This window comes from Pseudoalteromonas sp. AWM4_233 (genome assembly GCF_056158285.1).
In genome coordinates, this window is the sequence record NZ_JBSWSZ010000001.1 from 2,074,422 (window position 1) to 2,131,564 (window position 57,143).

The window sequence follows — 57,143 nt, forward strand, 5'->3', positions numbered from 1 at the left end:
CGAGTTCCCTCTCGTAGAGACTTGGCAATCACTTCATGCTTTAAACATTCCTATTTTACTGTGCGTCACTGCAGCAGAAAAACGTGGCATTGATATAGATAACACGGGTAGCTTTAAAGTTGCAGGTCTGGCTGAGTTTTCAATGTTGGCAGCAAAAGCTGATAAATGGGTGCAATTCAAATGAAGAATATTTTAGTCATCAGCAATAAAGCCCCTTTCGATAAAATGCATATTCGCGAATCATTGGATACGTGCTTAATTTTCGCAGCCATTGAGCAAAACATCAGTTGGCTATTTAAAGATGATGCTGTTTTAGCTTTAAAAGCTGGCTATAACCTCTCAAATTCAGGTTTAAAAGATTTTTTTAAAACCCTTAAGACGCTTGAAATCTATGATGTTGAACAAGTCTATGTGTGTGCTGAAAGCCTTAAAAAGTATGCGATGACTTCCGATAATTTAAGTATCGAGGTCACCCCTCTCTCTTTAGAAAAGCAACAATCACTAATTTCTAACCAAGATCATACGGTAGTTTTATCATGAGTACTGTTCATATTTTCTCAAAGCCGTTCAGTAACTATAGCGCCACGACAATTGAGCTGATACAAAATGACGCTAACCAGCTTTTATTAACCGGTGATGCTTGCTTTGATTGGCACGCGTTTACATCACTACAAGTGAATAATATATATTTATTAAAAACATGTGTTGAGCTTCGAAATATTGAAACTTCAGACGCTGTTAACTTAGTTGACGACTCAACTTGGGTCGAGCTAATCACCACCAACAACACAGTAAATTGGTAATATGATCGAATTTAATAACACCCAAATAGAGACCGATAAGCAAGGTTACTTACTTGACCATACACAGTGGTGCGAATCATTAGCGCCAATTATTGCTGCGGAAGAAAATATCGAGCTATCAGAAGCACATTGGGAAGTTGTGCGTTTTGTCAGAGACTTTTATGAAGAGTACAACACCAGCCCTGCAATCCGTATGCTCGTGAAAGCCATGGCCAAAGCGCTTGGTGAAGATAAAGGCAATAGTATGTATTTATATAAACTATTTCCAAAAGGTCCAGCTAAACAGGCGACAAAAATAGCTGGTCTACCAAAACCTGCGCGGTGTATTTAAGCATCTAACCAAAATTTAGTTATAAAAAAAGGGCTGATTATCAGCCCTTTCTCATTTTTTAGACCTTACTTAGTATATGCTCGTGGCATATCTGAAGGCGTATTGTAACGGTCACGTAACTTGTCATGGCGTGAATCATTTGTATTCACTTTTTCACCGTTGATCCACATTGATTCAATACTTGTGCTGAATTCAAATGGATCTGCACTCCAAAGTACTAAATCAGCGCGTTGACCTTTAGCTACTTTACCTGCATTCAGACCAAACACATCTGCAATATTGCTTGTTACTGCTTTTAATGCACCGTCATGGCTCATGCCATTTGCAACAGCAATACCCGCATCAAAACGTAGCTGATAGACATTGTGGCTTGAGTCCGAACCCACTGCTAAAAGAACTTTAACACCCGCTTTTTCAAGCTCACCCGCCGTTTCAAGACTTGCGTGAAGCGAATCAAAGTCACTAGGTAAATTGCTAACAGCGCTTAAGATAACCGGCGTTTTGCTTTCAGAGATCTGAGTTTTTACCAAAGGCGCATCTTCAGCATTCCAAAGTATTAGGTTTAAGCCAAACTGCTTTTTAACCTTTAACAACTCTAAAATGTCTGATGCACGAGATACTTTAGTAATAACAGGTAGCTCGCCTTTAAGAACTTTTGTTAAAACCTGCTCTTCTTTACTAGGCTCGTCTTTCTTATCCTCTTTTTTGTCTTTCTTTGCTAATTTCTTTTGTTGACCTTCAAGTTTGTCAACTAACTGCTTTAAAGACACTGCACGAGAACCACTGCTCTTTGCACCTAAACGCACAATCAAGGCTGTCTCTGTAGCTGTAACACTTTCAAAGTCACCTGTAAGGTCTGTTACAAAGCTTAAACCTGAGAAAATGCTCTCACCACCACGTGGTACAACCACGTTTTGTGTTAGACCACCTTTACGCGCATAAGGAATTAACGAAGAGCGAGGGTTAAATGCTGTGCTTGCATCAAACATTGCACCCGCTTTTTTGTCATGACCATCGTTTGAGCGAGAAACAGCCCCCACTTCAACAAGACCCACTTGATTCATTGAACCAATGAAACCCGGCGTTAAGATTTTGTCTTGCGCATCGATAGTTACGTCTGCTGAAACTGATGATGGGTTAATGGCAATGATTTTACCGTCTTCGATTAGTACTGTGGCGTCTTTAAGTACACCTTTATCAGTCATAGTATGAACTGTGGCATTCGTAATTGCCGTAACTTGTGCAAATGCTGTAGAGCTCGCAAGTAAAGCACCCGTTACTAAAGATAAATTAAACTTTTTCATGCTTTACTCCTATCGCTGACCTAGCATAAAGTCACTGACTGCTTGATACTTTTCATCGTTACGGTCATATACTTTTGCACCATCAACGTAAACTTCTTGTGCTTTACTGTATACGCTGAACGGGTTTTTATCCCAAATTACAACATCAGCCTGTTTACCCGCTTCAAGTGAACCTGTTTTATCTGCAACACCTAGTGATTTAGCTGCATTGTAAGTGATCCACTTAATTGCATGTTCTTCAGTTAGGTTGAAACCATTTTGGTTCGCTGTGTACATGATTTTTGCAGCTTCTTGGTTTAGACGCTGAATTGTCGTGTCTGAATCTGAATGAACAACAGCACATGAGTTCTTAACTGCATCAACGATAGCCACGTTTTCTTGAACCATGTCATACGCTTCCATCTTGAAGCCCCACCAATCTGGCCAAAGCGCCGCACAGTTGCCGTTTTCGGCTAGTAAGTCAGCGACTTTATACGCTTCAATACCGTGGTGGAAAGTACCAGCGTGATAACCAAACTCTTTAGATAGGTCGATCATCATCGCCATTTCTTCTGCTTTATAACAGTGGTTATGGATCAGAATTTCACCGTCTAATACACCACGTAACGTATCGTACTTAATATCACGCTCAGGGGCTGTTGGGTTCAAACCAGCTTTATAAGCAGCTTCATATTGCTCCCAAGCCGCTTTATATTCAGTTGCTTCGATCCAAGCTTGACGGTAGCCAGCCATGTTACCCATACGCGTATATGGCGCAACGCCTTTACGGCCATAAACACGTTTCGGATTTTCACCACATGCCATTTTTAGACCGTATGGTGCATCAGGGAATTTCATTGCCTGCATGGTATGTGCTGGCACATTTTTTAGTGTTACTGCACGACCACCAAACAAGTTAGCTGAACCTGGTAAGATTTGTAGCGTAGTAATACCGCCTTCACGAGCACGGTTGAAACCAGGATCTTGTGGCCATACCGAGTGCTCAACCCATACTTCAGCAGTGTTCGGGCTGATCATTTCATTACCATCTTGGTGTGACTCAACCGATGGGCTTGGGTATGCGCCAAGATGCGAGTGAACATCTATGATACCTGGTGTTACCCATTTACCAGCTGCATTTACTGTAGTATCAGCTTGAACGGCTAAGTCTTTGCCTACTTGTTGAATCTTACCGTCAACAATATATACATCAGCACTTTCTAAACGCTCACCCGTGCCTGTCAGTACAGTGGCATCAGTAATTAACACTGATTTATTAGACACTGGCTTATAAGTACTCGGATATGGATTTTTTTCGATTGATACAAACTCTTTTTGCGGGCCTTTATCCTGACATCCAGATAAAGCTGCAGCAAGTGCAAGTACAACCGTAGACATTGCAAATTTTTGCATAAGGTTATCTCAGTTTGTTGATTTTAGTTTGTCATTAATAGGTTACGACGTGTGTAACTGTCACTGCAATGATTTACGATGAAATATTACATTTTTACGCCATATAACAAGCTTAAATATAAAAAGGTTTAAAAAGTGAGTTGTAAGAATTACCGAAAAGTATGTCGTAAATGAAACATTTTGCCATTCACCGTTGCAAATAAATACTTTCAGATAATATAAGGTACAAATTATGAAAACAGGCTGTTAATAATGAAATATCTACAATTTTTTTCAGTGTTGAATTTACATTTCAGGACTATAAAAACCAAGTAAAACAAGAGCTTAAATAGCTAGAAATATAAAACACATTTCATTACATTCTGTCGATTTTGTTTTACAGCATTCTGTTTAAGAACAGGCAATACTAAACCTGTATCTCATAAACACATGGAGCAAAATGATGAATACTTTAACTACATTAGGTGCAACTTTACTTCTAGCAACATCAACATTTGTAGCAACTAATGCAAATGCAACCGAATTTACAGCTGCTGACAACTCAATTGGCACTCAACTATGTATGGCAGTTGCGAAAGACGACAAACTAGCACTCTCGCAAAAAATGAAAGATGTGCGCATTAAAAAGCACTCACTAGTAAACAAGTTAACCTGTAATGATTTAAGCGTCGCTAAATTTGCCGCAACTTATGATTTAGAAAACAGTGCTAAATTTCTAAACCTTGATTTGAATACTGTAACCACGATTCGAGACTTAGCGGCTAAACGCGATCAGAAAGTACTGGTTGTTGCTGGTTCAAGATAACTGCGGGTATGATTTATATGTTTTACGAACAAAATGCGTCAAATTATCTTATTTGACGCATTCTATTCTCTAACCTAAAACCGCAGCGGCTAAACCGAACAAGCCGCCAAATACACCGCCCCAAACAACTAACCACCCCAAATGAGTTCTGATCATATTTTGAATAATGTCTTTCACCATCACAGGGGTTAACTCTGCAAGTCTGCCATCGACTGCTTTTTCAATGGTGGAAAATATTTTATCTGAGCCACCATGGCTAAATAGTTCGTCTTTTAATAACTGCTTAAATTTTTCTTCTTCGGTAATCTCTATTATCGCCCCTTGCATCTTCTCAGTGAATGACTCACGCATTGGCTCTAAGGCTTCTTTTCCGCCGAACATACCTAGCATCGGACCAAATTGAGACCCTTCAATCACAGTGACTAACTTATCGAAGGCTGGGCTTAAATCTACTTTCTCAATAACAGGTTTGAGATCTACGTCACCTTGACTTTCTAATACCGATTCTATTTTTTCTTTGGTAAAGAATTGCTCCAGAATGAGCGAGCGTATTGATGCTTTAAATTCTTTAAACTTTAGCGTGATAACACCGCTGCCATATAAAAAAGGGACTTTTTCAAACAACATATGGATTGCAATAAGGTTTGTCATTGCACCAGACAAAGCAAATATACCAACTGAAAATAAAATCGGTTGAGGGTAAAAATAGCCAATAAAAACCAGTAGACATGCAATTATGTTAGTAATGTAGCTCTTATTCATTTGTCCTCCCATGTTAAGGACACGGATTGTAACTATGCTTTTGCGCAAAATACAGATTCAATCACAAATATCATGGATATTTTTGTTTGCTTTTATTGAGTTATTTGAAATTTAAACCATAGTTTTAGTATTCAAATCGAAAAAGCTGAGCTGTCTTATGTGGCAATGTGTCAAACAACAAGTTTCCGCGGCCATTCATACCTCTTTTGAATTAACCCAAAAACACGCAATTACTACACACTCTGCTTTCAAGCACTATAAGATTTCTGATGATAACCACTGCTTTTTAGTCAAAGTTGCCCCAATAGAGCAAATTGAACTTTTCGAAGCCGAGAAGCACGCCAGAGATACCCTCACCAGAGATTCTGATTTCATCATTGCAGACACAATAACACTGGGCACCTCAAAAGAGTTTGCATTTATCGTATTAGAGTTTCTAGAAGATTTAACATCTCAGGATAATTGGTATCTATGCGGGCAAACCTTAGCAAAAATGCACATAAAGTGTGAGCAAGAAATGTTTGGCTCAGATGAAGATAACTACGTTATTGACCAACCTCAGCCAAATCAGTGGCATAAGAAATGGCACATATTCTTTGCTGAAGAACGGCTTGGCTGGCAACTACAACTCTTATCAGAACAGGCAATAAAACTGGTCGATATTGATGAATTTGTGCATATCATAAAGCCCCATATCCCTCATCACATTACACCGTCTTTATTACATGGCCATTTTTGGAAAGGAAATATTCGTTTCTATCATGGTAAGCCCATGTTGCTTGACCCTGCTTGTTATTACGGCGATAAACTTGTTGATATTGCAACAGCCGAACTATTCGCTACATTGCCTGATGAGTTTTATGCCGGCTATCAGTCAGTCTCAGCGATTAATTTATCGCCTATCTTAAAAGATATTTACCAACTCTACCCACTTTTAGTGTTAGCTAACCGTTTCTCTGGTGATTACATAAACCAATCGAAAGAGAAAATAAAACACATACTTGAACAGCTCTAAACTATACAAATTTTAACAACAATGTAATTCTCATGACAGCTGCTATATTTAAGTTACACTCTTTGATTTATGGAGGCTTCCATGAAGTCTTTATATCAACAACGTATTAGCTGTCCACATTGTGGCCATCATGTATTTGTCAGTTTAGATGCAAGCGAAGGCGATCAAGATATGTATGAAGATTGTGCTGCGTGTTGCAACCCCATTCACTTGAATATGCATATTGACTATGCACAAAATAAATTAGAGCTACATGTAGATAGCGATGACGAACAGATCTTTTAGATCTGTTCGCATAAACCATTATTGAATATGCTTTTGCATATAATTTTCTACTGTATTTACTATTGTGTAAGTTTGCTGGTCGACCTCAATATTAAGTTTATCACCTACTTGTGCAAGTCCCAGGTTGGTGATCGACAAGGTTTCTGGAATTAAGTGCAGCCAAAACCCGGTGTCAGTCATTTCTCCCACCGTTAAGCTTGCACCGTTAATACAGACAAAGCCCTTATACACTATGTACTTCAACCACGCTTTAGGTAAATCAAGCAGGATTTTGCAGTTATTGCCACTCACAACAATATCTTCAATTTCAGCCGTACAGTGAATATGACCTGAAACGATATGACCGCCGAGTTCAGTGCCAAATGTTACCGAGCGTTCTAAGTTTACAAACATGCCACGTTTTAACTCGCCAAGATTCGTCAGCTTCAGCGTTTCTTCAATTACATCAAAAACCACTTGCCCAACCACATCTTGTGGGTTTAATTCATAACTTACGACCGTTAAACAACATCCATTGATGGCAATACTTGCTCCTAAATCAAGGTGCTGTAAGTATTCAGAGCCAACTGACAATACCAGTCTAAGTACACCACCATTTAGGTTTGTTGAAATTACACTCGCTTTTGTTTGAATAATGCCTGTAAACATGAATACTCCTCTATCGTAATAAGGCAATCATACAGGAACGAAATAGCTGCAGTAAGCGATCATTTAAGTTATTTATCTCTTTTAATAGCTTATGGCTTATAACCAGATTAGAATTAGGGTTTTTACCGTCGTACCTTATGCAATTTAGTCTTTGGGAAGCCAAACGCCTTCTACAACTTGCCATACCTGTATTTTTTGCACAGATCATTCTTGTCTTGATGTCTGTGGTAGACACCATGATGGCAGGTCAAGTTAGTGCCAATGACCTCGCGGCTTTATCGATTGCAACTGGGGTATTAAACCCGGTTATTTTTTCTTTGCAGGGGATCTTACTGGCGTTGACCAGCGTGGTTGCCCACTGCCATGGCGCTAAAGACAAAAAAGGTATAAAACACTACTTTCAACAAAGCTTATTTTTAGTTGCCATATTAAGTGCATTGGTTTTTCTGTTCCCTCTTATTACCCCTTATATTTTTTCTAAACTTGGTGCGAAAGCTGAAATCATTAGCACCTCGCAAGCCTATATTGAATATGTAAAATGGGGCGTTTTAGGATTTTTGGTGTTTAACGTTTACCGAAACGTCTCAGAAGGCATTGGGCTGACTAAGGTGACTTTTTATATCAGCATTATCGGGCTGTTGGTAAACATAGTGGCTAACTATATTTTCATCTATGGAAAGTTAGGCATGCCGGCGATGGGGGCAGCTGGCTGTGGTGTGGCGACAAGTTTAGTGGCATGTGCGATGGCGTTGAGCCAAATTATTTATAGTTTTAATAGCAAAAAATTGAAAGGGAGATGGCTGGTAAGCCGCTTTGAAAAACCTAACTTTAAATCCATGTTTTATCTGACTAAACTTGGTTTTCCAATTTCAATGGCGACCTTTTTTGAAGTCACTTTATTTGCATGTATTCCACTGTTTATTGCTGATTTAGGTGCCATTATGGTATCTGGACATCAGATTGCTGCGAGTGTTACTGCCGTATTATTTATGATGCCTTTAAGTCTCTCTATGGCCATTGCGATCCGTATTGGTAACCTTTCAGGCCAACAAGCATACACAAAACTTAAAACGGCCATTTTTACGAGTTTTTGCTTAGCGGCAATGATCGCTTTCTTTGTCGCACTCGTTACATTTATATTTAGAGAGCCAGTTACTTACTTGTATACTCAAAACGAACAAGTTGCTCAGTTGGCAATGGGGATCATCATCTTAGCTTGTTTTTATCAGTTACCAGATGCCCTTCAAGTTGCAGCCAGCGGTGTACTCAGAGGCCTTAAACATACTCAGCCTATCATGGGTATCACTTTTGTCTCTTATTGGTTGATTGGCTTCGCGCTGGGCTATGTGCTGGCAAAAACAAATTGGCTGGTAGAACCTATGGGCGCGAAAGGGTTTTGGATTGGCATTATTCTTGGTTTATCTGTTGCCGCCTGTTTACTCTTACTTAGTGTGAGGTCTCGTCTTGCAAAAATGGTTACTAATTAGTAGTTTGCTGCTTCTCTCAGCGTGTACTGAGCAGGCTGTTGATATAAACGAAGATTATAAAGCGCGCTTAAATACCGTATTAGGTAATGCTCCTGATAAGCCGGTATTAAAAAATATCCAAGTGCCTGTTGTATCCCAGCTTGAATCGCAGTTTCAAATTTCTATACTCGAACTCGGTTCACTGGGGCACTGTAAGCTATCTAACTTAGTTGCAAAAAGAAATAATCAGCTAGGTAAAACGCAAGTTGCCAGTGAGCGGCTAAAGTATCAAATTCAGTTCATTAAACTTGCTAATGATTGCCTAAATGACCCGCTTACCAAAGATGAGTCACTAAAAGCTACACTTAAAAACGCAGCTGTAGAAAAGCAGCAAAACCTAATAAGCGAATTTAATTATATGCTTTTCAATGAAGCTGAATTAAAAGGTTTATTGCAACTTACTAGCGACTTTCTTCCTACAGACAGTAATCAATACAGCAGTGCTAGTGCTTTAGAAGCGTTAGATAACCTTCTGAATATACGCAAACAAATAGCTAGCAAAAAAACCAACTCTATCGATGCATCGTCAATCACTACATCGTTAGAAAAGTTGCACCAAAATCGATTTATTAGACAGCTTTTATCAAGTGCCCAATTGCAAATTGCCTACAACCAACAATTTACCGCTTGGATATCCGGTTTTGATTATATGAATTCTGTGTGTAGAGAAGGGAAAAGTAAGAAAGAGGCCCAAATCCTAAATACGATTTTCAATAAATTTTATTTAAATAAAATTCAGGGATATCAGGCCGACTTAACAGGACTACTCGAAAAGACCTCTCCTATGTTGTTTGAATTGTGGCAATCACATCCTGAACTGTCAGAGTTAGTCGATGTTGAAAGTAAGAACTCGTTACTTAACCAATTAAAACAAACAAGCAAAGAGCATGTTATATGGTGGCAAAATTTTTATAAAGCGTGTGACATTAGACCGTTGTGAACAAAAAAACTGCAATTAAACAAAATTTTAGCTTCAACGCTTGAACATTTTATTTCAGCGCTATATATTAGCCGCCGTTGCTTAGGAACTTCCTAGCATTGTACAACCGTAGCTCAGTTGGTTAGAGCACTACCTTGACATGGTAGGGGTCGGTGGTTCGAATCCACTCGGTTGTACCAACTATTCTTTTATACAACCGTAGCTCAGTTGGTTAGAGCACTACCTTGACATGGTAGGGGTCGGTGGTTCGAATCCACTCGGTTGTACCAACACACTAAATAACTTCTAGTAAAATTAGCATTTACACCCTCTTTGTATAAACGCCTAAATCGTTTTGTTTTGCAAAGTACATAGCTTCATCAGCAATATGAATCAACTTTTTCAGAGATAATTGCTCATACGTAGACATTTTGGCAATACCTATACTTACCCCAAAATTTAACGCTAGAATATTTTCAGAAACGCTGCCAATAATTGCGTGGTGAATTCTCTTTGCTACTGATTCTCCATCATCTTCTGATGTATTTTCCATAATGATAATAAATTCATCACCGCCAAACCTCGCCGAAATATCGCTTTTACGAGTTTGCTTTTGAATTATCTTAGCGACATGAACAAGTAATTCATCGCCAGCTTTGTGACCTAGTTCGTCGTTGACGCGTTTAAACTTGTTTAGATCCATGAATAGCACAGAGCAATTCATTTCATTTCTGGCGCAAAGTGATAAAAAGTTTTCACCAGCTTCGTTTAAGAAAGCCCGGTTATGGAGACGAGTGAGTTCATCATGTGTCGCACTAAATATTAATTGCTCTTCTAATTTCAGCTTTTCCATTGCAACTGATGTTATAAGAGCTGCTACTTGTACAATTTCAATTTCAGCTTCCGTCGGAGACTTTGCTTCATGATGATAAATCGCAAACGTCCCCATTACCTCTTTGTGAGAATCAGTGAAAGGAATAGACCAACATGCATGTAGATTAGCTTGTTGGGTAAGCGCTAAATAAGGTTGCCAATTTGCGTGCGAATTTATATTTTCAACAATAACAGGCTTGTTTAAAAATGCTGCTGCGCCACAGCTACCCACATTTTCGCCTATTTTCACGCCTTCAATAGCATCGTTATAGAAATCAGGTAGGTTATTTTCGGCACCACTGTGGAGTGTATTGTGCTCTTTATTTAAAGTTAGAATAGAAACCTTACAGCCAGGCAAAAATCGTTCTACTGTTCCGATCACTTCTTTGAGAAAAGGAGCGATATCCGAACTCAATGCTAAATCACTTAAAAGGCGATTAAATTGCCTATGAACTGTTAATAAAAATAAATTTTGGTCCAAAACTACACCATCTAACAAATTAATAACCTGCGAATAGAACCATGCCCTAACTCACGTATTTTCTACAATTAAAGTATACGCTAAACAATGAAAAATAGTGCACTTTTGCATCATTTAGCATAAACATGTTCTGTATAACACTGAATTAATTAGTTGTAGTTTACAGTCAAATTTATACTTTTTCTTTAAATTCTAATACGGTAGCGTTAATACAGTATCTGTCTTGTCCTCTTGGACCTTCGCCTTTAAAAACATGACCTAGATGAATGCCGCTTGATTTAGAACGTATTTCAATTCGTTGCATACCAAAACTATTGTCGTCATGGTAAGTGACACTGTCTTTTACAGGACGAGTAAACGACAACCAACCTGTACCTGAGTTGAACCGTTTTGATGTTTCAAACAATGGCGCACCGCTTAGTTTATCAATAAACACGCCCTCACCTGTTTTCTTGAACAGATCGTATTCTTTACAAAACGGTCTGTCAGTTCCCTTTTGAAAAGCCACTTCATAGGCTTCTGACTCACCTAATTTAAATGCACCCAGCGCTTGATAAAAGTCTTCACGGGTCATATAACCCTGAAAACCAGCCACTTCTTTACCATTTTCAAAAAATAAAATGGTAGGCGTTGCCCAAGTCGCTGAACGAACCACTAAACCGTCAAGTTGATCTGCATAGCGATAAGTTAATGGAATGGTGCCTTGATAATCGTTCAGTACGGTGGATTTGAGTTTTTCACAATATGGGCAGTAATTGCGAGAATCAATGATCACCACTTGCTTGCCCACCAGCAATGAACTGTTATCAACTTTATTTGGTTTTGTTTGCTTAAACGTCACACCAGTAGAATGATCAGGGCAGTAACCATTTGGGTTTTTAGCAATGTAGTTTTGATGATATTCTTCGGCACGATAAAACTGCTCAAGTGGTTTCACTTGGGTCTTTATTTCTCCATAGCCAGCCTTGCTTAATAAGTTCTGAAACTCTGTTTTTGCTTCATTGATCACTGAAAGCTGTTCAGGTGTGTTATACAAAATAATTGAACGGTACTGAGTACCAATGTCATTGCCTTGACGATTTTCTTGTGTTGGATCGTGCTTTTCAAAAAAATGTTCAAGCAATGCACGTGTACTGAGCATATTAGCGTTGTAAGTAACTTTCACGACTTCAGCATAATTATTGTCATCAAAACGTCGTTTACGTTTGATGATCTCTTTATAGGTTGCTTTAAAGCCTCGGCCATCTGCATAACCAGACTCAGCGTCTAAGACCCCTTCTAACTGTTCATAGCCTTTTTCAGCCCCCCAGAAACATCCCGAACCCAGCACCAATGTTTGAATATGAGAAGTTGCATTGTCTTTATCCATTGCATTTGAAAATAGAGGAAAAAATAGCAAGGCAGACAGAATCGTAATTATTACTTTCATTTAATTGACCTAAAATGTGCTTGAAACTTATTAACTATGACCTTGTGGGTGTGAATTTACTTTCATCCACCGTTTAAACTCGTAAATTGAACGACATTGAGTGTCTTTTTTTTCGAATTTAATGTAAAAAGCCAACAAATTATTTATCTAGGAATGTACTATGAAATTTGTTTCACAGATCAGTGCAATCGCGTTAGCAGTTTCTGCTTCAAGCGCATTTGCAGCAGACTTCAATTTCAACTCTAAATTAAGCAAGGGTGATGCGCTTGTTGTTTTCCAAGCAGGCGAAGCAGCAACACAATTTGATTTCTTAGATAGAGATACCAAAAAACAAATTAATCGCGCTATCAAAACAGCTGAATTCAAAGGTGCTTACGGTAAAACATTAGAAGTAATCGCACCAGTTGACAGCGATTACGGCCGCATCTTAGTGGTTGGTTTAGGTGAAGAAGACAAGCTTGACTCAGCAAAAATGGCTAAGCTTGGTGCTAACTTACACGCTAAACTTGAAGGTAAAAAAGTAAATAAAGCGACAATTGCGTTTGAAGATGTAAAAGGCGCAGTGAGCAACGCTGACCTTGCAGCACAACTTGCACACGGTGCAAACTTACGTGATTACACGTTTGAGCTATACAAAAAAGAGCCAAACAAATTTAACGTAACTTACAACATCGATGTAGCTAACAAAAAAGCAGCATCGAAAGCGTACCAGCAACTAGCAAACATCGAAAAAGGTGTATTTTTAGCACGTGATCTAACGTCTGAAGTACCAACTGAAATGACACCTGTTGATTTCGCTAAAGCAGCAAAAGAGCTTGAGCAATACGGCGTTAAAGTAACTATTTTAGAGCCTGCAAAACTTAAAGAGCTTGGTATGGGCGCACTTGAAGGTGTTGGCCGTGGCTCTAAAGACGGTTCACGTCTTGTAGTTGCACACTATGAAGGTAATAACAGCACACCAATCGCACTTGTTGGTAAAGGTATTACATTCGATTCAGGTGGTTACAGCATCAAAACTGGTTCATCTATCAACCGCATGAAATCTGACATGGCAGGTGCTGCAGCGGTACTTGGTACTGTTAAAGCAATGGCACTAAGCAAAGCAGACGTAAACGTAGTTGCGGTTATGGGTATGGCTGCAAACATGGTTTCTGAAAACTCAATCGCACCGGGTGATGTACTTCGCACAGCGGAAGGCATTAGTGTTGAAGTATTAAACACTGACGCTGAAGGTCGTTTAGTATTAAGTGACGCTATGTGGTACGCACGTGAATACTACAAGCCAGAGATCATGATTGATGTAGCAACACTAACTGGTTCTAAGATCCGTGCAGTAGGTAACCGTTACTCTGCAATCTTCTCAGATGACCAAACGCTAGTTGACCAAATCACTGTTGCTGGTAAGCAAGTAAACGAGCCAGTATGGCGTTTACCATTAGGCTACAAAGACATGCTTAAGTCACCAATTGCTGACATCGCAAACATTGGTTCAGGTGGCCCAGGTGCAACAACTGCAGCATCATTCTTACAACACTTTGCAGGTGATACACGTTGGTTACACATCGATATCGCGGGTAACGCTTTAACTAACTCTGCAAAAGATGAAATACCAGCAGGCGGCACAGGTTACGGTGTTCGTATGCTAAGTAACTGGCTTTTAACTAACAAGCAGTAATAACTGCTGCAGTTAAAACAGTTCATCTAAAAAGCCACATCTATTTATAGATGTGGCTTTTTTGTATTGGTGAATCGCTAAGGTACTCAAGACTTGCCTGTTATGACACAATAAGAAAATAAATATAATAATCGGAACAACCATGACCTGCGTGCAATGCTATCAACTCAGTGAACAAGCATTAGTTCTATCAATTGACGGATTAATTACTCAGGAAGTACGACAAAAAATCTTTGCTCTTGCACAAACCGCAAACAATACCAATGATTTTTTTGACATAGTTCCAGCCAACTCATCTATTACCTTCTACCTCAATGACTTTACTCGAGCTGATTATTGGTTAGAACAACTAATCACCCTATGGGAAAAAAGTGAACCTGAAGCATTCACACCGAAGACACATCTAATCGATACCTTCTATGGCGGTGATTACGGCCCTGACTTAAATGAGGTGTCTGAGCTTACCGGTTTAAACCAAAAACAAGTCGTCGAGTTACATGCATCGAAAGAGTATCAGGTCGGATTTTTAGGCTTTTTACCTGGGTTTGGTTATTTAGAGTCTCTCCCAGAGCAACTTAGGTTGCCTCGAAAAGCCACGCCAAGGGCGCATGTACCTTCACTCAGTGTTGCAATAGCAGAATCTCTTACTGCTATTTACCCGTCTAGCTCTCCAGGAGGTTGGCACCTTATAGGCCGGTGCGAACGACCCTTATTTGAGCCGCATGCTGATTCGCCAAGCTTGTTAGCACCCGGTGATATTGTGAGATTTATTCCTAAGGAGCACCGCTAATGCTAAAAGTGATCAAACCCGGCGTTTTCAGCAGCATTCAAGATTTAGGTCGTAAAGGTCATCGTCATTTAGGTGTCTCACAATCTGGCGTACTAGATCCAATCGCATTAAAGGCAGGCAATGCACTACTAGGAAATAAAGAAACAGCCGCCTGTATTGAAATTACTGTTGGTCTGGCTGAATTTGAATTTACTCAGCCATGTAATTTTGCCATTACTGGTGGCAACCTGAATGCAAAACTTAATTCTAAAGCCCTCTACCCTGGATGGCGCTACCATGCAAAAGCGGGCGACATCATTAAATTTGCCAGTCACCCAGAGTTTTTACGCGCCTATTTATGTGTAGAGAATGGTTTCAATGTACCGAATCTAATGAACTCTCGCAGTACCGACTGCCAATCCAAATTTGGCGGTTTCGAGGGTAACGCTTTGCAAAAAGGTGATGTCATTCCCTTCTCTGAAAGCTGTGTTCCTTGTTCAGAGCTGGCTATAAAGCCTACTGACTATACAAACGTGGTAAGAGTACTCAAAGGCCCACATTGTGATATCTTGCCAGAGAATTATTTGGCACAGCTTTTATCGAAAAATTGGACGATCAGCGATTTGAGTAATCGTATGGGTGCCCGTTTAGAGCATCCCACACTGTTACCGCACCAAAAAAGCATTGACTCGCAAGGTGTTCATCCCGGCGTTATACAATTACCGCCAACAGGCACTCCGATTGTTTTGCTCAATGACTGCCAAACAACAGGTGGCTATCCAATTATTGCCTCTGTGATCCAAGCAGACTTACGTCATTTTAGCCAATTAGCGCCAACTAAAACTTGTCGCTTTGAGCTGGTAGATTTTGATGTGGCTAAGACTGCATTGAAAAAACAAGAACAAGAAATAACGCGGTTCAAAATCGCAAAACAACAATTAGAAAATAAGAAGTAACATCATGTTTGATTTAAACTATATGCCGCTGATTGGCATTCTAGTCGTTGTGGTTGGCTTTGCCTTAAAGTTCAACCCACTACTGGTTGTGACCGCGGCAGGTCTTGCCACTGGTATAGCCGTGGATATGGACTTTATCGCCTTAATCGAAACCTTTGGCGAAAAGTTTATGAACTCCCGCCAACTCGCTAGCTTTTTACTTATCTTGCCTGTGATAGCTATTCTAGAACGCTACGGTCTGCAGCAGCGCGCAAAAACTTGGATTGCTAACATTAAAGGGGCAACGACCACCCGCATTTTAAGCATGTATTTTGTGGTACGAGAATGCTCTGCGGCTCTAGGCCTTTTAAGCCTAGCGGGCCAAGCGCAAACAGTTCGCCCATTACTTGCCCCTATGGCATTAGGTGCCGCCGCGAATACGCATGGTGATTTACCTAAACCAATTAAAGACTTAATTAGTGCCCACGCCGCGGCTTGCGACAACATTGCGGTGTTTTTTGGTGAAGATATATTTATTGCTTTTGGCGCTGTACTTTTGATGGACGCCTTCTTAAAAGAAAATGGCATTGCGGGCATTGAACCGCTACACATTGGTCTTTGGGCTATTCCAACTGCTATCGCCGCTTTAATCGTTCACCTGTTCCGTCTTGCGCGCTTTGAAGCAAAAATTAGAAACCTCATTGCAGAGCATAAATCACAGCAAACGAAAAACGCTGAGGGGGCATTATCATGAGTGCGCCAGTAAACGAGAATACAGTGAATAGCACAGCCATTATTTCAATTGAAAACATCTATCTTTTGATTGGCTTTGTTGTGATGTTTTTAGTAGTTAAAACTCTACAAGATAAACAACATCCCCAAAAATACACCACTGCCCTATTTTGGTTCTTGTTTGGTAATGTATTTTTATTTGGTGATCTCTCAATAAAATTAATTGGCGAGTCTCTCACCTATCAGTGGGTTGGTTTTAGTGTCATCGCCATTGCCTTACTTGCTGGCTTTGGCAAAGTCTCGATGGGCTATTACCATCAGCCATCAGAAGAGCAACTTGAAAGTGACGCTAAGCGAATAGGCAATAAGTTGTTTGTGCCCGCAGTTTTAATCCCAGTCGTCACTGTGGTCTGTACATTGCTTTTAAGTAATTTGAACATTGCTGAGGTGTATTTATTTGACCAAAAACATGTAACGCTTGCTTCACTCACACTGGCATGTGGTGTTGCACTGATTGTTGCTTGGCGTTTTACCTCAGGCTCGCCCTTCCAAGCACTCTCTGAATCGCGCCGGTTGGTTGATTCAATTGGCTGGGCGGCAATTTTACCGCAAATGCTCGCCATGTTAGGTGGCGTATTTATCGTAGCCAACACTGGCACTGCAATACAAGATCTTGTGAAGCTATTTATCTCGCCAGATAATCGCTTCATGTTAGTCGTGTTGTACTGTGTTGGTATGGCGCTATTTACCATGATCATGGGTAATGCGTTTGCGGCTTTCCCGGTGATGACTGCGGGTGTCGCTCTGCCATTTTTAATTGAAGGCCACGGCGCTGCCGCAGCACCGCTTGTTGCCATAGGTATGTATTCTGGTTACTGCGGTACGCTGATGACACCAATGGCTGCAAACTTTAATATTGTGCCTGCCGCACTACTTGATTTAAAAGACAAATATCAAGTTATCAAAGTGCAGATCCCAACGGCTATTGCATTACTCATTATCAATATTTTCTTAATGTACGGAGTGATCTTTAATGACTAAACAGACCAAGAGCGAATTAAAGACCGTGCTCCTGACGGGTTTTGAACCCTTTGGTGGCGAAAGTATTAACCCATCATGGCAAGCAGTAAAACAATTACACGGTCAAAGCATTAATGACCACCAGGTTGAATGTGTAGAGCTTCCTTGTGAGTTCGGGCGCTCCCTTGAACACTTATATCAAGCGATAGAAAAACATCAGCCAAGCTTAGTGTTGTGCATTGGTCAAGCAGGCGGACGCTCTCATATTTCGATAGAACGTATTGCCATTAATATCGATGATGCCCGCATTGCTGACAATGCGGGTAATCAACCAATCGATACCACCATTATTGATGATGCACCTGCGGCATATTTTGCCAAGCTGCCTATCAAAACCATGTTTAAAGGCTTGATAGAAGCAGGCATTCCAGCAGAAGTGTCAAATACGGCAGGCACTTATGTGTGCAACCATGTGATGTTTGGCTTACTGGATTATATAGCGCGCCATTTTGGTGAGAACGACGAATCAATCCGAGGTGGCTTTATCCATATTCCATTTTTGCCAGAGCAAGCTGCGCACCACAGTGGTGCACCAAGCATGAGTCAAACAACGGTTGTTGATGCACTTAAGCTATTGATAAAAAATGGACTTTCAAGCGAACCTGATCTCAAAATTGCCGCTGGCACCACACATTAATCAAAGCACTTCACCCTCTTTTTCATATTGGTGCAATAGTGCTTTGCTATTGCACCAGCTTTGACATAAAAAATTCATTTTAAGCCTAATTATCTATGTGACTTAACTAAAATTTTCTGTTAGTTATAGAGGCTGTACCTGCGCAATTTTACAATTCTTTAACTATGCCTGACAAAAAAGGCAATGCGCAGACAGCAATTAACAGGAATGAGGTAATTATGTGTTCTATTTTTGGAGTACTAGAACTTAAGACAGATCCCGCTCAGTTGCGAACACAAGCAATTGAGATGTCTAAAAAGCTGCGACATCGAGGCCCAGATTGGTCAGGTGTCTATTCATCAGATAAAGCCATTTTAGTCCATGAGCGCTTAGCAATCGTTGGCGTTTCAAGTGGTGCGCAACCACTATACAACCCTGAGAAAACCCATATTCTCGCAGTCAACGGTGAAATTTATAACCACAAAGAACTTGCTGCGAATTTAACCACTGACTTTGAATTTCAAACCGAATCAGATTGCGAAGTCATCTTGGCGCTATACAAACAAAAAGGCCCTGAGTTTTTAGACGATCTGAACGGTATTTTCGCTTTCTGCCTATACGATGAAGAAAACGATGCTTATTTAATTGGTCGTGACCACATTGGTATTATTCCACTTTATACGGGTCGTGATCAGCACGGCAACTTTTATGTTGCCAGTGAACTGAAAGCGCTAACACCGATTTGTACCAGCATTGAAGAGTTTCCTCCGGGTCATTATCTATATTCAAAAGAAGGGTCGCTACATAGCTACTATCAACGTGACTGGCAGTCATTTGATGCGGTAAAAGACAATCCAGCCAGTGCTGAAGAAGTAAAAGACGGTCTTGAAGCTGCAGTTAAACGCCAACTTATGTGTGACGTGCCTTATGGCGTATTACTGTCTGGCGGCTTAGATTCATCGGTTATTTCAGCAATAACGCAAAAGTTTGCCGCTAAACGTATTGAAGACAACGATGAGTCAGATGCATGGTGGCCTAAACTACACTCTTTTTCGATCGGTCTTGAAGGCTCACCTGATTTAGCTGCGGCGCAAAAAGTTGCAGATGAAATTGGTACTGTGCATCACCCTATTCATTTTACTGTTCAGCAAGGCTTAGATGCACTACGAGAAGTGATCTATCATCTAGAAACTTATGATGTGACTACGGTACGTGCATCGACGCCAATGTATTTAATGTCGCGTCAAATCAAAGCCATGGGCATTAAAATGGTGCTTTCAGGCGAAGGGGCTGATGAGCTATTTGGCGGTTACTTATACTTCCATAAAGCGCCAAATGCGCAAGAATTCCATGAAGAGTTAAACCGTAAAGTTTCAAAACTGCATATGTTTGACTGTTTACGTGCTAACAAATCAATGGCCGCTTGGGGTGTTGAAGCGCGCGTTCCATTCTTGGACAAAGAATTCGTTGATATTGCCATGCGCACCAACCCTGATTACAAGATGTGTAAAGATGGCCGCATTGAGAAGCATATCGTTCGTGAAGCATTCGACGGCTATTTACCTGATGAAGTGTTATGGCGCCAAAAAGAGCAGTTCTCTGATGGCGTAGGCTATTCTTGGATTGATTCTTTGAAAGAATTTGTTGAAGAGCAAGTATCTGATTCTGAACTTGAAAATGCGCAATATCGCTTCCCTATCAATACCCCTGATAGCAAAGAAGCCTATTTCTATCGCACAATCTTTGAAGAGCACTTCCCAGGTGAAGCCGCTGCGAAATGTGTACCACACGGAAAATCAGTTGCCTGTTCGACACCGCAGGCTTTAGCTTGGGATAAAGCATTCCAAGAAAATGCCGACCCATCTGGTCGCGCAGCAAAAGTGCATAACGATGCATATTAAATTTTACGTTTTACTCTAAACAAAACGCAGCCCAAGGCTGCGTTTTTATTTACTCGGGGAATAGTCCCTGACTTCTAGCTTTTCACTCTCAAATCATAAAACCCAATTCAGTATCAAAAATGACCCCATACCTATAACCACCACTGCCAAGGTATTTTTAATTTTTAAACTCGCCAACACTGTAATTAATCCAGCATACAAAAATGGACTCTGGAAAAACGCAGCGCCTTCGGTTTTATGTCCTAAAAACACAATCGGCACCCACATTGCAGTTAACACTGATGGTGCTGTGTACTGCAACAATTCTTGTATTTTCGGGCTCAAGTTAATTTGTAGTGACTTCATAAAAAATAGATATCGACATGAGAAAGTGATCACTGTCATTAATACTATCAATAGATCGTTACTCATCACTTTGTTCCTGTTTAACTGAGCATCTCGCGGTACTCTTTCTTGCAAAGTAATAACCCGCAAACATACCGATAAAAGTCGATGCAATTAACGCATACTCAAATGCTAACAACTCTAAAACCAACACTGAGACACCACTTGCCAATACCGACATCAATACGGGTTTGTCTTTTATAGCTGGCACCACCAATGCGATGAAAGTTGCCGCAATCGCAAACTCCAATCCGTAGGCTTGCAGATTCTCTATGTTATTTCCAGCCACTATGCCCACCAGCGTGGCTAGATTCCACATCACATAAAAGGCGATACCCGACGCAACCGCATACACGTAACAAAAACGTTTATGCTTTGCTATGAAGGCGTTGGTCAACGCAAACATTTCATCTGTTAAGAAGAAGGCAAAAACGATACGTTTAAACAAGGGTAAATCTTTCACGTAACTCTGAAAAACCGCTGAATACAATAAATGGCGAGAACTTATTACAAATGTTGAAGATAAAATCGGCATGGCAGGGCTACCCAAGCCGATTAATTGCATGCCCGCTAACTGCGCGGCTCCAGCAAAAACGAACAAAGACATGGCTTGTGCTTGCCAAGGCGACAACCCAACTTGAATGGCTAAAGAACCACATAAGATCCCCCACGGGATCACAGCCACACAGAGCGGGAACATATCAATGAACCCGCGCACAATAATACTCAAATTACCTTGTTGATTTTCAGCTTGCATAGGTGCTGTACTGTTTAATTCTTCTATTAGGGGTTTGGATGATGCCATATTTTAAGCTCAACGATGAATAGTACGTCGTTAAAGCATAAGCAGTGTTCAAAACAATTTATTGTACAAAGTTGCGCTCGTTAAATTGCTTTATACCCATACTCTTAAATAAGTGATCTATTTTGAAGATTTGTATTATCTAGGCTACTACTGACGTGAGTTGAAACTGCTTAGGCGTTGTGCCTAATGCTTTTTTGAAATGACGATTGAAATGACTTTGGTCGTGAAAACCACAGCCGATAGCGGTATCTAAAATAGATGCACCAGCGCGAAGCATCTTCTTTGCTTTGATAAGCCTTGCTTGAATTTGATAGGCATGGGGCGTAATACCAAATGCCTGACTGAATTGGCGCACAAAGTGAAATTTACTACAGCCAACTACATTCGCTAGCTGCTCTAACGAGACATTAACTTGAGTATATTCGTCTAAAAACTCTCTCGCGAGTTTGAGTTTTTGCACATCAACACTGGCTGCTTTTACTGCTTCGACATGACGGCCATAGCCAGACGCCAATTGTGCCAACGTGCTGTATAACAGCGTTTCAATAAGTAATTTAGATGCCCCATTTTCAATCTGTTCGAATACACATCTGAGCTGGGCCGCTATTCGAGCATCTTCAATCACAGAGTCTTTAAAATAAGGTTTGAGGCTTTGATTATTTACTAAATCTTTAGAGATTTGATTAAAGTGCTCCACAGTCGGATAAAGGGCTTTATATTTCCAGCCACCCGCCGTTGCTGTTTCGCCTGTATGCACGTCATCAGCATTAACTAGAATAATGCTATTTTCAGCCGCAACATGATTTGCCCCACTGCGATAAAAACGTTGCGCCCCCTGCTCAATCAAGCCAATGGTATAGCCTTCATGAACATGCTTTGAAAAGGTTTGTCGCTCGTATTGTGCATCGACCACTTCAAGGCCGTTTAATACATCGGCGTAGTGATATTTTGCCTGCTCTTTTGCCAACCGATTTGCCTCTAAATAATGGTATTTCTTTTATAACACTATTTGAGCAATCTGTTTTGTACAAAATTGCTGTTTCAATGCCCTATTTTATAAACCACACCTCTGTAGCACCGACTTTATCTCGGGTCAAAAGCAGCAAATCCACAAAGAAGCATCAACCCTCTTCACGAATTCTAAAACCTCAGTAGCACCGACTTTATGTTGGGTCAAAAGCTGCAAATCCACAAAGAAGCATCAAGCCTCTTCACAAATTCTAAAACCTCGGTAGCACCGACTTTATGTCGGGTTAACCCCCATAAAAAAAGCGTTGAGTTCATAACTCAACGCTTTCTCTATTTCGATAAAAGAAACCGTTAATTTAAACGCTTATTTTTCAATCCAAGGTGTGACTAATACAGGCTTTGCACTCATAGAATCACTGGTAAATCTAAAGTCATCGCCTTCCCAGCTGTCTTCCACAGTAAATTTACACACGTTATTCGCGCAGCTGACACCCGGCTGATTGAAAGCAACCTGATTATCAAACTTCACCGAGACCCCTTTCTGTGATGGTAATAAAAAGCTCATTAACTTACTTACAAAGAAGCCAGATAAGTCCGATAACAGTTCATCAAACTCATGATGAAGCTGATAAATGTCAGCTTTGGTCAAATTTTCTAACCCAAAGTGCTCAGCTTCAATCTGAAACTTTAACTGGCAATCATGCTTTGGGTTTTGTGGTTCAATGACCAATACCGCTTTATCTTTATCTAGTTTGTCGTCGTAAGGGAGTAGTAATTGCGCATCTTCAGTGTAAGTTAAAGGCGTTTCACTGTTCTCGGTCACAATTTTACCTTTGGCAATTTTGCACGGCTCAAGGGTGGCAATATCAACAATGTAAAAATTAACGCGGGCAAACTCGAATTCACCTTTTTCGATCACCTTCAAACGGTCGTGAAAGCCATCGTAAGACACCACAAAGTTATCGGCCATAGCTGGTTGGGCAAACCCAATAGCCGCTAACGCGAGCGCAAAAAATTTATTCTTCATTAAAATAAGCCTTGTTCTGACGGATCATGTCATTTAATTCTTCAATATACGCATCACCGCGCTCAGAATAAGAAAGCAGGCCTGCTGTCAACTCTGTTGCATCGATTGGCTTTTTCTCAGCACGTAATTGTGCACGCTTTGCTCTTAGCTCGGTGTACGCATTATGGGTGTTTAAATTTCTAAAATACGATTTAACACTGGCTCTCACTGACTTAAACGCTGCAACTTCATGGGCTGCTTCGTCTGCACGTCTTTTAGGAACCAAACCGCAGCCCTTCTTGTAACACCACTGTCCAAAAAAGTTAAGGCCAATTCGCGCAAACCTTGATGTACCCCAAGCTGATTCATTAGCTGCCTGCATTAACGCCAATTCTTTTGGAATAATATCAACATGTATCAATGCATTTTGTAGGCTTTCGACTGTATAGTCAGCATCGCCCAAACGGTAATAAGCAAAAATATCGTCTAGTTTTTTAACTTGTGTTGAGGTCAACTCTTCTTCAAATTGCAGCATCATTAATGCAATCTCAATCGACGCGCGTTGCTGCAAAATAGCTTGGTTTTCTTTTACTACATGCGGTTTTATGAAATCAAAGAATGCCTTTTTCTTGGCTCTCACATCTTTGATATTTGCAAAGTCTGGTAACTCTACATCATGAAGTGGTTTTTCTACTTCCACTTTTTTTACTGGTTGCTGTTCTTGAACAGTCGCTTCAACCACCTCTTCAATCACTTCTTCAGGCTGAATAAATGGATAAATCAAACCATAAATTGCAACCACAGCAATAACCAGTTTAAGTAAATTTCTTAGCATTTTTTCTCCGATAAAACAGCACATTCCCCGCTTCCATGAATGGGTTGTTACCTGCTAAACACCACACTTTATGCGTTGCGAAAAGCAATTGTAACCTGCACTATGTATACTATTAATGAACTCAAAAGCGCGTAATTATATATAAATTCGCCAAAAAACGCGAATGACCCCAAATTACGCTGAGATTATGTCATTATTTTGATACACAAGAATGAGGAATATTCGAGGATTTATGGACTTGATTTGGCAGCAAAGACGATGTGAACAACGTAAAAATAGACCTAACGATAACCGCTCAGCTTTTCAAGTTGACCGCTCTCGTATTATTCATGCAGCCGCTTTCAGGCGACTGCAAGCCAAGACGCAGATCATGTCGATTGGCGTTAACGACTTTTACCGTACCCGACTAACCCACTCGCTCGAAGTTGCACAAATTGGTACCGGCTTATTACGCCACTTACAAAATAGCCATCCCGATTTTTCGCTGTTTCCTAGCACAAGCTTAATTGAAACCTTATGTTTAGCCCACGATATCGGCCACCCACCATTTGGTCATGGCGGCGAAACTGCACTGAACTTTATGATGCGTAAACATGGGGGTTTTGAGGGCAACGCCCAAACACTGCGAATCGTTGCCAAACTTGAGCCTTACTCAAAAGGGTTCGGCATGAATCTGACGCGCCGCACCTTACTGGGCTTTATAAAATATCCGGCATTAATCAACCAGCTATGGCACTCACAAGCAGAGCACGACCCTGCTTCGCCATTTATTACAGCCCATCACTGGCTGCCAGCCAAAGGCGTGTATAACTGTGACCAAGACATTTTTGACTGGGTACTCGCACCTTTCTCAAATGCCGATAAAGATTTACTACAATCCAATAAACCTTGGGATGACTTTAGAAATAAAACCCAATTTAAGTCACTCGATTGCGCCATCATGGAAATGGCCGACGACATCGCCTATGCGGTTCACGACTTAGAAGACGCCATTGCCACAGAAACATTGTCAGCCTCAGATTGGCACAACTATGCCATGCCAAAGCTCAAAGCGCTCGATTCACCTTGGTTAAAACAAAACTTAGATGCACTTACTCAGCGCTTATTTTCAGACGATGAATCGCTCAGAAAAGACGCCATTGGCGAACTTGTAAACTTATTCATTGTAAACAGCAGCATGCAAACACAAAACGACGCATTTGAATCAGACTTACTTAAAAACACTGTGAAACTCGAACCCGAGTTTGCAGCAATTCTGCAAGTGTTAAAAATCTTCGTGTACGAACGACTCATCCGCGAGCCCAAGATGCAGCAAATAGAATTCAGCGGCCAAAACCTGTTGATGGATTTATTCAAAGCATTCGCCAGCGATCCGATGCGACTGCTGCCACACACGACTCAGGTAATCTTTGAAGAAGCACCTGATGAAAATGCCAGGATGCGTGTGCTGACCGACTACCTATCGGGCATGTCTGATGAATATGCGAGAAAGACACATGCGAGATTGTTTGCTGGAGCGGTTTAAAAGAAGAGTCATTGAGGCTCTATGATTTAATGGGCCTCCAAGAAAATAACTATTATGAATTGAAGCTTTAGAATCGAAGTTTTGGAGAAACAAAATCAATACAGTTATCACAAAAGAACTCAAACTAATGATGACACTTGGTATATCACTCATCATGGCCATGTTTGTTCTGATATGGGCAAGAAGCGAAAGCCCTGTCTATAGACCACTTATTCAAGACATGCGCTTGGTAGACTCGGTGAAGATTGCCGATGTATTAGATCAAGAACGTATTCAGTATCATGCTGATGTTAAAAACCACATGCTTTATGTTAATCAAGCACAATCTGAACTTGCACGCATCTCACTGGCTAAAATTGGGTATGTTATTGAGTATCCAGAAATCACTAAACACGCTGATTTAAATAAAGCTTATGACGAATTCATCAAACAGAAGAAGTTACAAGAAGAAAATGGAGAGATATGGCAAAGGCCTTGGTTTTTTAAAACGTTTAAGTTAGCACTCGGTGCGATTGTCTTAATCATACTAATTTTGTCTGTTGCAAGACCTGCCCTAATGGCGATAATAAATGAAGACGATGAAACTTAACTCTCACACTCTGTTTTGCCTCAATAAACAACAAGCGCTGCACAGCTTTCACTCAATATTTAAAGGCATCTTGATGTCGTTTATTCCATTCATGGTGTTGTTTTGGTCTAACGAATCAAGTTATGTATCAATTGATTTATATTACTTCTATACCTCAATTATCTTTGTTGGCCTCTTTTACTTTATTTTTTCAATTATTGGCTGGATTATTTTCGGCTTACCGACTCATTTTATTGCAATTAGGTTTTTTAATGGTAGTCATTGGTGCTATTTAGGTGGTTTTCTTTTATTCAACGGCATGTTCATATTCATTTCAGGGGGTATAGAAACACAGTGGTTTTACAGCGGTGTAGCTGGGCTGCAAATTGCGCTATTTTTATGGTGCTTTAAGAGGAGAATTTAGTAGTAAAAAAGATGAGCGATTAAAGCGTATTTTAAGATAAAAGAGAAAATGAGTTAAAAATTAAAATGTTCGAAAATATTTGAAGGGCTAAGGAAAAGCTGGTCGGCATAGCAGGATTTGAACCTGCGACCCCTGACACCCCATAATTACTAAATTGAAGAAATTCACTTGTTTATTTACCCTTTTAAAATTTTAAAAAGTGAAATTTATGATTTAATAAAATAAATAAGTTACATGTAATTTTTACACAGGATATTTTGAGGTTAAATGGTAGGTTTAGCCATTGAGCATGGATCTACCCAACGGCTTATTGTGCGTCTAAATTCTGAACCTATTTCTTTATTAAGGCCCACAAACGCTACGATATGGGGCGCAAAATGCATGGCTATAATTAGTGGGGTACGAGCGCAGCAGTGCTTTTTACATCCTTACCATTATTGGTTTGTTATATACCAATATACGCATTTAGGTTTCTAGGACAACCAAGACCACCTGCCGTGTAGATGTTCGATACTAAACCTGACATTAGACGCCACAGGTAATCCGGTGCCAAAAAATTCGTTATTCAAACCCAAAGCAACCGATTTTATTAGCTCACCGAATACTGTAATAATCTCCTCTTCTGCATCAGGAAGAAACTCTAATCTGTTACCCGTCAAATCGGTAATAATAAGATTAGAGTCTTCTTCATATGCCTTATCCAATGCTACCGACCAGTGACCTAAATTCAGTGAGTTTGGCACGATTATTTTAGTCCACTCGCCGTCAGGAATCGCATTGCTTCGACTATCAAAAACCACCGAAACCCACGATGACTCTTCAATGTCAAAGCCCAAATGAATAAGAGAAATGTCGGAACCTTTTGGACCTAGTCCAATATCCGAAAGTTCGGAGCAATCATTAAACCGTTGTCTGATGTATTTACTGATGATTTCATAATCATTTCTAAAGTCTATGCACATACTTACCTCGGCATATGACGCTTGCCTATCCTGCGCGTAATAACAGGCTAAATTAGCGACAAATGAGCGCAAGCCTGCTGTCTTGCGTCCATTGTTTAATTAGTTTGTTATAAGGGCAAAACTCTATTTATTTGAGATCGAATGCCAAGCAAAAAGAATCCAAAATAAAGCAATAAGCTTCAAAGTAATTAAAATAATAACCCCAATTTTTGAACTAGAATCAGAAAAACCGACTTTCATTTTTGAACTACTTGATTTTGGTTGCTCGGCCAGACCAATATTTAATACTTCTTTAGCAAGTAATGTATAGTCATTGCTATCAGTAATACTTATTTTTCCGTTCCGTAATTTCCACGTAAAGCTTGAAGTGACATATAAAATAAAACCAACTACCGTGACACTAGCCATGGAGAATAGAGAGAAGAGAAACTCCATATATTTTCCCTGCAATAAGCTATTACTGAAAAAGATTAAAGGGAAAAGAACTATATAGAGCCAGTAATGCCCCACTGCTAATGAAGCTATTTTCACCCAAAAAGATGGGAATAGAAGAACTTTCAATTGATTAAAACTCCGCCCCTGCTAAAGCCCTTATAACGGCTAGCATAACGGGCTAATAATGTGTTTGTTAGGTATTACTTACTCTATGAACACGTTTTACCCGTAAAAAAATCATGCATGCCATACCAAAATTTTTTGCTTAAATGTCCGATCCACGGATCAAATGAATCTAAAGGTATGTGTTTGCGGCTCCTTTGTAACAATACTGATTCAAAAATTCCAACGAGTGCAAATTCGGAAATGTGTTCAGAGCCATTCTTTGCAATTAACTCCACTTCCCAAAGGGTTGTTTTGACAAACAGAAAGTCTTTTTCAAGATATGCCTCTACAACGCATTCAGCAAGTATTTGCCCTATCTCATAAATTTCAGGCTCAAATTTTTCATTGAATATCTCAACTGCTTCTTTCTCTATAGCATTTAGCTTGTTCACCAAGCGAGGAAAAATAGCTCTAAAAGAATTGTACAGTTTAACTTCTTCTTCAGACATCCATGTATACCTAACGCCGCTGTAAGCGGCACATAATAGTTGGCTAAAATTTGTGAGGCACGAACAAAGCCAACTGTTTTTTGTCAGCACTTTTAATTTGTTTTGTTAGGCATCAAAGTGCCAATACCTTAGAAAAGCTATATAACAATTTGCCATTAAGGCACTCATGGTTACTTGATACAAATTGAGCTGTCCACCCCTTTGCACCACTTGAGCCAATTTTAGATTCAATTAGCTGGTTATATAACTGTTCTAAGTTTAATTCTTGGAACGAAGATAGTGCTTCCTCCAATTCAGCCTGACTCCCTGATGCGGGTATATTTACGTTGGCGTTGTAAACTGCATCTATACTCTTAGGTTTGTAAGCATCAAACTTTGCAACAAGCTCAGGGCTGCTTTCCATAAACGCATCCAACTCTTCTTTTTCATTTGAATCCAAATTATAAACAAATGCCGAATCACAGCTTTCTGTTGAAAAAGAGCGCTTATAAGAGTCGTTTACAAAGCGTGAAGAGAAAATGACAGTTCTAGGTTTGTTAGTTTGACTTTGAATATCAAAATCATTGAGTTCTAGAATTCGGTGTACTCTCCATATTCCTGAACCATAGCTTCTGACCCAATCTCCGATCTTAATGTTATCGTCCATACTTTCCTAGATGCCTAACGCCTCACTTAACCGGCGCAAAATAGCAGGCTAAAATTAGTGACTAAGGAGCGAAAGCCTGCTGTTTTGCGTCCTTTTGGTTTAGGAACTTGTTATACGAGCTAAGTATCGTAGTATCCACTATCCCATGGTTCAAAAAAAGCCATGTAATTACCGGGTAAAAGTTCAACAGCCCAAACATCACAGCCTTCTTCAGGCTCTCTGATGATTAGACCAATGTTTGTTCCATTGTAATCTATTGAAAATGGTTTAACTTCAATCCTTTGGTATGTTACATCTCCTAATTTTTCCAATTTTTCATAGTATTTTTTATTTGCATCATCCTCTGAGTAAGTGCCTCTCGGACCAAGCTCTTCAATTTCCGAATCAACTAAATTACCAGCAGAGTCAAATAAAAATAGAGTTATATACTCGCAACCAGCAGTATCAGGCCGTGCTGGCTCAAATGGATTAGTTAAAAAAAATTGATGGCCATTCGGTGTTAGTCCTATATGTTGCGCATGATAATCATCATGATCTATCGCAATTAACTCAGGCTTTCCGTTGGACATGAAACCTCCGTTGTAATATGACGCCCTCATTAATGGGCTAAATTTGGTTGGCTAAACTAAGCGACGAAGGAGCAAAAAGTCAACTGAATTTTGTCCCGATTTAATAGCTTGTTATGCATCGGTGCACCGAACCCGACTAACTCGCATTCCATCATCAAAAACTTGAACTAGCTCTCTTTGTTCATTCAACAGAAAGTAAGTAACTTTACTTTCCCAACTCTCGCCTTCACCACTAAAAGCGAATCGAGCTATAAGAGAGATATGCTTTGATTCAATGATTTCCAACAAGTTTCCAGAAGACTCCCAGTATTCGATTGCTGAGGAGCTGATACGGAGCCTCATATCACTATATTGTTTTTTGCACGCATCTGCACTTGCATCCCATAACCCTTGGAAGGGCTTAGGAATTTGACTATTTGCATGGCTGGGTAAGCTAAGCAGTAATGAGAACATCATGAGTATCAAATATCGCATGCAATTAACCCTTTGAGATGCATAACGCCGCGCTCAGCCACTTTTGTCAGTCGGTTGCAGCGCCTTGTTACATGCGATTTTTAAGCCCATGCTAGCCCCTTTGGTAATTGAAAGCTACTGTACTCTACATGGACAATACGACGGTGACTTGGCTCTGTACCTTTACTTGATGAATGGAGTAAATGCGGCCGCATTACCAATAAATCTCCAGATTTAGCCGAACAGATATACTCTTCCGATTCAGCGACAACTAAATTTTGTTCATTTTTACTTAGAATGCCTAAACTTTGACTCTTTGGAATTACTTTTAAGCAACCATTGCTCTCATTTGCATCATCAAGATGAATGCGGAAAGTCACCATCTCTTCCAGGACATTTAGTTTTGGTTGAACATGATGAACACCATCTTTCAAACTCCATGGTCCCCAACCATCTATCTCTTTCTTGTCACTAACTGCAATAGTCTTATCTTGGTGCCAAGTAACAAGCCAGTTTTTATCTGGTGTTTTATCAAAGACAATCACTCGAACCACCTGAGGGGTTCCAGATAGATAGCCTTTTGCTTTATCTAGAAGCAAGTCTGACTCGATGAGATCTTTAACAGAGGAAAGCTTCTTCTCGGCATTTCGGATTCCATGTTTTGGATAATCGGAATCTAAAGCTTCAATCTCAGTAATGATTTCGTTTATTGAATCATTACCTAGAAAGCCAGAATGAATCTCAAATCCATTTTCTTCGATACTCAAATTTCACTCCATTTTCAAAGCATGTAACGCCCTGTTAATAGGCAAATTTTGCTGGGTTGATTTTTGCGTGCGAAGCAGGATAGCAAAAAGCGACACAGTGAAATTTGTCCTTATTTAATAGTTTGTTAGGTGAAATCATTCTCCAAGCCTCCAAACAGGGAAAGCATAGTCCAACCCCTTTTCCTCATATAGGTCTAGTAAGTGGTCTAAGTCATCTAATTCTGTGTCAGGTGGAACATCAATAGTCATCAACGAAAACTGCTGTAACGACTCCACACTACAGCCAAATTTTATGAGCATTTTAATGAACTCTGAAGTATCTATCCCCTGATTGTTCATAACCCATATGACTGAGTGCCCTGATTCTTTAACGACCTCAAAATCAAAAACGTGTTCGTTTACTTTATCCAACTCAGCAGTGAATACATCTCCATATGCTAAGTTAGGAATAAAAAAAGGAGGGTTAACAAGCTTATAATTTCCATTAACTCGTTCACACCAAACACCTTCCGCTCCTACTGGAGGCCACTCGTCTTCGATTTCTAAGGCAAATAAAACTTTTTCAAGTGACACCTAAGTTACCTTTTCACCTAACGCCGCAAATAAACGGCAAAAATTAGTTGGCTATAATTTGTGAGGTACGAACAAAGCCAACTGATTTTTGTCCGCCCTTTTTAATTTGCTTTGTTATGTGTTGAAATTGCAGTATTCACCTTAATGTATCAGGCTTTATCGCCAAAGTAACAAATAATGTCGAGGCCAGAAAAAATATTGCGCAAGCACTGTAAATTATGTTGAAAACATCACTTTCACTTTCCATGTCCATCAAAATATAAGCACATAAATAGGTTGCACCAGAAAAAATATAAACTAAAAAATTATTCAATTTATCTGCGGACTTAATTTGGGTGCAATAAGTCAGTATCAAAGTCACGAAAGCGATACATATTATAATCAATGTCTACACCTATACACATAACGCCTCAGTTAAAAGGCAAAATTTGGTTGGCTACAATGTGAAGCGGAGCGAAACCAGCCAACTGAATTTTGTCCGCCTTTAAACTGTTTGTTATACGTATTTTACACCTATTTATCGCTGCTTAGTTGTTCAAGGTAACTTTTTAATCTTACAAAATCTTCAAGCCCACGTTTATCTGTTTGATATTCTGGCTCCCAATATGCTACGGCAGTGTATTGATACAAAGAGCTTTCTAGCATCCAAGTATCTCCATCCATTCCCCGAGTTTTATCTTTCGGAAACACCAGTGTTTTCTCTAACTTACTAACTAAATTTGAGTACTGTTCTTCTGTTAATTCAATACTTTTCTTTGATTTAATACCTTTCCAGTCATAACCCCCAGCGCCCTCATAAGTTGTAGTTATTAACTGATAGGGTTTGTGCCTAGTAACCTCATAGATAACAGGGTTTGAAAAAGTAGGTACTACTTTCATTTTTAAGACTGGTTGAAGATAAAAACCAGGGTCAGTGTATTCGATTGTATTTCGAGTAGATTTACAGCCAACAATTGAAAGTAGAATCAAAAAAATTGAAAAGTATTTCATATTACTAAACCGATCCTTCGATACGTATAACGCCTTAATAAACGGCGAAAAATAGTAGGCTAAAATAAGCGACGAAGGAGCGCAAGCCTACTGTTTTGCGTCCTCTGTTTAATTAACTTGTTAGTATTCATTTGTTCAACTGGTTCAATGATTTTGTAAAACAATGATGTAGCTGAGAGCTAATATTATTATTTTTATCTACGTAATCGCTGATCATGTCAAAGAAGTCCAATGTGTCTTCTATATCGAATGGTCTTACATAAGTTTTGGTGATAGCCCTATGCTCGATTTCATTAAGCCACTTCACACGATTAAGAATTTCACTCTGTGGCAGAGTCTTATCACAAATTATAACCCTTATAGAAACTGTCAAGGAGTGAGCCAACCAACGGTAAAAGTCACACCTTTGTTGCTCATTTAAATTTTCTATTCTGGGAATATATTGGTGAAATTTAATGTCAATCTCCATTGAATACTAACGCCCGATTAACGGGTAAAAAATTGTGGGCTAAAATTGAGCGAAGCGAAAAGCCCGCAAGTTTTTTATCCCTGTTGAATTGCTTGTTATGCGTTGACACGCTGCTTTTGAAGCGCTTGCGCCTGCACCAATAAGCAAAACTTAAAATTAAAAAAACTCACCAAACCCCAAATTGCAAAGAAGCGTTTGACTGGTGAATGATGATTCTGGTCACAACTTAAATTGAAAAACGAAAAGCCAAGATCAACTTAAAACTTAATTACGCCACTGTATCTAAAAGCTAATTTGAAGAAAAGACTTGAAGCAAAAACCGTTTTAAAGACAGCGATTTAAAGTGACGCATAACGCCTCGCTTAACCGGCGCAAAATAGCAGGCTAAAATTAGCGACGAAGGAGCGCAAGCCTGCTGTTTTGCGTCCTTTGGTTAAAGCGTTTGTTATATAACAAACTACTTACTCATAGCACTCTTAACTCTAATTAAAATAAATAAGCAACTTCCAGAAATTAAAAAGTGCGCCCAATAATCAACAATAGAGAATGAATCACTCGGTACAACAACCATGTAGAGGTCGTCCGATTTAGCTACTTCTGTTAATACTACCTCGTACAGATAAGTATCATAAACAAATAGAGCTACGCCCGAAAAAATCAGAACGATGCTGATTATAAATAGGGCTTTAAACATTTCTCACAACTCCAATTGTTATATAACAGATTATTCTCCCCCAAATTGCCTGAATAAATACCGACAAAACGGACTATATTACGTGTCCCAATATTCACACAAGAAAAGTGTATTGTAAACAACGCATTAAAATGTCCAAATTTATGCAGCTGTGAAAATTGGACAAAGCGCAGAATAATAATGTTATTGGACAAACCATAGATTACTGTGCATAAAAACAGTTAATTGAATTTTTATTTTGTATAAATTTATTAGCTAATTGTCATATCTTGCATGTACTAAAAAGCATAAAGCGTTTTTTGAAAACTACTGTATAAGGGAACGAAAGAAGAACGGTTTAGTTTTATAAAGTTGAAATTAAACAAGCTATTGAAGGGTATAAGAAAAGCTGGTCGGCATAGCAGGATTTGAACCTGCGACCCCTGACACCCCATGACAGTGCGCTACCAAGCTGCGCTATATGCCGACTTGCTAGCAACTATACAAGATTAATCTTAAAAGGCAACAACCTGTTGGATTGTTTGAACATTTTGTGTTCTTTATTTCAATTTGACGGTACTTAACTGATCCAATCCCAGAGTTTATAAATAAAAGAATAAGTTTCTCTGGAAGTTACAACTCCCAAAATCCTTGCTCGATGCCGCCTATTATGTAAATTGCAAACTTGCCTTTCTCTGGTATCTCCATAGGCGTCATAGCTATTTCAGCGCCTTGAGCCTCAACATGCTGAACAGCAGCCTCTATATCGTCGACTAAATAATATGGCCTAACCACTGGCGTTTCGTTTTCTCTTAAGGGCCCGCGTACACCAATAATACTGCCATCTTGTAAAAGGCTTGTTTTAGCACCGCCTAACATTGCATTTGGCTGACTAAAAATTGCATTTTGTGAGTGCTCATACGCTTTACACACGGCTTCAACATCTGGGGTAACGATTTCAAGATAATGTATTTTCATAGTGATACTCTGTTGAGGCGCCTTTTCTCTTAAATTTAATAAAATCACTTCAAGCTGCAACATGTAAGATAGCCTATTAAAGCGCACGAAGTACTCTATTTATCATAATGATTTGCCAAAGGGTCTTATTGGCTCATCCAAGAATGTGCGTTAAGTGACTTTTCTTAAATTGCTCCTCATTTCATTTCGCAGCAAAGCTTTAAAAGCCTTTTTTAGGGGTCAAATTAGCTCAAAAAATTCGTAATGAGATGTTTAAAGGCCTTAAAGTGCCCTGCTTACACTTTGTATAAAGACAGCTGAAACATTTATGTCATTTTTCATCGTTACTGTCTGCCGCAATTATTTAGTAACAGCTTTGAGAGCTCAACATGACAAACACATCTTTAAAATTATCTTTGTTGATTGGTGGATTACTTTGTAGTGGCGTTGCCAATGCTTCGCAGACTAATAAGCAATGGCTAACCGAGTCTGAGTTTATTTCGCCTATTGATGCCGCCCATACTGCCCATAAACAGCTTGCTGTGAGTGAAGCGCACGGTATCGCTTTACTCGATGAGCAAGGGCGAGCTTTATCGACAATCAATTCTAAGTCTGAACATTTAGATTTTAGGTGGCTACCAAATTCTCAGTCTGTTGGGGTGTTATCAACACTAAATAAAAACACCGGTAATATCGAGCTCGTTAAAGTTGATTTTAAACACAATAGTATTGAAAAGGCGTATGCGCTTTTGGCTGATAAAACAGCATTTGATGCAATTTGCTTAGGCTCATCATCTGAACATATTGAGTTATTCACTGTTGATGTAAACGGCATCGTTAGTCAAATGGCGCTAAATACCGCAAACGATACTGATTGGCAATTAAGTGAAATTCGACATTTTGCAGCGGGCCTTAATATGAAGTCTTGTGCAGTGAATGACCTCACCGAATCACTCTATATCGCAGAAGAAAATATTGGCGTTTGGCAGTACTCGACTAACCCCGAACTTGAAGTTATTCGCGAGCTTTACCAGCTTCCAGAAGGGCTCGAAGTAGAATACTTAGATACAACCGCTTCGGGTGATGTGTCTGTGGTGTCACCGAGTACAAACCAGCTTTGGCTACTTGACCAAAATAATCACGCGTTCAAACCTTTTGAGCTGCCCAAAGACATAGCGCCTAAAACTGTTCAGCTTCACCGCTCTGACAAAAACTTAATTGCTTATGTCTTCGATGATGAGACATCAAAGAATATCAAAATCAATTTGGGCAAACATAAGTTACCGTTCAAAAAGAAGAATGAGCAACCAATTGCCAATCTGGTCCCCTTTGCACAAACGACCCCTGTTGCATCTCATGGTGATGCCGCAGATGACCCTGAGATTTGGACTAACAGTACAACGCCTTCAAACAGCCTGGTTTATGGTACTGATAAAAAATCGGGTCTCAACGTATATGATCTTAAGGGCAATCTTGTAAAAGCCTTGCCTGTTGGTCGAGTAAACAATGTCGATATTCGTTACGGCGTTAAATTCAATGGTGAAGTTGTTGATATTGCAGCAGCCAGTAATCGAACTAATAAAAGCATCAGCCTATTTAAAATCGATCAAAGATCTGGGCTCCCTACTTTGCTTGCCGATATTAAAACAGACTTGGCTGATCCATATGGTTTATGCCTGGGACAATACGATAATGAACTGGCGGTATGGATTAATGACACCGACGGCCGCTTTCAAAAATACGAGATTACATTTAATAAGCAAAAGGTAACAGGCAAGAAAACTCTAGAATGGACAGTGCCAAGTCAACCTGAAGGCTGTGTAAGCGATGATGCGAATAAACGTTTGTTTTATGGTGAAGAGTCAACGGGTGTATGGTTAAAAGACTTTAAAGGTAAACAGTCTGACAAGTTAATCACAGGTCTAAATGAGCAAGTCGAAGCCGATATTGAAGGCATGGGCTTATATCGTTTAAACGGCAAACAATACCTTGTTGTATCTAGCCAAGGTAATAACCGCTATGCGGTATACGACGTTGATGATAACAATGCATTTTTGGGTGTTTTTGAAGTTGGCGCAAACTGGGAAGGCATGATCGATGGTGCTTCAGAAACCGATGGTTTGGCAGTAACAAGCAGCTATCTTGGTGAAGCCCTCCCTAATGGCCTATTAGTTGTTCAAGATGGTCATAATGTGATGCCTAAAAGCACACAAAACTTTAAGCTTGTGGATGGCAGTTTGTTGAGGGATTGGATTTTAAATAGAGTCGCAAAGTAGCTTTTAAATTTCTAAATCAAAGAAGGGACACGCTTCCTTCTTTGACTCACTCTAAACCCATTTGTAATTTTTCATACCTTTTTGCACACTTTTTCAAAACTAATTGGTATTTCCCCTCGCCCAAATTTTACGGTAACGTACCGATAACAATAATAAATGCACTATAAGGAACACCGTGCAAAATCATACTCATATTTGTTTTTTAGATAACAAACTTATCAACCTTGTTACTCCTTTGCTCGATACACACATTCCTTCCAATGAAGTGATCGTATTTGTTGAACAAACAGAGTTAGCAAAACTTGACGCCATTAGAGCTGTGTTAAATCCACGTGGGATCAGCTTGAACTTTAAAGTGATGCCGCAAACTCGAAATACAGAGGAGTTGGTATCGTATTTTCACAAAGAGATAGATTCGTTAGTCACTCACAATCATAAAACCCTATACGCATTTAATGCCAGTTGTGGCGACCGCCAGCATGTTTTAGCCATGTATGAAGTTGTGAGAGCCTATGAATTTGAGTGTTTTATGGTAGAGCCTAACAGTGATGAATTACATTGGCTGGTTCCTTCAGAGCGTAAAAATACACAGCTAGCCGATAAACTTAAAATTCGTGATTTCTTTGCTCTTATTGACAGCCAAATAAATAATATTGCTAACACAGGCAATGTTGATATTCGTTATCGTAAGCTTGGTGCTAAATGGGCAGCTAGCCAAGACAATCTAGGTCAGGCGCTTGGCAATTTAAATTACTTAGCTGCCAGCAGTGATAACGCAAAGTTAACATCTGCTGTTTTGAATAGATCTCAATTAAATTGTGCTGATTTACAAACTCTGATTGACGATTTAGAAGATGCTGAACTTGTTTGTCGCAAGAATGACAGGTTAGTTTTTATAAATGAAGAAGCGCGCTTTTTTGCCAATGGGGGCTGGCTAGAAGAATATGTTTATGGCTTACTTTTAAGTTTAAAAAAACAAGTGCCACACATTCAAGACATTGCACAAGGCGTAGAAATTACACGAAAGATCGGTCAAGGTACCGTAGTGAATGAACTTGATATTGTCATCATGGCGAACAACAAACTTCATCTAATCGAATGTAAAACTAAAAAGTTCGATAAAGGCGAAGGGAATCAAGTTATTTATAAATTAGATTCATTGACCGATTTACTCGGTGGTATTCAAGCACGCGCAGCGCTGATCAGTTACAAAGGAATAAGGACACACGAACAGCTTCGCGCAAAAGAACTAGAGATTGAACTCATAAGTGAAAACCAATTAGCCCAGCTAAGAGAACAACTAAAAAGCTGGCTAGAGCAAGCCTAATTTGAAAAGGTTGCCCATCTTAGTTGGTGGGTAATTTATCTCTTACATTGCTAAAAATCAGTCACACACTTTGAATATCTGCAAACTGCCCTTGCGTTAATTCACATAGAGTATCTGCCGCCAATTCAATTTCGAGCCCTCTGCGCCCTGCACTCACAAAAATGGTATCAAAGTTTTTGGATGAGCTATCTATTACGGTGGCGAGGCGTTTTTTTTGTGCCAATGGGCTAACGCCACCTAAAATATACCCCGTTGAACGCTCGACTAATTGCTGTGGTGCCATGGCGGCTTTCTTTGCACCCACGGCTTTTGCTAACGATTTTAAATTCAGTTGTTGGTTAACGGGTAAAACCGCGACCACAAGTTGTTTGCTATCAGTTTCAACAACTAGGGTTTTAAATACTTGAGATGGGTTCAAACCTAGCTTTTCGGCCGCTTCCAAGCCATAAGATTGCGCTTTTGGCTCGTGCTTATACTCATGCACGTTAAATGAGATTTTGGCTTTTTTGGCGAGTAAAATCGCAGGTGTCATGACTTTAATCCTTTTAATTATTTCATGTAACGAGTGCTACTTTGGATAACAAATTATGTTCTCAAATACACAGCATTCAGACACGGCTTGATAACCATGTGGTTGGTCACTTAAAAAACGACATGTTTGCCCAGCCTCCAAGTTATGCCAAGTATCATCATAAAACACAGACAAACACCCAGAACGCACAATGATATGTTCAATCACTCCTGTACTGTGTGCTGTTGATAGCTGTTTATGATGGTGAGTCAGGGTTATCTCGAACATTTCCATCGCGCTATCTTGGCTAAATGCAAAGAGGGTTTTCACTTGTATGTTTTCATCATTTGGAAAAGTACGCTGCGCTATATCGGCTTCTTTTTGATTTGAGAAGAATGAAGAAAATGACGCGTTTAATCCACTGGCTATCTTCCAAAGTACGGCAATAGTCGGGCTAGATTCTTCTCGCTCAATTTGCCCCAACATGGCTTTAGACACGTTCGTAAGCTTGGCGGTTGCGTCTAAACTCAGGCCTTTTTCTTTGCGCAAAGTTTTCAGGCGCTTTGAAATTTTACTTTTGAATATTTGCTCTGACATAAAAAGCCTGTTTAAAACTTGTGCGCTATAACGCACGATGCTACTGTTTATTTCGTGCGCTTTAACGCACAACCTCAATATTAACACTCAACAATAAAGGTGCAAGTATGCTTAAGTCTGTAACAATGAGCCATTTATCTGCTGGTTTTACAGCCGTGATGATCGGCTATGCCAGTGCGGCAGTGATCGTTATTCAAGCGGCTTCTGCTTTGGGCGCGAGTGAAACTCAAATCGAAAGCTGGCTGATGACTTTAGGCCTCATTATGGGGTTAAGTTCAATTGGCTTATCATGGTGGTTTAAGACCCCTATTCTCACAGCTTGGTCAACGCCAAGCGCTGCGTTGTTGGTCGGTGTTGGTTCACAATACGATATACATACGGCCATTGCTGCCTTTATGTTAGTTGGCGTAGCCACAATAATAACCGGATATATAAAGCCACTGTGCAAGGCTGTCGAAAATATTCCTTCACCGCTCGCTAGTGCTATGTTGGCAGCCATTCTGCTTCCTTTTTGTTTAACTGCTTTTGAAGTAGTTGAAATAGCACCAAGCTATTTCGCACTGCTGTTTTGCTGTTTTTGTGTGGCTAAATTATGGCTTCCCAAATTCACTATGTTTATTTTATTGGGTGCCATCTTAGTTTTAGCCATTGTAGTTGGGGCATTTGACCAAACAAATTTCTCTATTTCTTTTAGTACATTTGAATTCATGCCTCCAAATTTAGACGCATCGAACCTAACCGCCATACTCAATTTAGCTGTTCCACTGTATTTGGTTACCATGCTTTCTCAAAACTTGCCTGGCCTCGCTTTATTGCAAACCTACGGTTATAAATCGCCAACTAAATCGGCTTTAGCCACCACAGGCGCATTAAATTTTCTGACCGCACCTTTTGGTGGATTTTCGTTAAATTTGGCGGCTATCTCTGCTGCTGTGTGCATGAATGAAGATGTAGACACTTCAAAAACTCAACGCTATAAAGCGGCAATGTGTGCAGGCGTGTTTTATTTAATTGCCGGGCTATTCGCAAGTAGCGTGGTTAGTTTATTTTTGGCTTTACCAAAGAGTATAACTTCAATACTCGCTGGCTTTGCTTTACTCGGCACGCTCCTACTCTGCCTGCAAAATGCGTTTTCTGATCCCAAAAGTCGTGATGCGGCTTTACTCACTTTATTAATTAGCTTTTCGGGCGTCAGCTTATTTGGCATTAACTCTATAATGCTGGGCCTCATGGTGGGGTTAATTTACTCGAACTTACAAAAGCATCGATTGAAACCAGAGTTAAAAACAGAGGGTTCTGAAAAGCTCGGCTAATTATTTTAAAAAAATTCAAAAATATTTGTCACACTTTAAATGACTCGTGTGACTTAGTTATATAACCAACAGGAGCTAATATGATTAAGTCACACATCAAACCAAATAAACCTACAAAATTAAGCCTATTGATTGTTTTGTTCATCGCGATTGCGGCAGCATTAAATACCGCTAAAGTTTGGGCGCATAATCACTTTACTGTTAAAACAGTCGGAAATAACCAAACAGAAAATGCCGATATCGTTCTGATCCCAGGTCTTATGTCTAACGGTGAAGTTTGGCAAGGCACTCTAGACACAATCAAAGATAAACACCGTGTACATGTGGTATCAATCACTGGATTTGCCGATAGTCAAAAACCTACAAACTTTTCGATGAACGAGTTAAAAAATGAGCTAATTGATTTTATTACTGAAGAGAGTCGCAAGTCAGAAGCTTCAAATGCTGTAGCAAATAAAACAATTCTAATTGGCCATAGTCTGGGAGGCTTTTTAGCTATGTCTATCGCATTAGAAAAGCCAGAACTTATTAGTAAGGTCGTTTCAGTAGATAGCCTACCCTATATTGGCCCGATATTTACCGGCACAAATCAAACGACACCTGCTTCACTTAGCAACCAAGCTGAACGTGTACTTTTAATGCACAAATCAATGACTCAAACACAACTAGCTGAGCAAACTAAGCGCGGTATATATATTCATGCGACTCAGGCTATGCATCAAAAACACATCATTGATATGGCTGAACGCTCTGATCCGGTTACTGTTGGCAAAGCTATACACTATTTAATGAACAATGATTTAAGACCATCATTGACTGAAATAAAAGCGGATTTGCTTATTCTGGGTGCATCAGGTGGATTTAACGATAACTCTCGCAAACAAGCCGTTGAACAACTTTATAAAGGGCAAGTGGCAAATTTACCTAACGCTGTAGTCAAAATGAATACAACCTCTCGCCACTTTATTATGTATGATGATCCTAAATGGCTAAACGACCAAATTACAGCATTCATTAAGGATAAATCATGAATACATTAGCGTATAAACTAGACATGAAAGACAGTACCAGTATTGCTTTATATGTGTCGCATGCACGAAAAGGTGATGTAAATGCCTTTGAAGCACTTCACAAAGCATGTCGACAACTCATTTGCAGTATTGCGCTCGCTATCACGAAGGACGTGCATGCGAGTGAAGATGTAGCGCAACAAGTATTTATCAATGCATGGCAAAACCTCGATAAGTTAAAAAACGATCACAGCTTTTTACCTTGGCTTCGCCAAACTGCTCGTTATAAAGCTTTAAATGTATTGCGAGAAAAGTCGAATTTAGTATCTGACAATGATGAGTCACTCGAGCAATCACTTGAGCAGTTGCTTGCTCACCATGATTGTCCTGATAGTGATTTATTAAAAGATGAACAAGTCATGTTGATGAATCAACTTGTTTCAGCTTTACCAGAAGAGAGCCGTGAGATTTTAATCTTATACTATCGAGAAGAACAATCGAGCAAGCAAGTCGCTGTATTATTAGATATCTCTGAGGAAAAAGTACGTCAGCAGTTATCAAGAAGCCGAAAGAAGCTTAAGTCTCAATATTTAAATCGCTTTGGTACATTGGCAATTTCGACGATTACCCCAGCTGTTGCTTTAGGCTTGGTCGCCCCAAGTGCACCCGTTGCTGCGGCAACACTGGTCAGCAATACAACGTATAGCTCACCAATATTTAAACTTTTTGCTGTGCTTGGTGGTGCTTTTATCGGCGCATTCGCAGCTATGCTCGTGGTGTTTTACAGCATGAAATTGCCAATTAAGTATGCAAAGACTGAGCAGACAAAAGCAATACTTAAAGTTATGAGAACCAGAATGTTAATCACCACGTTTGTATTTGGGGTGCTATTCGTTATGAGTTACTCATTTAGCGCGGGGTGGATTATGCCAGCGCTCGCTTATACAGCATTTGCATTGATACTTGGCTTACAGATTTTCCAAGCTCAAAATATCATTAACAAAGACCTGCAACACATGACTGAAAGTGAAGTGGCAGCAAAACCATTTCTATGTCGCCCTAAATGGCAAAAGCTTTTTGGCCGAATTGGTCTGGTGCTTGGGTTTGCCAGCGGCGGCTTTGGTTTAGTGATGGGATTAATTGGCTCGGGCAGATTGGTTTTATGAGATTATTCTATTCAAAAATAGAAAGATGCGCGATGTAAAAAGAAAAACGCGACATTAAGTCGCGTTTTCATACATCTGTTTCAATTTAATAATCGAACCTTACAAATTATCTTTATACACCTGCAGTGCTTGCTCTAGATCTGCGATTAAGTCTTCAACATCTTCTAGGCCTATGTGCAGGCGAATAATCGGGCCGTGCTCCCACCCTGTTGTTGAACGCAGCTTCGCCATGGTTTTATTAGCAGTGACTAGACTTTCGTAGCCCCCCCATGAAAAACCCATTTTGAAATGATGCAATGCATCTAAAAACGCATTAATTGATTTTAGGTTGCCCTCTTTCATGACAAACGAGAATAAACCGTTACTGCCATCAAAATCGCGTTTAAAGAATTCATGCCCAGGGCATGTTTCAAATGCAGGGTGGCGAACATGATCAACCAATTCGTGTTCAGACAACCACTGCGCCACTTGTAAGGCCGCTTTTTCGTGTTGGGCCAAACGCACAGGCATAGTACGAAGACCACGTAATGCTAAGTAAGCATCATCGGCTGACGTACATTGACCTAACAAATAAGAGTGTTCACGTAATGTCGGCCAATGGACTTCGTTTGCAACTGCAACGCCCATCATCACGTCTGAGTGACCAACAATGTACTTGGTAGCAGCTTGAATACTGACATCAACGCCAAAATCAAGCGGTCTAAAATGCCAGCCATTTCCATAAGTATTGTCTAGCATAGTGATGATGTTGTGCTTTTTCGCAACCTCAACAAGTGCAGGCACATCTTGAATTTCCATGGTGATTGACCCCGGCGATTCCAAGAAAATCACTTTGGTGTTTTCTTGAATAAGGGTTTCGATACCAGCACCAATTGTTGGGTCATAATACGTCGTCGTGATCCCTAGGCCGGCTAAAATCTTATCGCATAGATCACGTGTCGGCTCGTAGGCGTTATCAACCATTAATAAGTGGTCGCCTGACTTCAAAAAAGACAATAAAGATTGACTGATGGCCGCGGCACCCGATGGATAAAGCGCACATCCTGCGCCATTTTCAAGTTCAGTAATGGCATCTTGTAGCGCATAGTGGGTGTTTGTACCACGACGACCATAAAATAAGGTACGATCGGCGCGCTCTTTGATGGCTGTTTGCATTTCTTCTACGGTATCAAATACGACTGTTGAAGCACGTTGCACAACAGGGTTTACGACACCTTGGGTATATTGATTTTTTCTGCCAGCACTGACAATCTTTGTGTTCTTTTTCATTGTTAAACCTTGGTATTTTTAACTTGTTTTATTCGCCAAGTGCGCGCCAATATTCGACTAAATAGCGTGAAATTGAATCTCTCCGGGTAAGTTTAAACCCTGGCGTATCATCGCCCCACTCTGCAAATGTATTTAATTCTGCTCTTGAGAACCACTTAGCATCTTGTAATTCATCTTGTTCCACTGAGATCTCTGTGGTTTTCGCTTTAGCAATAAAGCCCAGCATTAATGACGACGGAAAAGGCCATGGCTGTGATGCGATATATTGTGCGTCTTCTGCAATAATGCCCGACTCTTCTTCTACTTCACGCAGTACCGCTTGCTCCAGTGATTCTCCTGGATCAACAAAACCTGCCAGCGTCGAATAAACGCCTTCTGGCCAGCTTTCCTGACGGCCCATCAAACAACGCTCAATGCCATCATCAAAAGTATGGGTCACTAACATGATCACCGCAGGATCAGTTCGCGGGAATGTAATATGACGACACTCATCATTTTGACAACGACGTGCATGACCGCCCTCATAAGGCTTATTTGCTATACCACACCGGCCACAAAAAACATGAGTTTTATGCCAATAACACATGCCCCTTGCGAGTACACCAATAGATGCTTCAAAGCCATTCAGTTTTGGCCCAACTTTACGCATATCTTCAAATGTGCCACCGGCAGATAAGTCATTCACTTCATCTGGATCTATATTCGACACATCTAACACAAAATAGTGTAATTCGTCTTGATGACCAATATACACGGCATCATCTGTATTTAAGTGTGCGACTGAAGACCAGAGTAATAGCTGAAGCTTTTGTAAATCAGCACTAAATAAGTTTTTATCTTGGTGAATTAAAAGCCATCGGCTGTTGGTGGTTTTTTGCGTGTTTAGCCAGTTGCTGTCTTTGCGCTGCTGAGACGCTCTGTCTAAACTCATCTGCGTGTAATGAAGCATATTCACTCCTTTGCGTGATTTGAGCCTAAGCTAACACACAGACACTCTAAGCTAAATAAATAAGCCGTAAAATTTGCAAAAAAAAGGCCCTAACGGGCTTTTAAAACATGTAGTTGCATAAAGGGCCTGTTTCTCTTTGCTGTTCGAGTTTTACTCTTTCTGAGCGGGCTTTTATCGCGGCACTCAGTTTTATACCTAGTGGGCTAAGTAAAAATTGAGTAACAATGAAAAAAGTTCGCTCAGAAGAGCCAATTTGGCAGCGCTTGATTGGCATTTCTACTGTGTTATCGCCTGACTTACATGGAAAAACCATGCTACGCAGGCTCTGCCGTGTATAAATACCAATCAAACTGCTGTAAAAACGAACTTGAAAGATCAACAGGTCCTTAGGACAAAGAGGCTAAATAGGCCTGAAGCTTTTGGTTTTCAGCTTCGATGTGCTGATAAAACTCAATGTCTTTTAACTTGCTTGCTGCAGCTTTATCAATCACGATAACCGCGTCACGGTGCATTTGTAGTGCAGATGCAGGGCAAGCTGCTGTTAACGGGCCTTCAATCATTGCATGAACCGCTTCAGCTTTGTTCTCACCCGTCGCGAGTAACACCACTTTCTTGGCATCAAGAATAGTACCGATACCCATAGTGATAGATAAATGCGGTTGGTATTCGTCTTCTTTGAAGAAACGCGCATTATCATCAATGGTTGCTTTGGTTAATGTTTTAACACGTGTACGTGAAGTTAAGCCTGAAGACGGCTCGTTGAAACCAATGTGACCGTTACGACCAATGCCCAATAGTTGAACATCAATACCGCCAGCCGCAACAATGTGACCTTCATACTCTTGACATGCAGTGATTGGGTTTTTCGCATCACCAGGTGGTACATGGGTTTTATCTTTGTCTATGTCTACATGGTTGAACAACTGCTCGTTCATAAAATAACGGTAGCTTTGTGGGTGTGAACCATCTAGACCTAAGTATTCGTCTAAGTTGAATGTTGTCGCATCTTTAAAGCTAATTTCACCTGCTTCGTTACGACGAATTAGTTCTTGGTAAAGCGCTACTGGTGTTGAACCGGTCGCTAAACCTAACACAGACTCTGCTTTCTTTTGTAGTTGTTTTGTAAAGATATCTGCGCCATAAGCTGCAACTTCATTGGCGTCGTTTAAGATTACTATTTGCATGGTTTTGGCTCGTTGTAGAAGAAAAGAAAAAATGGGATCTGGGCTTACTTCGCGTGCAATCAAAATAAGCGCCAGATCAAAACCTAATCGGGATAATCTTATTAGGCTGTACCATTATGACAACGCTGTCATTATTATCATTAATTGAGCGCTTGTAAAGTAAAAGTGAAAAAAAACTTGTGTTTTTTTATAACAAAAAGGCTCATTAATATGAGCCTTTTGCATAAGTAAATAATTAAGGTTTGAAATTAAACGCTGACAAAGATCTTACGACGGTACATCCAATGCAGCACTAACATTTGCACCGCCATCAATGCAGTGACCGCCAATACGGGCTGCCATTCACTTGGGGCTGCGTTTACCACACCACCGAACACACTGCGGCTAATGTACTCCCAATCAACCAAAGATGACGCTAGGTAGATAATGATTGAGTTTGCACCAATAATTACAAACGGGTAAGCCAGCTTTTGACCATTTAGAATGTCGACTGCTGCATAGAAAACAGCGAGTAAAATCGCACTCCACCCTACTGTTACCAATACAAATGAACTGGTCCAAAGCTCTTTATTAACTGGGAAGTGTAAATCCCATGTCCAACCAAGCACTAAACTTACAACACCTGCGCCGAATAAAATGCCACAGGTTTTCCATTCACCGCGCTCATTAGCTTTAGCAATCAGTTGACCTGCAAATACGCCTGCAATCGCATTCACAATCGCTGGTAAACTCGACAAAATACCTTCAGGGTCAACCACACGGTTTTGATATGAAATACCAGGTAAAAGGTGTTTATCAAACCATGCATTCCAACTACCTGCCGCAGACAAATCACCAGCAACACCGCCAGGTACAGGTATAAAGCAAAGAAGTACCCAATAGAAGATTAAAATACCGATACCAGAGTATGCTAAAACACGTAAGCTAAAGTGCCAAACTAATAAAGCACAGAAGAACCAAGCGATTGCGATTCGCCCTAACACACTGGCATAACGTACTTCTTCAAATGCAAATGGGGCACCTGTACCCCAGCCGTGATTATACAAAACACCAAATGTCATAAGTAAAAATAATCGCTTAAGTGCTTTGTTGTATAACGGGCGTCTTTCGTTAAAAGGAAGGTGATCGATACGCTTAGGTGCAAGACCCATAGCAACACCAGACAAGAAGATAAATAGTGGGAATATTAAATCGTAAAAAGTAAAGCCATGCCATGGGCTATGCACTGTGTGTGCTTCAAACGCTTTCCATCCCTGCCAGCCTGTTAAAACAAACAAAGCGGCAAAAATACCCTGTCCGCCTAAAATCCAAAACATGTCCATGCCTCGGAGTGCATCTAAAGATGCTAATCGTTTTTTTTGTGTTTTTGCTGTCATATTTTATTCCAGTACAAATAAAAAAAGCCCCGCTATACTGCAGCGGGGTTTTTTCCTCAGGGAAAGTTAAATCTGAGCACCAGCGATATACGTTGCCTGTGCATATAAATTCTCATCAAGATGAACAAAGTCTGCATCTGCCCCTTCACGCAAATGCCCTTTGCTGTTTAAGCCTAAATATTGTGCTGGATATAAAGATGCCATACGAAGGGCTTCTGGTAGACTTACATCTAACCAATCAACCGTATTTCGTACTGCGCTTGCCATATCTAACACACTACCAGCAAGTTCGCCGGTTGTTGAATTTAAACGATCGCCAGTGCGAATAACTTTACGGCCATCAAAAAACGCAAACTCAGTATCGTCTGTACCCACAGGAGGCATCGCATCTGTCACTAGCATGATTTTGCCACGCTGTTTAGAACGAATCGCTAATTTAGCAGACGTGTTATGAACATGATGACCATCGACAATTAAACCGCACCAGCTGTTATCATCCCATAACGCCGCGCCAACAACGCCCGGCTCTCGTGAAGTAAACGCAGACATGGCATTGAATAAATGGGTAAAGCCATCTGCACCAGCTTTTAACGCAGTGTTCGCTGTTTCAAAATCTGCATTTGAGTGGCCGATACTCACTTTAACGCCTAAGCTAATTAAGCGTTCAATATCAGCTAAAGGCACTGTCTCTGGCGCTAGAGTGACCATTTTTATGCCCAAGTCTTTACGCGCATAAATCTCGAATTCTTGTTCAGTGATTGGTCTAATAAACTGCTCGCTGTGCGTGCCTTTTTTAGGGTGAGACAAGTGTGGACCTTCAAAATGGATCCCCACTACACCAGCTTGATTGCTTTCAATGGCAGCTGCCATCGCATCTGCTGCCGCTTGCATCACTTCAATTTTATCTGTGATCAGAGTTGGCATAAGCGCAGTAGAACCAAATTGCGCATGCGCCGACACCATTTTCTCAAGGCAGGATGTCGTTTGCTCAGCGTTATAAAATGCCCCACCACCGCCGTTTACTTGAACGTCGATATAGCCTGGTACGACTAGGCCATCGAGATTAATTACTTCGGCGTTTTCAGCCGAAACGTTATAACTAACTTTGCCGTCTTCTACTGAGAAAACAACATCATGATGAAATTGCTCACCATCAAAAAGCCTTTTGGCTTTGTAAATTTGCTGGCTCATTAGTTCACCTTTTTAATTTCATACTGGGTGCTTTCCATCGCAAAATAGATAGCGCCAATTTCTGGAGGCTGTTTTGGTTGCTGAACAAGCTTTGCAATATCAGCATCTAGCCATTTATTTAGCGGCTCAGCTAAACCACCGATCATAGATAAACGCGGTGGATTAACTTCTAATAATCTTTTCGCAAGGTTGCTGATATATTCGGCACCTTGTTTAACAATTTGCAATGCGACTTCATCGTTCTGCTCTGCAGCTGCAAATACGTGGCGTGCTAACTTCGCATAACCGCTTGAAGGTTGACCTGCCATTTGCTCGGCAATTCCCATTGCGTCTGTGACATGAAAATGTTGCTTTAAAGTATCCGATAACACGGTTTTTGGCCCAAGACCATCAAGATCTACAAGTACTGCTTTGACCGCCTCTAGACCCATCCATGCACCACTGCCCATATCGCCTTGCGCAAAACCATGACCGCCATAATTGACTGTTTCACCGTTTACTATAGCGAAACCGCATGAGCCTGTGCCTGTAATAATCACTGCGCCATCATCACCGTCATGTGCACCAATACACGCGGTGTGCAAGTCGGTTGTAAGATACATTTCTTTAAATGGATGGTCCCATTGCATGATTTTGTCGTAAAGACCTGGAATATTCACACCCGCTAAACCAAGGCCAGCTACTATGTCATGCACCTGTTCAACACGAAGTCCCGCGTCTTGTAAGGCTAGCTGAGTTGATACCATGATTGACTCTAATGTGCGTTCAAGACCATGTAATGGATTGGCAGGACCACCTAACCCAGTACCTAACACCCCTTGTGTAGCAGAGTAGATAGTTGCACGACATTTTGTACCACCACCATCTATTCCAATAAATAACTGGTCTTGTTCAACCTGTTTAGCCATCATTTAGCGACCCCTGATCTGTAACGTATTGCTCAAATAGTTTGTGATTATTTGGCAGAGCATTTTTTCATGTTGATTTAATGTTACACACAAAATGACAGCGTTGTCATTAAATTTTTCAGAAAAATGTTCGAAATTGATAATTTCTAATATTGCACAAAAGAATCTCTTTGTCACCGAAACCAAAGTCTAACAACAGACAGAATTAGACTTTAAAATATAAAACATTAATAATTATAAGGATATTTAACTGGTATGAGGTCTTTTATATTATTAGTAAAGAATAAAAAAGGAGCAGCAGGCTACTCCTTATATTGTGAAAACTTTTATGATGCGCTTTTCAAAATAGAATAAAGTTGGTCTTTTAGATGTAATCGTTGCTTCTTAAGTGACTCAAGATATTCGTCTGAGGTGTTTTCAACTCCCTCTTCAATACGGATCACTTCATGATCGAGGTTATGGTAATCATCAAACAAGCGCGCAAAATGTCGATCATTCATTTTTAGTTCGTGGATTTTTTCTTTAAATTCAGGTAACTCTTTGGCTAAGCTGTGGCGATCAATAATCATAATGAAGTCCTGTTTAAGTTGTCATTTTTCCAAACAAACCTGATGCTTGGCTCACTTTCATAGTACGCCTGCAGCCATGCTGAATGTTGATCTAGCACAAGTTTTAATACACATTTATAAAACGGTTTTATAAGGAGATTAAAACAGAATTTTTAATTTGATTTATGAACTATAAAAGTTGTCAAAAAAGAAAAAAGCCTAACAGCGAACCGCTAGGCTTGGGCAAGTAAAGAAATTGAAAAAGGTTTATAGCTTAGCTGTCGATTCTCTTACTATAAGCTTAGCTTCAAGTGTGGTCTGCGTTTTTTCTACATCAGGGTCGCTTATCTGAAGTATCAACTGCTCAACAGCTTGTCGCGTCATCTCTTCTACAGGCTGTGCGATTGTTGTTAACCCAGGCCAAATATGACGGGCTATCGGTGCGTTATCAAAACCCGCTATCGAAATATCTTCTGGTACATTCAACTTTGATTGTGTCGCCAATTTTAACACCGCTGCTGCCATGTAATCATTCGATGCAAACACCGCACTCGGTCTTGGTTGTAAATCTAAAATTTCTTTTGCACTATCAGCACCTGAGTGATAACTAAAGTTACCTTCAGCCACCAGCTCTGCATCGAATGCAATATTGTGCTCTGCAAGCGCTTTCTGATACCCCGAGAAACGCTGCTCTGTGGCACTGTGATCTGGGTGACCTTTGATGAATGCGATTCGGCTATGACCCAGAGAAATCAAATGCTCTGTGATTTCGAAAGCACCTTGCTCATCATTACTTCTGACTGAAATTGACGTGTCATCTTCGATTGCAGATGCAACACGTGCGTAATTAATACCTTTCTTTTGAAGAAATTCGATTAATTCTTGTGAATCAGAAAATGGCGGCGTAAGAACTAGACCATCCAGACGAGACGTTGTAAGAAGGTGTTCGATGTTTTCAATGAGCGCTTCGCCACGCAGTTCGCATGGGTGTATAAGCAAGTTGTAATTATGTTTGTGACATGCTTCTAAAGCACCACTTTGTACACGTGTGATATAACTTTTACTGGGGTTATCGTACAAACAGCCGATGATAAAGCTGCGATTGCGAGCAAGGCCTCTGGCGATAGGATTCGGTGTGTAATCAAGCTCTTTGAAAACTTTTAGTACTTTTTCACGTGTTGCCGGGCTAACATTGGGCTCATTATTCAATACGCGTGAAACGGTTTTCTTCGATACACCGGCGTATTCTGCAACACTATTTATTGTTACTTTCTTCATCTGGTTTCCCGCTCTACATTCGAGGGAGTAAGCACTTCAACCTCTACTGCAATTCATCCTGAACGAAAGAAATATCAATCTAGAATTCTTTGATTAATGGGTTATCATTTATTTTAAAAAAATGCTGCCCACATACATGGGCAGCCAACACGTTTTGACAACAAAATGATAAAACGCCGACATTATGACACCGGTGTCAGACTTGCGCAATAAAATTTTTCAATTGACTATTTCTAGCTGCCTATTTCTTGCCCTAGCCTTTTCATAAACTCCTTCATAAACAATACCCTAGCTTCTGCTTCTTGCTTTCCTGCATACGTGTGCATAACTTCAGGTAATTTAAAGAGTTTGTTATAGAAATGGTCAACGGTATATGAATAATCATCGGGCGCTCGATTTTCACAGAAGGGATCGTCAACATTATAAACGCTTCGATGCATTGCACCGCCAACTGTAAAACAACGTGCAATGCCAATTGCTCCCAAGCTATCTAGCCTATCTGCATCTTGGACAATTTTAGCTTCAAGTGTTTCTGCTGACACATTCGCACTGTAGCTGTGCGCAACTATTGCGTGATGTACAGCAGACAACTTTTCACTTGGAAAGTCGATACTTTTTAAATAGTCGATGGCTTTGTCAGCTGCCAATTTTGAAGCTTGGCTCCTCAGAGGGCTATTTTTCGCGACTGCCACACAGTCGTGAAGCCATGCTGCAGCAACCACCACTTGTAAATCTGCTTGTTCTTTTTCAGCTAATAGCTTTGCAGCTGTAACAACCCTTTGCACATGCGCTAAGTCATGTCCTGCATCGGCTATGGGTAATGCTTGTACAAATTCGCGACAATTTTGTTCTAAAGACGCTAATTTATCGTTATTCAATGCCCTACTCTCCGGATAATTCGTTGATCAACATTGTATGTTTGTAAACGCTTAACTAAAATGCCCAGCATACAATTAAGTTAGGAAAAATTCATGTCTTGTGCAGTGTACTTGCAGCCTGGTAGAGAAAAATCATTAAAACGTAAACACCCTTGGATATTCTCCAAAGCCATTAAAAAAGTAAAAGGTAAACCTGCTCTGGGTGATACCGTAAAAATTTACTCTAACGAAGGTAAATTTCTAGCTACTGCTGCATATAGTCCTGACTCTCAAATTAGAGCACGTATATGGAGCTTTGATGAATCTGAAAGCATCGACAAAGATTTTTTCTTACGTCGTTTAACACGTGCTTTTGACGCCCGAAGTCAAGTCATTGAAGAAGGCGGCTTAACCGGTTTTCGCTTAAGCGCAGCAGAGTCTGATGGCTTACCCGGTATCACCATTGATAAATTCGACAATTACATTGTATGTCAGCTATTAAGTGCGGGTGCAGAGCGCCATAAAGGCGATATCGTTCAAGCACTTCGTGAGCTTTTTCCTGATTGCCACATTTATGAGCGCTCTGACGTTGACGTACGTAAAAAAGAAGGCCTAGAAAAAACCACTGGTGCACTTTGGGGTGATGCGCCGGCTGAGCCTGTTGTCATTACAGAAAATGGCTTAAAGCTTGAAGTTGATATTTTAAACGGCCACAAAACCGGTTTTTATCTGGACCAACGTGATAGCCGTGCAGCACTAGAGCGTTTTTCTAAAGACAAAGAGGTTTTAAACTGTTTCTGTTACACAGGTACATTCGGTTTATATGCGCTACGTGGCGGCTGTAAGAACGTCATTAACGTAGATGTATCACAACCAGCCCTTGATACTGCAAAAAGAAATGTAGAGCACAATGACCTTGATTTATCACGTGCTGAGTTCGTTAAACAAGATGTATTTAAGCTGCTTCGCCAGTACCGTGAAGAAGGCCGTCAATTCGATACTATCGTGATGGACCCACCTAAGTTTGCTGAGAGCAAAGCACAACTAACTGGTGCTTGTCGTGGTTATAAAGATATTAATATGATCGCAATGCAAATACTGAAGCCTGGCGGCACATTACTTACATTCTCTTGTTCTGGCTTAATGGAGCAAAACCTGTTCCAAAAAGTTGTTGCTGACGCAGCCCTTGATGCGGGTAAAGAGTTGTTGATTATGGAGCGTCTGAACCAAGCAGCCGACCACCCTATCGCGGGTAACTACCCAGAAGGTTTCTACCTTAAGGGCCTTATTTGCAAGGTTTATTAATGTAGATAGAGTTTAGAGCAAAATTGGATAAACTCGTTACTAAGGCCACAGAGTGGCCTTTTTTTATGTCTTGAATATAAAAAAAGGCGCTCATCCCAGAGCGCCTAAGTTTGCTTAACATTCTTTTCTTCTTAAGCTTATTCGCTTAAGTCACCATATTGGTTATTTGTACTTAGTAATACTGCTTTATCAAAGCCAGGTAAACTTAAGCTGTCTTGGCTTAATACTAATTCGTTTTCATCAATCATACCGTTGCCAAAGCGATAAATAAGTTCATATTGGCCATTGTCAGCGGCTTGCTGGTAGTCTGCTTGAGCAAGCTTTGTTTGCTCTAACTTTGCTTGGTACGAGTTTAAAAGCTCTTCAGAATAGCGCTTCGCTAGCAACTTATTGGTAAAGTTTGGCGAAAATACGGTTGCTGTTGCGTTGTTACCACCGAAACCTTTTGAGTTGATAAACGCCACATCCATAGGTGCACACTCATAGTGCTCATTACGAATATCTAAATGTTCAGCGTGAACGTCGTCAGCCACTTTATCAATCGTTGTAATACCTGGCATGATGTTGTGACTAAATACGCCCAGCGCTAGCGCGAGTTGGTCGCCACTTGCTGGCGCAATGGTGTGCCCTACGTATGCCTTTGGCGCAACCACTTTCCAACCATTGATTGAAAACGCTTCTGCCACTTTATGGTAAATCAGCGATTCAGTTACACGGTTTTGCGGTGTACTTGAGCCGTGCGCCAAAATAAAGCTACGCTCTTTAATAGCATCAGTGCCAGCAATTTGCTCAGCTAATGCAACTGACTTAGCCATTGTGATGTAGTTACCTGGGCCAGGTGCCGTGATTGACTTTTTGATACCATCTGCATTAACAAACACATCTACTACTGAGCCCATCACTTCTGCACCAAGCTCGAGGGCAAGCGCATCATCCATCAGGATCGCAACCTGAGCACCTTCACCGATTGTGAAACCACAGTTATCACCAAATGGACGGCTTGTACGACGGTAGTCAACGTTTTCTGTATTATCTAGCTTGCGAAGACCTTCTTCGTTTGCCAATGCGCTCATGTTACCAAAACCTTCAATCACTTCAGGCGTTAACGCACATTCCACGCTCGCTACAATCGCAACACGTGTTCGGCCTGCTTGAATATCATTCACTGCAGCGCGTAAGTTATATAAGAAAGTTGCACATGCACCAGAGGTTGTGAACGTCGTACCAACACTGCCTGTAACGTAAGCATTAATAAAGTCTGTCGACATGGTATTTAAGCCCAATGCCAATTGTTTTGTACTTACGCGATCGCCTTGTTGACGAGAGCGGATCAAACCACCAAAACCTTCTTGCTGCATTTGACCAGCGACTGATGCTGAATAAGTACCAATTTTGTCTGGTTCAACACTGTTCATAACGGTATCCCAATCAAGACCCGTTGAACGTATTGCATCAGTTGCGGCAAAAATAGTAGCCTGTAAACCACGAGGTTGATAACGACTGTTATAAAGCGATGCCGGATCAAAGCCGGTTGGTAATTGACCCGCCGCTTTGATTGGATTATCACGATAGCTATCGTGTTTTACTTCTAAAGAATCAGGCACAACCACATTGACTGTTTTTGCGTCTAGTTCTTCAACTTGCCATGAGGCAGGCACTGGGTTTGGTAAATCACGCTTACGACAAGTGAACTTTAGTCCCGCCTCATCATTGGCATTAATGGTTAGCTTTTGCTGCCAATGCGTTGCATCACAATCAAAATGTTCTTTTTCTATTTTACGGATCAAAGTACCCGCTTTAATCTGCTCACCAAACTGCGCTTCGATTTGTTCAACTGAAATCTCATCGCCTGCTTGTGTTACTAGTCGACCGTCTTCGAAACGCACTAAATTCATTAGTGTTCCTAGGCCTAAGAAAGTTTCTTGGCGTGCTTGCTGATCTAGCTTATCTATAACAATACGGCGATAGCCCTGATGAAAAGATGTACGGCCAGCAGCGTTAATGCCACCCATACCGACAATAATTGGTAATGCAGTCATAAATAATCGTTCTTAAAATTTTCACACAACTTAGATATGTTCGATTCTAGTTTGAACTTTAGATTACATTTTGCAAAAATAGCCAAATATCATTTATTTTTCGCCAAATCAGCATGGTCAGACCAGAAAACCCGATAAAAATTGGCTTTTGTATTTATTCAAGCATGCTCTTTACCAGTGTTTCGCTGCCCGCAGAGATGCTCAGAGCAGGTGAAGCTTTTGCAAAAAGACACTTAGGGCATGACTTTACGCCATTACGCATAACTTGGCTGGCAAATGATACCTCGCCTATCAGTAATGAGCTTGGGTTACAAATACACCCCGATGAGGCATTTGGCTATTTGTCAGAGCAAGATTACATTATTGTGCCGAGCATTTGGCGAAATCCAAGACCTGTACTTAGAAAAAACCAATCTCTTGTAACAGCTTTAAACGACGCTTGGCAACAAGGCTCGACCATTATTGGTGTCGGCACTGGCGTCTGCTTTTTAGCGGAATCTAATTTACTCGAACATCACCCTGCGACAACACACTGGCATTATGCGAAACAATTTAAGATCAATTACCCTTCGGTCGATTTGAAACCTGACTTCTTCATTACTCAGTCTGAGCGAATTTATACCGTAGCCAGTTTGAATGCCCTCGCAGATGTGATTGTGCATTTGATTTCGCAATTATATGGCGTTGCCGCAGCGCAACACGTACAGCAAAACTTTTCTCACGAAATTAGAAAACCATATGAGGAGCAGCGTTTTCTAGAGGGGGATGCCGATACACATCCCGATGAGTTAATCGCTTCGATCCAATTTTGGTTGAAAAACAATTACCACTCCGAGATTGCCCTTTCAGATGTGGCGGAGCAATTTGATTTAAGTTACCGGACGTTTAATCGGCGTTTTAAAGCAGCAACGGACCAAACGGCTGCGCATTATCTGCAAACTATACGCTTAGAAAATGCCAAAGAGCTATTAGCTTCTAGTAATTTGTCAATTCAAGATGTGGCAATATCGGTGGGGTTTAATTCTCAGGGCTTGCTCACTCGGGTATTTAAACAAAGGCTAAATCAAACACCGAGTGAGTATAGAAAAATCGTGCGTAGAAAGTTGTTTTCGCAAAACCACTAAATAATTACAA

Annotated in this window: 60 protein-coding genes and 3 tRNA genes (2 of these 63 cut by a window edge); 28 read left to right on the forward strand and 35 right to left on the reverse strand. The window is 40.4% G+C overall.

Annotated features, from left to right (window positions below; genetic code table 11):
• The 4 genes in view from tusD to ACXAC4_RS09195 are tightly spaced (at most 1 nt apart) and all read left to right on the forward strand, a layout consistent with a single transcriptional unit that may run on beyond the window.
• Positions 1-184, forward strand: partial view of a sulfurtransferase complex subunit TusD gene (gene tusD, locus ACXAC4_RS09180; protein ID WP_475160798.1) — the 3' portion only. The gene continues 170 nt to the left of window position 1, outside the view; 184 of the gene's 354 nt are visible here — the last part of the coding sequence; its start codon lies beyond the left edge, outside the window; its stop codon occupies positions 182-184.
• On the forward strand, positions 181-540 hold the full coding sequence (gene tusC / locus ACXAC4_RS09185) for a sulfurtransferase complex subunit TusC (RefSeq protein ID WP_475160801.1): 360 nt from the start codon (positions 181-183) through the stop codon (positions 538-540). Before tusD ends, tusC begins: the two co-directional genes overlap by 4 nt.
• On the forward strand, positions 537-803 hold the full coding sequence (locus tag ACXAC4_RS09190; RefSeq protein ID WP_475160804.1) for a hypothetical protein: 267 nt from the start codon (positions 537-539) through the stop codon (positions 801-803). Before tusC ends, ACXAC4_RS09190 begins: the two co-directional genes overlap by 4 nt.
• 1 nt (position 804) lies before the next feature.
• Positions 805-1,134, forward strand: coding sequence for a TusE/DsrC/DsvC family sulfur relay protein (locus tag ACXAC4_RS09195; protein ID WP_349286500.1), 330 nt, complete (start codon positions 805-807; stop codon positions 1,132-1,134).
• Positions 1,135-1,199: 65 nt separating this feature from the next.
• Here the strand turns inward: ACXAC4_RS09195 and ACXAC4_RS09200 are convergent, their stop codons facing one another.
• Positions 1,200-2,438, reverse strand: coding sequence for an amidohydrolase family protein (locus ACXAC4_RS09200; protein WP_475160808.1), 1,239 nt, complete (start codon positions 2,436-2,438; stop codon positions 1,200-1,202).
• 9 nt (positions 2,439-2,447) lie between these two features.
• Positions 2,448-3,830: an amidohydrolase gene (locus ACXAC4_RS09205; RefSeq protein ID WP_138568355.1), complete on the reverse strand. Its 1,383-nt coding sequence runs from the start codon at positions 3,828-3,830 to the stop codon at positions 2,448-2,450.
• Positions 3,831-4,269: 439 nt separating this feature from the next.
• Between ACXAC4_RS09205 and ACXAC4_RS09210 the strand changes: the two genes are divergently transcribed.
• Positions 4,270-4,635: a DUF3718 domain-containing protein gene (locus tag ACXAC4_RS09210; protein ID WP_475160811.1), complete on the forward strand. Its 366-nt coding sequence runs from the start codon at positions 4,270-4,272 to the stop codon at positions 4,633-4,635.
• A 69-nt stretch (positions 4,636-4,704) separates the two neighbouring features.
• On the opposite strand, the gene ACXAC4_RS09215 is transcribed toward ACXAC4_RS09210, so the two are convergent.
• On the reverse strand, positions 4,705-5,397 hold the full coding sequence (locus tag ACXAC4_RS09215) for a DUF445 domain-containing protein (RefSeq protein ID WP_475160812.1): 693 nt from the start codon (positions 5,395-5,397) through the stop codon (positions 4,705-4,707).
• Between the two features lie 157 nt (positions 5,398-5,554).
• On the opposite strand from ACXAC4_RS09215, the gene ACXAC4_RS09220 reads away from it, so the two are divergent.
• Both ACXAC4_RS09220 and ACXAC4_RS09225 read left to right on the forward strand, forming a co-directional pair.
• Complete coding sequence (locus ACXAC4_RS09220; protein WP_475160814.1) at positions 5,555-6,412, forward strand: fructosamine kinase family protein; 858 nt, start codon at positions 5,555-5,557, stop codon at positions 6,410-6,412.
• Between the two features lie 81 nt (positions 6,413-6,493).
• Entirely contained in the window at positions 6,494-6,697 is a 204-nt protein-coding gene (locus ACXAC4_RS09225) for a CPXCG motif-containing cysteine-rich protein (protein ID WP_138478534.1), read from the forward strand.
• A gap of 18 nt (positions 6,698-6,715) precedes the next feature.
• Here the strand turns inward: ACXAC4_RS09225 and ACXAC4_RS09230 are convergent, their stop codons facing one another.
• Positions 6,716-7,345 carry a riboflavin synthase subunit alpha gene (locus tag ACXAC4_RS09230; RefSeq protein WP_475160815.1) on the reverse strand — a complete coding sequence of 210 codons (630 nt, stop codon included), beginning with the start codon at positions 7,343-7,345 and terminating at the stop codon, positions 6,716-6,718.
• Positions 7,346-7,482: 137 nt separating this feature from the next.
• On the opposite strand from ACXAC4_RS09230, the gene ACXAC4_RS09235 reads away from it, so the two are divergent.
• The 4 genes from ACXAC4_RS09235 to ACXAC4_RS09250 all read left to right on the forward strand — a co-directional run bounded on the left by ACXAC4_RS09235 (position 7,483) and on the right by ACXAC4_RS09250 (position 10,080).
• Positions 7,483-8,832 carry an MATE family efflux transporter gene (locus ACXAC4_RS09235; RefSeq protein ID WP_475160817.1) on the forward strand — a complete coding sequence of 450 codons (1,350 nt, stop codon included), beginning with the start codon at positions 7,483-7,485 and terminating at the stop codon, positions 8,830-8,832.
• Positions 8,810-9,811 (forward strand): DUF3080 family protein, encoded by a 1,002-nt coding sequence (locus ACXAC4_RS09240; RefSeq protein ID WP_475160819.1) that lies wholly within the window; start codon positions 8,810-8,812, stop codon positions 9,809-9,811. The genes ACXAC4_RS09235 and ACXAC4_RS09240 overlap by 23 nt, the downstream gene beginning before the upstream one ends.
• Before the next feature lie 102 nt (positions 9,812-9,913).
• Positions 9,914-9,990: transfer RNA gene (locus tag ACXAC4_RS09245), tRNA-Val, on the forward strand.
• A 13-nt stretch (positions 9,991-10,003) separates the two neighbouring features.
• A tRNA-Val gene (locus ACXAC4_RS09250) sits at positions 10,004-10,080 on the forward strand.
• Between the two features lie 32 nt (positions 10,081-10,112).
• Here the strand turns inward: ACXAC4_RS09250 and ACXAC4_RS09255 are convergent.
• A complete protein-coding gene (locus tag ACXAC4_RS09255) occupies positions 10,113-11,162 on the reverse strand; it encodes a sensor domain-containing diguanylate cyclase (RefSeq protein ID WP_475160821.1) in 1,050 nt (349 codons plus the stop codon).
• A 154-nt stretch (positions 11,163-11,316) separates the two neighbouring features.
• Positions 11,317-12,513 (reverse strand): peptide-methionine (S)-S-oxide reductase MsrA, encoded by a 1,197-nt coding sequence (gene msrA, locus ACXAC4_RS09260; RefSeq protein WP_475164086.1) that lies wholly within the window; start codon positions 12,511-12,513, stop codon positions 11,317-11,319.
• A 220-nt stretch (positions 12,514-12,733) separates the two neighbouring features.
• Here msrA and ACXAC4_RS09265 point away from each other — a divergent pair, with 220 nt between their 5' ends.
• The 7 genes from ACXAC4_RS09265 to asnB all read left to right on the forward strand — a co-directional run bounded on the left by ACXAC4_RS09265 (position 12,734) and on the right by asnB (position 20,281).
• The gene (locus ACXAC4_RS09265; protein ID WP_475160824.1) at positions 12,734-14,248 is read left to right on the forward strand and encodes a leucyl aminopeptidase; all 1,515 of its coding nucleotides are present in this window, start codon (positions 12,734-12,736) and stop codon (positions 14,246-14,248) included.
• A 142-nt stretch (positions 14,249-14,390) separates the two neighbouring features.
• Positions 14,391-15,038 carry a 5-oxoprolinase subunit PxpB gene (gene pxpB, locus ACXAC4_RS09270; RefSeq protein WP_475160827.1) on the forward strand — a complete coding sequence of 216 codons (648 nt, stop codon included), beginning with the start codon at positions 14,391-14,393 and terminating at the stop codon, positions 15,036-15,038.
• Positions 15,038-15,973 carry a 5-oxoprolinase subunit C family protein gene (locus tag ACXAC4_RS09275; RefSeq protein ID WP_475160829.1) on the forward strand — a complete coding sequence of 312 codons (936 nt, stop codon included), beginning with the start codon at positions 15,038-15,040 and terminating at the stop codon, positions 15,971-15,973. The genes pxpB and ACXAC4_RS09275 overlap by 1 nt, the downstream gene beginning before the upstream one ends.
• Before the next feature lie 4 nt (positions 15,974-15,977).
• On the forward strand, positions 15,978-16,706 hold the full coding sequence (locus ACXAC4_RS09280; protein WP_138561679.1) for a DUF969 domain-containing protein: 729 nt from the start codon (positions 15,978-15,980) through the stop codon (positions 16,704-16,706).
• Positions 16,703-17,725 carry a DUF979 domain-containing protein gene (locus ACXAC4_RS09285; protein ID WP_475160830.1) on the forward strand — a complete coding sequence of 341 codons (1,023 nt, stop codon included), beginning with the start codon at positions 16,703-16,705 and terminating at the stop codon, positions 17,723-17,725. Before ACXAC4_RS09280 ends, ACXAC4_RS09285 begins: the two co-directional genes overlap by 4 nt.
• On the forward strand, positions 17,718-18,401 hold the full coding sequence (gene pcp / locus ACXAC4_RS09290) for a pyroglutamyl-peptidase I (RefSeq protein WP_475160833.1): 684 nt from the start codon (positions 17,718-17,720) through the stop codon (positions 18,399-18,401). The genes ACXAC4_RS09285 and pcp overlap by 8 nt, the downstream gene beginning before the upstream one ends.
• A 218-nt stretch (positions 18,402-18,619) precedes the next feature.
• Positions 18,620-20,281, forward strand: coding sequence for an asparagine synthase B (gene asnB / locus ACXAC4_RS09295; protein WP_138478511.1), 1,662 nt, complete (start codon positions 18,620-18,622; stop codon positions 20,279-20,281).
• Positions 20,282-20,374: 93 nt separating this feature from the next.
• On the opposite strand, the gene ACXAC4_RS09300 is transcribed toward asnB, so the two are convergent.
• From ACXAC4_RS09300 to ACXAC4_RS09320, 5 genes are all read right to left on the reverse strand, one after another.
• Positions 20,375-20,692 (reverse strand): AzlD domain-containing protein, encoded by a 318-nt coding sequence (locus ACXAC4_RS09300; RefSeq protein ID WP_475160836.1) that lies wholly within the window; start codon positions 20,690-20,692, stop codon positions 20,375-20,377.
• The gene (locus ACXAC4_RS09305) at positions 20,685-21,470 is read right to left on the reverse strand and encodes an AzlC family ABC transporter permease (RefSeq protein ID WP_475160838.1); all 786 of its coding nucleotides are present in this window, start codon (positions 21,468-21,470) and stop codon (positions 20,685-20,687) included. The genes ACXAC4_RS09300 and ACXAC4_RS09305 overlap by 8 nt, the downstream gene beginning before the upstream one ends.
• Positions 21,471-21,609: 139 nt before the next feature.
• Positions 21,610-22,437, reverse strand: coding sequence for an AraC family transcriptional regulator (locus ACXAC4_RS09310; protein WP_475160841.1), 828 nt, complete (start codon positions 22,435-22,437; stop codon positions 21,610-21,612).
• 366 nt (positions 22,438-22,803) lie between these two features.
• Positions 22,804-23,466 carry a DUF2987 domain-containing protein gene (locus ACXAC4_RS09315; RefSeq protein WP_475160842.1) on the reverse strand — a complete coding sequence of 221 codons (663 nt, stop codon included), beginning with the start codon at positions 23,464-23,466 and terminating at the stop codon, positions 22,804-22,806.
• On the reverse strand, positions 23,456-24,280 hold the full coding sequence (locus ACXAC4_RS09320) for a glucosaminidase domain-containing protein (protein ID WP_475160844.1): 825 nt from the start codon (positions 24,278-24,280) through the stop codon (positions 23,456-23,458). Before ACXAC4_RS09320 ends, ACXAC4_RS09315 begins: the two co-directional genes overlap by 11 nt.
• Positions 24,281-24,512: 232 nt before the next feature.
• Between ACXAC4_RS09320 and ACXAC4_RS09325 the strand changes: the two genes are divergently transcribed.
• From ACXAC4_RS09325 to ACXAC4_RS09335, 3 genes are all read left to right on the forward strand, one after another.
• Positions 24,513-25,805: an anti-phage deoxyguanosine triphosphatase gene (locus tag ACXAC4_RS09325; protein WP_475160846.1), complete on the forward strand. Its 1,293-nt coding sequence runs from the start codon at positions 24,513-24,515 to the stop codon at positions 25,803-25,805.
• A gap of 127 nt (positions 25,806-25,932) precedes the next feature.
• Positions 25,933-26,394, forward strand: a complete 462-nt coding sequence (locus ACXAC4_RS09330) for a hypothetical protein (protein WP_475160848.1) — start codon at positions 25,933-25,935, stop codon at positions 26,392-26,394.
• Entirely contained in the window at positions 26,375-26,797 is a 423-nt protein-coding gene (locus tag ACXAC4_RS09335) for a hypothetical protein (RefSeq protein WP_475160849.1), read from the forward strand. Before ACXAC4_RS09330 ends, ACXAC4_RS09335 begins: the two co-directional genes overlap by 20 nt.
• Positions 26,798-27,270: 473 nt before the next feature.
• On the opposite strand, the gene ACXAC4_RS09340 is transcribed toward ACXAC4_RS09335, so the two are convergent.
• The 11 genes from ACXAC4_RS09340 to ACXAC4_RS09390 form a co-directional block, all read right to left on the reverse strand.
• A complete protein-coding gene (locus ACXAC4_RS09340) occupies positions 27,271-27,831 on the reverse strand; it encodes a hypothetical protein (RefSeq protein ID WP_475160851.1) in 561 nt (186 codons plus the stop codon).
• 51 nt (positions 27,832-27,882) lie between these two features.
• Complete coding sequence (locus tag ACXAC4_RS09345; RefSeq protein WP_475160853.1) at positions 27,883-28,320, reverse strand: hypothetical protein; 438 nt, start codon at positions 28,318-28,320, stop codon at positions 27,883-27,885.
• Positions 28,321-28,403: 83 nt separating this feature from the next.
• Complete coding sequence (locus tag ACXAC4_RS09350) at positions 28,404-28,808, reverse strand: DUF7674 family protein (RefSeq protein WP_475160855.1); 405 nt, start codon at positions 28,806-28,808, stop codon at positions 28,404-28,406.
• 112 nt (positions 28,809-28,920) lie between these two features.
• On the reverse strand, positions 28,921-29,454 hold the full coding sequence (locus tag ACXAC4_RS09355; protein WP_475160856.1) for a hypothetical protein: 534 nt from the start codon (positions 29,452-29,454) through the stop codon (positions 28,921-28,923).
• 119 nt (positions 29,455-29,573) lie between these two features.
• Positions 29,574-30,023, reverse strand: a complete 450-nt coding sequence (locus ACXAC4_RS09360) for a hypothetical protein (protein WP_475160859.1) — start codon at positions 30,021-30,023, stop codon at positions 29,574-29,576.
• Between the two features lie 111 nt (positions 30,024-30,134).
• A complete protein-coding gene (locus ACXAC4_RS09365) occupies positions 30,135-30,497 on the reverse strand; it encodes a hypothetical protein (protein ID WP_475160860.1) in 363 nt (120 codons plus the stop codon).
• 80 nt (positions 30,498-30,577) lie between these two features.
• Positions 30,578-31,243 (reverse strand): phytanoyl-CoA dioxygenase family protein, encoded by a 666-nt coding sequence (locus ACXAC4_RS09370; RefSeq protein ID WP_475160861.1) that lies wholly within the window; start codon positions 31,241-31,243, stop codon positions 30,578-30,580.
• Between the two features lie 135 nt (positions 31,244-31,378).
• The gene (locus ACXAC4_RS09375; protein WP_475160864.1) at positions 31,379-31,816 is read right to left on the reverse strand and encodes a DUF4265 domain-containing protein; all 438 of its coding nucleotides are present in this window, start codon (positions 31,814-31,816) and stop codon (positions 31,379-31,381) included.
• A gap of 513 nt (positions 31,817-32,329) precedes the next feature.
• Positions 32,330-32,806, reverse strand: coding sequence for a hypothetical protein (locus ACXAC4_RS09380; protein WP_063707276.1), 477 nt, complete (start codon positions 32,804-32,806; stop codon positions 32,330-32,332).
• Between the two features lie 1,552 nt (positions 32,807-34,358).
• Positions 34,359-34,435, reverse strand: a tRNA-Pro gene (locus ACXAC4_RS09385).
• Positions 34,436-34,581: 146 nt separating this feature from the next.
• The gene (locus ACXAC4_RS09390) at positions 34,582-34,989 is read right to left on the reverse strand and encodes a VOC family protein (RefSeq protein WP_475160867.1); all 408 of its coding nucleotides are present in this window, start codon (positions 34,987-34,989) and stop codon (positions 34,582-34,584) included.
• A gap of 305 nt (positions 34,990-35,294) precedes the next feature.
• On the opposite strand from ACXAC4_RS09390, the gene ACXAC4_RS09395 reads away from it, so the two are divergent.
• Positions 35,295-37,181, forward strand: coding sequence for a phytase (locus tag ACXAC4_RS09395; protein WP_475160868.1), 1,887 nt, complete (start codon positions 35,295-35,297; stop codon positions 37,179-37,181).
• A gap of 175 nt (positions 37,182-37,356) precedes the next feature.
• A complete protein-coding gene (locus ACXAC4_RS09400) occupies positions 37,357-38,508 on the forward strand; it encodes a Card1-like endonuclease domain-containing protein (protein ID WP_475160871.1) in 1,152 nt (383 codons plus the stop codon).
• Between the two features lie 61 nt (positions 38,509-38,569).
• Here ACXAC4_RS09400 and ybaK read toward each other — a convergent pair whose 3' ends face one another.
• Together ybaK and ACXAC4_RS09410 are read right to left on the reverse strand one after the other, a co-directional pair.
• Positions 38,570-39,040 (reverse strand): Cys-tRNA(Pro) deacylase, encoded by a 471-nt coding sequence (ybaK, locus tag ACXAC4_RS09405; RefSeq protein WP_475160872.1) that lies wholly within the window; start codon positions 39,038-39,040, stop codon positions 38,570-38,572.
• Between the two features lie 36 nt (positions 39,041-39,076).
• On the reverse strand, positions 39,077-39,616 hold the full coding sequence (locus tag ACXAC4_RS09410; protein WP_475160875.1) for a helix-turn-helix domain-containing protein: 540 nt from the start codon (positions 39,614-39,616) through the stop codon (positions 39,077-39,079).
• 77 nt (positions 39,617-39,693) lie between these two features.
• On the opposite strand from ACXAC4_RS09410, the gene ACXAC4_RS09415 reads away from it, so the two are divergent.
• The 3 genes from ACXAC4_RS09415 (at position 39,694) to ACXAC4_RS09425 (ending at position 43,105) form a co-directional block, all read left to right on the forward strand.
• Complete coding sequence (locus ACXAC4_RS09415; protein ID WP_475164089.1) at positions 39,694-40,929, forward strand: benzoate/H(+) symporter BenE family transporter; 1,236 nt, start codon at positions 39,694-39,696, stop codon at positions 40,927-40,929.
• Positions 40,930-41,009: 80 nt separating this feature from the next.
• A complete protein-coding gene (locus ACXAC4_RS09420) occupies positions 41,010-41,960 on the forward strand; it encodes an alpha/beta fold hydrolase (RefSeq protein WP_349287778.1) in 951 nt (316 codons plus the stop codon).
• Positions 41,957-43,105 (forward strand): RNA polymerase sigma factor, encoded by a 1,149-nt coding sequence (locus ACXAC4_RS09425; protein ID WP_475160876.1) that lies wholly within the window; start codon positions 41,957-41,959, stop codon positions 43,103-43,105. The genes ACXAC4_RS09420 and ACXAC4_RS09425 overlap by 4 nt, the downstream gene beginning before the upstream one ends.
• Before the next feature lie 99 nt (positions 43,106-43,204).
• Here the strand turns inward: ACXAC4_RS09425 and ACXAC4_RS09430 are convergent, their stop codons facing one another.
• From ACXAC4_RS09430 to ACXAC4_RS09470, 9 genes are all read right to left on the reverse strand, one after another.
• The gene (locus ACXAC4_RS09430; protein WP_475160878.1) at positions 43,205-44,374 is read right to left on the reverse strand and encodes a cystathionine beta-lyase; all 1,170 of its coding nucleotides are present in this window, start codon (positions 44,372-44,374) and stop codon (positions 43,205-43,207) included.
• 28 nt (positions 44,375-44,402) lie between these two features.
• The gene (gene nudC / locus ACXAC4_RS09435) at positions 44,403-45,323 is read right to left on the reverse strand and encodes an NAD(+) diphosphatase (protein WP_475160879.1); all 921 of its coding nucleotides are present in this window, start codon (positions 45,321-45,323) and stop codon (positions 44,403-44,405) included.
• Positions 45,324-45,709: 386 nt separating this feature from the next.
• Positions 45,710-46,507: a glucosamine-6-phosphate deaminase gene (gene nagB / locus ACXAC4_RS09440; protein WP_138630691.1), complete on the reverse strand. Its 798-nt coding sequence runs from the start codon at positions 46,505-46,507 to the stop codon at positions 45,710-45,712.
• 248 nt (positions 46,508-46,755) lie between these two features.
• On the reverse strand, positions 46,756-47,883 hold the full coding sequence (gene nagX, locus ACXAC4_RS09445; RefSeq protein ID WP_475160883.1) for a transmembrane glucosamine N-acetyltransferase NagX: 1,128 nt from the start codon (positions 47,881-47,883) through the stop codon (positions 46,756-46,758).
• Between the two features lie 66 nt (positions 47,884-47,949).
• Positions 47,950-49,074 (reverse strand): N-acetylglucosamine-6-phosphate deacetylase, encoded by a 1,125-nt coding sequence (nagA, locus tag ACXAC4_RS09450; protein ID WP_475160885.1) that lies wholly within the window; start codon positions 49,072-49,074, stop codon positions 47,950-47,952.
• A complete protein-coding gene (nagK, locus tag ACXAC4_RS09455; RefSeq protein WP_475160887.1) occupies positions 49,074-49,985 on the reverse strand; it encodes an N-acetylglucosamine kinase in 912 nt (303 codons plus the stop codon). Before nagK ends, nagA begins: the two co-directional genes overlap by 1 nt.
• 323 nt (positions 49,986-50,308) lie before the next feature.
• The gene (locus ACXAC4_RS09460; protein ID WP_421962765.1) at positions 50,309-50,551 is read right to left on the reverse strand and encodes an HP1242/YdcH family protein; all 243 of its coding nucleotides are present in this window, start codon (positions 50,549-50,551) and stop codon (positions 50,309-50,311) included.
• A 246-nt stretch (positions 50,552-50,797) separates the two neighbouring features.
• A complete protein-coding gene (locus ACXAC4_RS09465) occupies positions 50,798-51,808 on the reverse strand; it encodes a LacI family DNA-binding transcriptional regulator (protein WP_475160890.1) in 1,011 nt (336 codons plus the stop codon).
• A gap of 233 nt (positions 51,809-52,041) precedes the next feature.
• Complete coding sequence (locus ACXAC4_RS09470; RefSeq protein ID WP_475160893.1) at positions 52,042-52,686, reverse strand: HD domain-containing protein; 645 nt, start codon at positions 52,684-52,686, stop codon at positions 52,042-52,044.
• 93 nt (positions 52,687-52,779) lie between these two features.
• On the opposite strand from ACXAC4_RS09470, the gene ACXAC4_RS09475 reads away from it, so the two are divergent.
• A complete protein-coding gene (locus tag ACXAC4_RS09475) occupies positions 52,780-53,970 on the forward strand; it encodes a class I SAM-dependent methyltransferase (RefSeq protein ID WP_475160895.1) in 1,191 nt (396 codons plus the stop codon).
• Between the two features lie 137 nt (positions 53,971-54,107).
• Here ACXAC4_RS09475 and ACXAC4_RS09480 read toward each other — a convergent pair whose 3' ends face one another.
• Complete coding sequence (locus ACXAC4_RS09480; protein WP_475160896.1) at positions 54,108-56,009, reverse strand: beta-ketoacyl synthase; 1,902 nt, start codon at positions 56,007-56,009, stop codon at positions 54,108-54,110.
• 113 nt (positions 56,010-56,122) lie between these two features.
• On the opposite strand from ACXAC4_RS09480, the gene ACXAC4_RS09485 reads away from it, so the two are divergent.
• Entirely contained in the window at positions 56,123-57,133 is a 1,011-nt protein-coding gene (locus ACXAC4_RS09485; RefSeq protein WP_475160898.1) for a GlxA family transcriptional regulator, read from the forward strand.
• Between the two features lie 4 nt (positions 57,134-57,137).
• Here the strand turns inward: ACXAC4_RS09485 and ACXAC4_RS09490 are convergent, their stop codons facing one another.
• Positions 57,138-57,143, reverse strand: the end of a protein-coding gene (locus ACXAC4_RS09490; protein WP_475160900.1) for a tellurite resistance TerB family protein. It continues 387 nt past the right edge of the window; 6 of the gene's 393 nt are visible here — the last part of the coding sequence; the start codon falls outside the window, past its right edge; the stop codon is at positions 57,138-57,140.

What these genes read in the sequence shown, in the direction of transcription:
- ACXAC4_RS09225 (WP_138478534.1), top strand. Translation starts at nt 6,494, where the DNA reads ATGAAGTCTTTATATCAACAACGTATTAGCTGTCCACATTGTGGCCAT.
- ACXAC4_RS09355 (WP_475160856.1), bottom strand. Translation starts at nt 29,454, where the DNA reads ATGGACGATAACATTAAGATCGGAGATTGGGTCAGAAGCTATGGTTCA.
- ACXAC4_RS09365 (WP_475160860.1), bottom strand. Translation starts at nt 30,497, where the DNA reads ATGCGATATTTGATACTCATGATGTTCTCATTACTGCTTAGCTTACCC.
- ACXAC4_RS09360 (WP_475160859.1), bottom strand. Translation starts at nt 30,023, where the DNA reads ATGTCCAACGGAAAGCCTGAGTTAATTGCGATAGATCATGATGATTAT.
- msrA (WP_475164086.1), bottom strand. Translation starts at nt 12,513, where the DNA reads ATGGATAAAGACAATGCAACTTCTCATATTCAAACATTGGTGCTGGGT.
- nagA (WP_475160885.1), bottom strand. Translation starts at nt 49,074, where the DNA reads ATGAGCCAGCAAATTTACAAAGCCAAAAGGCTTTTTGATGGTGAGCAA.
- tusC (WP_475160801.1), top strand. Translation starts at nt 181, where the DNA reads ATGAAGAATATTTTAGTCATCAGCAATAAAGCCCCTTTCGATAAAATG.
- ACXAC4_RS09325 (WP_475160846.1), top strand. Translation starts at nt 24,513, where the DNA reads ATGGACTTGATTTGGCAGCAAAGACGATGTGAACAACGTAAAAATAGA.
- ACXAC4_RS09335 (WP_475160849.1), top strand. Translation starts at nt 26,375, where the DNA reads ATGAAGACGATGAAACTTAACTCTCACACTCTGTTTTGCCTCAATAAA.
- ACXAC4_RS09395 (WP_475160868.1), top strand. Translation starts at nt 35,295, where the DNA reads ATGACAAACACATCTTTAAAATTATCTTTGTTGATTGGTGGATTACTT.
- ACXAC4_RS09305 (WP_475160838.1), bottom strand. Translation starts at nt 21,470, where the DNA reads ATGGCATCATCCAAACCCCTAATAGAAGAATTAAACAGTACAGCACCT.
- ACXAC4_RS09330 (WP_475160848.1), top strand. Translation starts at nt 25,933, where the DNA reads ATGATGACACTTGGTATATCACTCATCATGGCCATGTTTGTTCTGATA.
- ACXAC4_RS09460 (WP_421962765.1), bottom strand. Translation starts at nt 50,551, where the DNA reads ATGATTATTGATCGCCACAGCTTAGCCAAAGAGTTACCTGAATTTAAA.
- ACXAC4_RS09320 (WP_475160844.1), bottom strand. Translation starts at nt 24,280, where the DNA reads ATGCTAAGAAATTTACTTAAACTGGTTATTGCTGTGGTTGCAATTTAT.
- ACXAC4_RS09420 (WP_349287778.1), top strand. Translation starts at nt 41,010, where the DNA reads ATGATTAAGTCACACATCAAACCAAATAAACCTACAAAATTAAGCCTA.
- ACXAC4_RS09220 (WP_475160814.1), top strand. Translation starts at nt 5,555, where the DNA reads ATGTGGCAATGTGTCAAACAACAAGTTTCCGCGGCCATTCATACCTCT.
- ACXAC4_RS09485 (WP_475160898.1), top strand. Translation starts at nt 56,123, where the DNA reads ATGGTCAGACCAGAAAACCCGATAAAAATTGGCTTTTGTATTTATTCA.
- nudC (WP_475160879.1), bottom strand. Translation starts at nt 45,323, where the DNA reads ATGCTTCATTACACGCAGATGAGTTTAGACAGAGCGTCTCAGCAGCGC.
- ACXAC4_RS09480 (WP_475160896.1), bottom strand. Translation starts at nt 56,009, where the DNA reads ATGACTGCATTACCAATTATTGTCGGTATGGGTGGCATTAACGCTGCT.
- ybaK (WP_475160872.1), bottom strand. Translation starts at nt 39,040, where the DNA reads ATGACACCTGCGATTTTACTCGCCAAAAAAGCCAAAATCTCATTTAAC.
- ACXAC4_RS09410 (WP_475160875.1), bottom strand. Translation starts at nt 39,616, where the DNA reads ATGTCAGAGCAAATATTCAAAAGTAAAATTTCAAAGCGCCTGAAAACT.
- ACXAC4_RS09195 (WP_349286500.1), top strand. Translation starts at nt 805, where the DNA reads ATGATCGAATTTAATAACACCCAAATAGAGACCGATAAGCAAGGTTAC.
- ACXAC4_RS09425 (WP_475160876.1), top strand. Translation starts at nt 41,957, where the DNA reads ATGAATACATTAGCGTATAAACTAGACATGAAAGACAGTACCAGTATT.
- ACXAC4_RS09265 (WP_475160824.1), top strand. Translation starts at nt 12,734, where the DNA reads ATGAAATTTGTTTCACAGATCAGTGCAATCGCGTTAGCAGTTTCTGCT.
- ACXAC4_RS09205 (WP_138568355.1), bottom strand. Translation starts at nt 3,830, where the DNA reads ATGCAAAAATTTGCAATGTCTACGGTTGTACTTGCACTTGCTGCAGCT.
- ACXAC4_RS09430 (WP_475160878.1), bottom strand. Translation starts at nt 44,374, where the DNA reads ATGAAAAAGAACACAAAGATTGTCAGTGCTGGCAGAAAAAATCAATAT.
- pcp (WP_475160833.1), top strand. Translation starts at nt 17,718, where the DNA reads ATGACTAAACAGACCAAGAGCGAATTAAAGACCGTGCTCCTGACGGGT.
- ACXAC4_RS09190 (WP_475160804.1), top strand. Translation starts at nt 537, where the DNA reads ATGAGTACTGTTCATATTTTCTCAAAGCCGTTCAGTAACTATAGCGCC.
- ACXAC4_RS09350 (WP_475160855.1), bottom strand. Translation starts at nt 28,808, where the DNA reads ATGTCTGAAGAAGAAGTTAAACTGTACAATTCTTTTAGAGCTATTTTT.
- ACXAC4_RS09200 (WP_475160808.1), bottom strand. Translation starts at nt 2,438, where the DNA reads ATGAAAAAGTTTAATTTATCTTTAGTAACGGGTGCTTTACTTGCGAGC.
- ACXAC4_RS09275 (WP_475160829.1), top strand. Translation starts at nt 15,038, where the DNA reads ATGCTAAAAGTGATCAAACCCGGCGTTTTCAGCAGCATTCAAGATTTA.
- nagK (WP_475160887.1), bottom strand. Translation starts at nt 49,985, where the DNA reads ATGATGGCTAAACAGGTTGAACAAGACCAGTTATTTATTGGAATAGAT.
- ACXAC4_RS09210 (WP_475160811.1), top strand. Translation starts at nt 4,270, where the DNA reads ATGATGAATACTTTAACTACATTAGGTGCAACTTTACTTCTAGCAACA.
- ACXAC4_RS09465 (WP_475160890.1), bottom strand. Translation starts at nt 51,808, where the DNA reads ATGAAGAAAGTAACAATAAATAGTGTTGCAGAATACGCCGGTGTATCG.
- ACXAC4_RS09215 (WP_475160812.1), bottom strand. Translation starts at nt 5,397, where the DNA reads ATGAATAAGAGCTACATTACTAACATAATTGCATGTCTACTGGTTTTT.
- ACXAC4_RS09475 (WP_475160895.1), top strand. Translation starts at nt 52,780, where the DNA reads ATGTCTTGTGCAGTGTACTTGCAGCCTGGTAGAGAAAAATCATTAAAA.
- ACXAC4_RS09285 (WP_475160830.1), top strand. Translation starts at nt 16,703, where the DNA reads ATGAGTGCGCCAGTAAACGAGAATACAGTGAATAGCACAGCCATTATT.
- nagX (WP_475160883.1), bottom strand. Translation starts at nt 47,883, where the DNA reads ATGACAGCAAAAACACAAAAAAAACGATTAGCATCTTTAGATGCACTC.
- asnB (WP_138478511.1), top strand. Translation starts at nt 18,620, where the DNA reads ATGTGTTCTATTTTTGGAGTACTAGAACTTAAGACAGATCCCGCTCAG.
- ACXAC4_RS09280 (WP_138561679.1), top strand. Translation starts at nt 15,978, where the DNA reads ATGTTTGATTTAAACTATATGCCGCTGATTGGCATTCTAGTCGTTGTG.
- ACXAC4_RS09380 (WP_063707276.1), bottom strand. Translation starts at nt 32,806, where the DNA reads ATGAAATACTTTTCAATTTTTTTGATTCTACTTTCAATTGTTGGCTGT.
- ACXAC4_RS09300 (WP_475160836.1), bottom strand. Translation starts at nt 20,692, where the DNA reads ATGAGTAACGATCTATTGATAGTATTAATGACAGTGATCACTTTCTCA.
- nagB (WP_138630691.1), bottom strand. Translation starts at nt 46,507, where the DNA reads ATGCAAATAGTAATCTTAAACGACGCCAATGAAGTTGCAGCTTATGGC.
- ACXAC4_RS09235 (WP_475160817.1), top strand. Translation starts at nt 7,483, where the DNA reads ATGCAATTTAGTCTTTGGGAAGCCAAACGCCTTCTACAACTTGCCATA.
- ACXAC4_RS09315 (WP_475160842.1), bottom strand. Translation starts at nt 23,466, where the DNA reads ATGAAGAATAAATTTTTTGCGCTCGCGTTAGCGGCTATTGGGTTTGCC.
- ACXAC4_RS09390 (WP_475160867.1), bottom strand. Translation starts at nt 34,989, where the DNA reads ATGTTGCAGCTTGAAGTGATTTTATTAAATTTAAGAGAAAAGGCGCCT.
- ACXAC4_RS09230 (WP_475160815.1), bottom strand. Translation starts at nt 7,345, where the DNA reads ATGTTTACAGGCATTATTCAAACAAAAGCGAGTGTAATTTCAACAAAC.
- pxpB (WP_475160827.1), top strand. Translation starts at nt 14,391, where the DNA reads ATGACCTGCGTGCAATGCTATCAACTCAGTGAACAAGCATTAGTTCTA.